The 57,671-nt window shown below is 64.8% G+C and carries 40 protein-coding genes (1 of these 40 only partly in view); 6 read left to right on the forward strand and 34 right to left on the reverse strand.

Features of this window, described 5'->3' with window-relative positions; genetic code table 11:
- Window positions 1–250: 250 nt before the first annotated feature.
- From HMPREF1224_RS19950 to mexP, 10 genes are all read right to left on the reverse strand, one after another.
- Window positions 251–1,324: a class I SAM-dependent methyltransferase gene (locus tag HMPREF1224_RS19950; protein ID WP_003092054.1), complete on the reverse strand. Its 1,074-nt coding sequence runs from the start codon at window positions 1,322–1,324 to the stop codon at window positions 251–253.
- Window positions 1,325–1,373: 49 nt separating this feature from the next.
- Window positions 1,374–2,825 (reverse strand): class-II fumarase/aspartase family protein, encoded by a 1,452-nt coding sequence (locus HMPREF1224_RS19955; RefSeq protein ID WP_003092055.1) that lies wholly within the window; start codon window positions 2,823–2,825, stop codon window positions 1,374–1,376.
- Window positions 2,825–4,258, reverse strand: coding sequence for an adenylosuccinate lyase (gene purB, locus HMPREF1224_RS19960; RefSeq protein WP_004345327.1), 1,434 nt, complete (start codon window positions 4,256–4,258; stop codon window positions 2,825–2,827). The genes HMPREF1224_RS19955 and purB overlap by 1 nt, the downstream gene beginning before the upstream one ends.
- A gap of 30 nt (window positions 4,259–4,288) precedes the next feature.
- Entirely contained in the window at window positions 4,289–5,275 is a 987-nt protein-coding gene (locus HMPREF1224_RS19965; protein WP_003112894.1) for an HOASN domain-containing protein, read from the reverse strand.
- Window positions 5,276–5,307: 32 nt separating this feature from the next.
- On the reverse strand, window positions 5,308–6,300 hold the full coding sequence (locus HMPREF1224_RS19970; protein WP_057375114.1) for an HOASN domain-containing protein: 993 nt from the start codon (window positions 6,298–6,300) through the stop codon (window positions 5,308–5,310).
- A complete protein-coding gene (locus HMPREF1224_RS45895; protein WP_223817538.1) occupies window positions 6,236–6,439 on the reverse strand; it encodes a hypothetical protein in 204 nt (67 codons plus the stop codon). Before HMPREF1224_RS45895 ends, HMPREF1224_RS19970 begins: the two co-directional genes overlap by 65 nt.
- Window positions 6,440–6,745: 306 nt before the next feature.
- On the reverse strand, window positions 6,746–6,940 hold the full coding sequence (locus HMPREF1224_RS19975) for a heavy-metal-associated domain-containing protein (protein WP_003092060.1): 195 nt from the start codon (window positions 6,938–6,940) through the stop codon (window positions 6,746–6,748).
- A 587-nt stretch (window positions 6,941–7,527) separates the two neighbouring features.
- Entirely contained in the window at window positions 7,528–9,003 is a 1,476-nt protein-coding gene (opmE, locus tag HMPREF1224_RS19980) for a multidrug efflux transporter outer membrane subunit OpmE (protein ID WP_003112893.1), read from the reverse strand.
- Window positions 9,000–12,161, reverse strand: a complete 3,162-nt coding sequence (mexQ, locus tag HMPREF1224_RS19985; RefSeq protein WP_003112892.1) for a multidrug efflux RND transporter permease subunit MexQ — start codon at window positions 12,159–12,161, stop codon at window positions 9,000–9,002. The genes opmE and mexQ overlap by 4 nt, the downstream gene beginning before the upstream one ends.
- The gene (gene mexP / locus HMPREF1224_RS19990; protein WP_003119548.1) at window positions 12,158–13,315 is read right to left on the reverse strand and encodes a multidrug efflux RND transporter periplasmic adaptor subunit MexP; all 1,158 of its coding nucleotides are present in this window, start codon (window positions 13,313–13,315) and stop codon (window positions 12,158–12,160) included. Before mexP ends, mexQ begins: the two co-directional genes overlap by 4 nt.
- 376 nt (window positions 13,316–13,691) lie before the next feature.
- Between mexP and gloA the strand changes: the two genes are divergently transcribed.
- Window positions 13,692–14,078, forward strand: coding sequence for a lactoylglutathione lyase (gene gloA / locus HMPREF1224_RS19995; RefSeq protein ID WP_003110007.1), 387 nt, complete (start codon window positions 13,692–13,694; stop codon window positions 14,076–14,078).
- A 94-nt stretch (window positions 14,079–14,172) separates the two neighbouring features.
- On the opposite strand, the gene HMPREF1224_RS20000 is transcribed toward gloA, so the two are convergent.
- Complete coding sequence (locus tag HMPREF1224_RS20000; RefSeq protein ID WP_003092065.1) at window positions 14,173–15,390, reverse strand: argininosuccinate synthase; 1,218 nt, start codon at window positions 15,388–15,390, stop codon at window positions 14,173–14,175.
- A gap of 117 nt (window positions 15,391–15,507) precedes the next feature.
- Complete coding sequence (gene motY, locus HMPREF1224_RS20005) at window positions 15,508–16,473, reverse strand: flagellar protein MotY (RefSeq protein ID WP_003092066.1); 966 nt, start codon at window positions 16,471–16,473, stop codon at window positions 15,508–15,510.
- Window positions 16,474–16,605: 132 nt separating this feature from the next.
- Here motY and pyrC point away from each other — a divergent pair, with 132 nt between their 5' ends.
- Window positions 16,606–17,652, forward strand: a complete 1,047-nt coding sequence (gene pyrC, locus HMPREF1224_RS20010; RefSeq protein ID WP_003092068.1) for a dihydroorotase — start codon at window positions 16,606–16,608, stop codon at window positions 17,650–17,652.
- Window positions 17,649–18,323, forward strand: a complete 675-nt coding sequence (gene rnt / locus HMPREF1224_RS20015; protein ID WP_003092070.1) for a ribonuclease T — start codon at window positions 17,649–17,651, stop codon at window positions 18,321–18,323. Before pyrC ends, rnt begins: the two co-directional genes overlap by 4 nt.
- A 178-nt stretch (window positions 18,324–18,501) precedes the next feature.
- Here rnt and HMPREF1224_RS20020 read toward each other — a convergent pair whose 3' ends face one another.
- The gene (locus tag HMPREF1224_RS20020) at window positions 18,502–19,104 is read right to left on the reverse strand and encodes a peroxiredoxin (RefSeq protein WP_003092073.1); all 603 of its coding nucleotides are present in this window, start codon (window positions 19,102–19,104) and stop codon (window positions 18,502–18,504) included.
- A gap of 259 nt (window positions 19,105–19,363) precedes the next feature.
- Between HMPREF1224_RS20020 and HMPREF1224_RS20025 the strand changes: the two genes are divergently transcribed.
- On the forward strand, window positions 19,364–19,585 hold the full coding sequence (locus tag HMPREF1224_RS20025) for a bacterioferritin-associated ferredoxin (RefSeq protein WP_003092075.1): 222 nt from the start codon (window positions 19,364–19,366) through the stop codon (window positions 19,583–19,585).
- Window positions 19,586–19,794: 209 nt separating this feature from the next.
- Window positions 19,795–20,271 carry a bacterioferritin BfrB gene (gene bfrB / locus HMPREF1224_RS20030; RefSeq protein ID WP_003092078.1) on the forward strand — a complete coding sequence of 159 codons (477 nt, stop codon included), beginning with the start codon at window positions 19,795–19,797 and terminating at the stop codon, window positions 20,269–20,271.
- A gap of 67 nt (window positions 20,272–20,338) precedes the next feature.
- Here bfrB and HMPREF1224_RS20035 read toward each other — a convergent pair whose 3' ends face one another.
- From HMPREF1224_RS20035 to HMPREF1224_RS20045, 3 genes are all read right to left on the reverse strand, one after another.
- Window positions 20,339–21,490: an MFS transporter gene (locus HMPREF1224_RS20035; protein ID WP_010793285.1), complete on the reverse strand. Its 1,152-nt coding sequence runs from the start codon at window positions 21,488–21,490 to the stop codon at window positions 20,339–20,341.
- 82 nt (window positions 21,491–21,572) lie between these two features.
- Complete coding sequence (grxD, locus tag HMPREF1224_RS20040) at window positions 21,573–21,899, reverse strand: Grx4 family monothiol glutaredoxin (protein WP_003092082.1); 327 nt, start codon at window positions 21,897–21,899, stop codon at window positions 21,573–21,575.
- A gap of 112 nt (window positions 21,900–22,011) precedes the next feature.
- The gene (locus HMPREF1224_RS20045; protein ID WP_003104264.1) at window positions 22,012–24,120 is read right to left on the reverse strand and encodes a molybdopterin oxidoreductase family protein; all 2,109 of its coding nucleotides are present in this window, start codon (window positions 24,118–24,120) and stop codon (window positions 22,012–22,014) included.
- Between the two features lie 298 nt (window positions 24,121–24,418).
- Here HMPREF1224_RS20045 and HMPREF1224_RS20050 point away from each other — a divergent pair, with 298 nt between their 5' ends.
- Window positions 24,419–27,406: an autotransporter serine peptidase EprS gene (locus HMPREF1224_RS20050; RefSeq protein ID WP_010793286.1), complete on the forward strand. Its 2,988-nt coding sequence runs from the start codon at window positions 24,419–24,421 to the stop codon at window positions 27,404–27,406.
- A gap of 393 nt (window positions 27,407–27,799) precedes the next feature.
- Here HMPREF1224_RS20050 and HMPREF1224_RS20055 read toward each other — a convergent pair whose 3' ends face one another.
- From HMPREF1224_RS20055 to HMPREF1224_RS20135, 18 genes are all read right to left on the reverse strand, one after another.
- Entirely contained in the window at window positions 27,800–28,231 is a 432-nt protein-coding gene (locus tag HMPREF1224_RS20055) for a hypothetical protein (RefSeq protein WP_003104261.1), read from the reverse strand.
- Between the two features lie 336 nt (window positions 28,232–28,567).
- A complete protein-coding gene (locus tag HMPREF1224_RS20060) occupies window positions 28,568–28,831 on the reverse strand; it encodes a hypothetical protein (protein WP_010793287.1) in 264 nt (87 codons plus the stop codon).
- 37 nt (window positions 28,832–28,868) lie between these two features.
- On the reverse strand, window positions 28,869–29,501 hold the full coding sequence (locus HMPREF1224_RS46180; protein ID WP_079386562.1) for a DUF4124 domain-containing protein: 633 nt from the start codon (window positions 29,499–29,501) through the stop codon (window positions 28,869–28,871).
- Between the two features lie 108 nt (window positions 29,502–29,609).
- The gene (locus HMPREF1224_RS20065; protein WP_010793288.1) at window positions 29,610–30,203 is read right to left on the reverse strand and encodes a DUF1737 domain-containing protein; all 594 of its coding nucleotides are present in this window, start codon (window positions 30,201–30,203) and stop codon (window positions 29,610–29,612) included.
- A gap of 10 nt (window positions 30,204–30,213) precedes the next feature.
- Window positions 30,214–30,732, reverse strand: a complete 519-nt coding sequence (locus HMPREF1224_RS20070; protein ID WP_010793289.1) for a hypothetical protein — start codon at window positions 30,730–30,732, stop codon at window positions 30,214–30,216.
- Window positions 30,729–31,262 carry a glycoside hydrolase family protein gene (locus HMPREF1224_RS20075; protein WP_010793290.1) on the reverse strand — a complete coding sequence of 178 codons (534 nt, stop codon included), beginning with the start codon at window positions 31,260–31,262 and terminating at the stop codon, window positions 30,729–30,731. Before HMPREF1224_RS20075 ends, HMPREF1224_RS20070 begins: the two co-directional genes overlap by 4 nt.
- On the reverse strand, window positions 31,246–31,485 hold the full coding sequence (locus tag HMPREF1224_RS20080) for a holin (RefSeq protein WP_235582425.1): 240 nt from the start codon (window positions 31,483–31,485) through the stop codon (window positions 31,246–31,248). The genes HMPREF1224_RS20075 and HMPREF1224_RS20080 overlap by 17 nt, the downstream gene beginning before the upstream one ends.
- Window positions 31,486–31,597: 112 nt before the next feature.
- The gene (locus HMPREF1224_RS45785; RefSeq protein ID WP_010793292.1) at window positions 31,598–42,961 is read right to left on the reverse strand and encodes a PLxRFG domain-containing protein; all 11,364 of its coding nucleotides are present in this window, start codon (window positions 42,959–42,961) and stop codon (window positions 31,598–31,600) included.
- Window positions 42,961–45,123 carry a hypothetical protein gene (locus HMPREF1224_RS20090; RefSeq protein WP_010793293.1) on the reverse strand — a complete coding sequence of 721 codons (2,163 nt, stop codon included), beginning with the start codon at window positions 45,121–45,123 and terminating at the stop codon, window positions 42,961–42,963. The genes HMPREF1224_RS45785 and HMPREF1224_RS20090 overlap by 1 nt, the downstream gene beginning before the upstream one ends.
- Before the next feature lie 534 nt (window positions 45,124–45,657).
- Window positions 45,658–47,550 (reverse strand): hypothetical protein, encoded by a 1,893-nt coding sequence (locus HMPREF1224_RS20095; RefSeq protein WP_010793294.1) that lies wholly within the window; start codon window positions 47,548–47,550, stop codon window positions 45,658–45,660.
- The gene (locus HMPREF1224_RS20100; protein WP_010793295.1) at window positions 47,551–48,714 is read right to left on the reverse strand and encodes a hypothetical protein; all 1,164 of its coding nucleotides are present in this window, start codon (window positions 48,712–48,714) and stop codon (window positions 47,551–47,553) included.
- Entirely contained in the window at window positions 48,707–51,304 is a 2,598-nt protein-coding gene (locus HMPREF1224_RS20105; RefSeq protein WP_010793296.1) for a hypothetical protein, read from the reverse strand. Before HMPREF1224_RS20105 ends, HMPREF1224_RS20100 begins: the two co-directional genes overlap by 8 nt.
- A 4-nt stretch (window positions 51,305–51,308) precedes the next feature.
- A complete protein-coding gene (locus tag HMPREF1224_RS20110) occupies window positions 51,309–51,899 on the reverse strand; it encodes a hypothetical protein (RefSeq protein WP_010793297.1) in 591 nt (196 codons plus the stop codon).
- Window positions 51,900–51,966: 67 nt separating this feature from the next.
- Window positions 51,967–53,157 (reverse strand): hypothetical protein, encoded by a 1,191-nt coding sequence (locus HMPREF1224_RS20115; protein ID WP_004349219.1) that lies wholly within the window; start codon window positions 53,155–53,157, stop codon window positions 51,967–51,969.
- Entirely contained in the window at window positions 53,157–56,120 is a 2,964-nt protein-coding gene (locus HMPREF1224_RS20120) for a hypothetical protein (protein WP_010793298.1), read from the reverse strand. Before HMPREF1224_RS20120 ends, HMPREF1224_RS20115 begins: the two co-directional genes overlap by 1 nt.
- Before the next feature lie 2 nt (window positions 56,121–56,122).
- Complete coding sequence (locus HMPREF1224_RS20125; RefSeq protein ID WP_010793299.1) at window positions 56,123–56,980, reverse strand: hypothetical protein; 858 nt, start codon at window positions 56,978–56,980, stop codon at window positions 56,123–56,125.
- Window positions 56,980–57,405 carry a hypothetical protein gene (locus HMPREF1224_RS20130; protein WP_010793300.1) on the reverse strand — a complete coding sequence of 142 codons (426 nt, stop codon included), beginning with the start codon at window positions 57,403–57,405 and terminating at the stop codon, window positions 56,980–56,982. The genes HMPREF1224_RS20125 and HMPREF1224_RS20130 overlap by 1 nt, the downstream gene beginning before the upstream one ends.
- 23 nt (window positions 57,406–57,428) lie before the next feature.
- On the reverse strand, window positions 57,429–57,671 hold the 3' portion of the coding sequence (locus tag HMPREF1224_RS20135; RefSeq protein WP_004349209.1) for a hypothetical protein. 165 nt of this gene lie beyond the right edge of the window; only the last 243 of its 408 coding nucleotides appear in the window; its start codon lies beyond the right edge, outside the window; it ends in the stop codon at window positions 57,429–57,431.

Below are 57,671 nucleotides of genomic sequence, written 5' to 3' on the forward strand. Positions count from 1 at the left end.
TCGGTAACAGGGGAAGGTTTCCTGACAGCCACATCGCTCGCTTGAACGAGTGCCGCAGGCTCTCGACCTCTGCTCGCAGCAACTCCCCTGCTTATATAAGGACGAGGGTCTTCGCAGCGAAGACTTCAGGCCGAGGCAGACAGGGACGAAACGACTGCGGCGGTCCCGGACACACCGGGCTGCGGGTGGCGTCCGCCGCGGACGCCACCCTCGCCCCGGAGCCGCGCCAGGCGACTCCGGGCGTGCAACCTCAGGGTCGCAGTTCGAACAGCGCCGGCAGCGGCGGCCACTCCGAAGGCACCTTGCGGAAGCGACTGAAGCCGGCGGCCTCGGCCATCTGCCGCGCGCGGTCCTCGCCCATGAAGGCGCCGAGGCCCTCGCCGCCGTGGGACAGCGAACAGGTCATGCAATACAGCGTGCTCTGCGGGTACATCACGCGACCGAACAGGTTCATGTTCTCGTGCAGTTCCTGCGACAGGTTGAGTTCCACCATCAGGTAGGTCCCATCGTCGGCGGTCGACTCGCGCAGGTCCTTCATCATCTGCTGCGGGTCGGTCGCGTCGTGGATGACCACGAAGGTCGTGACGAAGTCGAACTTCTTGCCCGCCAGCGCATCGGAATCGCTGACCTCGAAGCGCACCCGGTCGCCGACCCCCGCGGCCTCGGCGTTCGCCCGCGCGCGTTCGATGGACGGCGCGTGGAAGTCACAGCCATAGACCTGGGCTTCGGGGAACGCCTTGGCCATCATGATCGCGGCCAGCCCGCTGCCGCAGCCGAAATCGAGCACGCTGCCACCCGCCTGGAGCTTTTCCTTGACGCCATCCAGCGAAGGAATCCAGTGCTGCACGAGGAAGTGCTTGTACCAGGGCATGGTCATGCGCTCCATGCCTTCCCAGGTTTCCAGCGGGAAGGATTCCTCGGGGCAACCGCCGCCGCAGCGGAAGGCCTCGATGATCTTCGGCGCCATGCTCACGAAGGGCACGCTCAACTGGATGATCCCGCCGGCGAAATAAGGCGAGTCCTCGTCGGCGAGCACCGGGACGAACTCGGCCGGCAACCGATAGCTCCTGCTCTGCGGATCGTAGGCCAGGTAGTTGCCGGTGACCATGCTGCCCAGCCATTCGCGCAGGTAGCGGGTGGTGTAGCCGGTCTGCTGCGCCAGCTCTTCCAGGGTCACCCATTGGCCATGGGCGAGCGCCTTGAACAGCCCCAGGCGGTCGCCGATGTAGAGCATCGCGCCGCGCAGGGTATTGCCGTAGTCCTCCATGATCCGTGCTGAAAACTGCTTGACCTTCGCGGTTTCGATCTCGTTAGCCTTTGTCATTCTTGTTCTCCGTTGATGTGCAGTACCGCCGCCTCTGGCGGCGGGTGATTCAGTGGTGGCTGGCGACCTTGTCCAGCACCTTGTCGACGATGGTCCCGGCCATGCCGAGATGGGTCCGCGGCTCGAACAGCCTGGCCAGGGTTTCCTTCGGCATGACGGCGCCCACCCGCGGATCCGACTCGAGCGCCTGGCGCATCGGAATCCGCTTGCGCTGGCAGGCCTGGGTGATCTCGAAGATGATTTCGTAAGCGCTGCTCTTGCCCAGTTGCTTGGCCATCTCGAAGACGAACGCCTCGGTACAGATCGCATCGCTGTATGCATTCGCCGTCCGCGCCATGGTCTCGTCGTGGACCGTGAGCCCGTCGATGGTGTCGGTCAGCAGCGACAGCGCCATCAGCGCATAGTGGGAAACGTCCGCCACCGCACACCATTCCAGGCGCGTGCCGCGGTAGTCCCGCTCGTGCTCGAGGATCATGGCGTCCAACGCGAGCAGGACCTGGGCCTTGGCCAGCCGGGCCAGCACCACGACCTGCTCGCAGCCTTCCGGATTGCGCTTGTGGGGCATGGTGCTGCTACCGATCTGCTGCTGCGTCCAGCCCACCTCCAGCTCGCCGATCTCCCAGCGGTTCAGGGTGCGGATCTCGTCGGCGATCCGCGCCAGGGACGCGGTGACCATGGCCAGGGTGCTGACGAACTCGGTAACCCGGTCGCGGGACACGTGCCAACCCGCCAGCGGCACGTCTAGCGACAGCCGCCGCGCGAAGCTTTCGAGCAGGAGCATGGCCTCGTCGCCGAAGGCGGCCATCGTGCCCACGCCGCCGAACAGTTGCACCACCAGGATCCGCTTGCGCGCCTCGCCCAGGCGTTCGCGGTGACGCAGCAACTCGTCGATCCAGCCGGCCACCTTCAGCCCGAAGGTGGTCGGCAACGCCGGGATCGAGTGGGTCCTGGCGACCATCAGCGCATTGCGGGTCCCGCTCGCCAGCACCGAGAGCCGGTCCAGGAGGATGTCCAGCGCCCGCTCCGTTTCATCCAGCACATCGCGCATTTCCAGGGACTGCGCGGTGTCCTGGATATCCTGCGTGGTCGCGCCGAAATGCACGTACTCGCGCGCGCTGGGGCTGCAGTTCCGTTGCAGCGCACCCAGCAGGGGCATCAGCGAGTGCCCGGTGCTGGCCACGCCGTCGGCGATCTGCTGCAGGTCAACGGCCGAAAGCCTGGCGGCCTTCGCGATCTCCAGCGCGGCCTCGGGCGGAATGACGCCGACATCGGCCTGCGCCAGCGCCAGCGCCGCCTCCACGTCGAGCCAGCGTTGCAGGCGGCAGTGGCTACAGAAGATCCGTCGGCTCACCGGACCGGCGTAGCCGCCGCCATGGGTTTTAGAGTCAACGATGTGACTGTGTTCGTGCTTGCAGGACGACTCGGCCGGTGCGCCGCCGAAGCTCTGCGGATGCGCGGTGCACGAGGAACGGGCAAGCATTTCCAGCGATTCAGCATCCATCACCTATCCTCCATCACGTACTGGGACTGACCGGGATTTCCTTGGGAAGAGGCGGCGCCTTCGGGCCTGTCGCCCGACGCGCCGGTTCGTGGTTTGTCGGCGACCAGGTCGACCATCTCCGCGGCGAGGCCGACGTAGCCGACGGGGTCGAGCAGTTCTTCGAGCGCCTCGGCGCTGAAACAGCCGCGCAACCTTGGCTGCCCGAGCAGCGCCTCGCGGAACGGAACGCCCTGCCGCTGGGAGGCCTGGGTTATCTCATGGAGCAGTTCGTGGGCGGTCTGCTTGCCGAACTGCCCCGCCAGCGCGAGCATGACCCGCTCCGACAGGATCAGCCCACCCAGCAGGTCGAGGTTGGCGCGCATGCGTTCCTCGCGCACCTCGAGCCCCTCGGCCAGCACCGCCTCCATGCGGGTCAGCAAGGCGCCGGCGTAGACGAACAGCTCCGGCAACGCCGCCCACTCGATGCGCCAGGCGGTGCCGTCGCGCTCGTGCAACTGGAACGCGGCATCGGTGAGCGCCACCATCTGTGCCCGCACCAGCCGCGACAGCGCGCTGACCAGGTCGACCGACGACGGGTTCCGCTTGTGCGGCATGGTGCTGCTGCCCACCTGTCCCGGCCGGCTGCCCTCGCGTACCTCGTCGATTTCGCTGCGCTGCAGGTGGTAGATCTCGTTCGCCACCCGGCCCAGCGTCACCGACACCTGGACCAGCAACCCGGCAACCTCCAGCACCCGGTCCCGGGCGCTGTGCCAACTGGTCGACGGCGCGCCGAGGCCAAGCCTGGCCAGGGTTCGCCGCTGTAGCTCGAAGCCCTGGGCGCCGAACGACGCCAGGGTTCCCACGGCACCGGTCAGGTTGCCGACCAGGACGCGTTCGCGCGCTTCGTCGAAGCGCGCCAGGTGACGGTCGATTTCATCCACCCAGACGGCGACCTTGTAGCCGAAGGTCGTGGGCAGCGCCTGCTGCCCGTGGGTGCGTGCAACCATCGGCGTGTGCTGGTGGCGCAGGGCAAGCGCCAGCAGATGGCCACGGATCGAGTGCAGGAGCCCGAGCGCATGGCCCCAGGCTTCCTTGACCTGCAGCATCAGCCCGGTGTCGAGGATGTCCTGGGTGGTCACGCCATAGTGCACGTACTCCCCCCAGCTACCCTCGCACGACCTCGCCAGGGCGCGGATGGTAGGCACCAGCAGGTGCCCTGTCTCCAGGCTTTCGCGGCCCAGTTGGGTGAGGTCGAAGCGCTCCACCTGGGCGGCGCGGTCGATCTCCCGCGCCGCCTCGTGGGGGATGATGCCCATCTCGGCCTGGGTCGCCGCCAAGGCTCGCTCGACATCCAGCCACCTCCGCACCTGGTTGGTATCGGAAAAGATCGCGGCGAATGCCGGGGACGAGTAGGCGCCCCCGTGTATACGGGATTCCGTAATGTGACTTGGCATTTTCGAGTGCTCGCTTTGTCCCGGTGGAAGTCACTTGACGCTCTGCATCTCTTCCCAGATCGCGTCGTAATAGGCCCTTTCCACACGGAAGTGCTGCGATAGCGAGGTCAGGAACGCATTCTGGAACTGCACGTCCGGAATCCGCCGCGCGATGAGTTGCCATTCGCGCTTGGCCCGCGGCGGTACGAGGCTGATGTGGACCTTGTAGTACTCCGCCTGGTCCTCGCTCAGGCCGGCCTGGAGCAGGGCCCGATAGAGCTTTTCGTGGTTCCCCGGCACGACCAGTTCGGTGATGTAGAACACCGCCAGCCCCCAACCGACCTCGGCATGCCGGAAGGCACGGGCACGATTGTTCAGGTAGGCGATTTCCTCGGGCATCGTCGACACGGCCTGGAAGTCCGCCTCCAGGCCGATGGCCTCGAGCAGCTTGGCCAGCAGGCGCGGATGCGAACCCTTTTCGTCTTCCTCGCCCAACTCGCCATAGAGGTAACGCGCGAGCGCCGCGGCCTCGTCCACATCGGTCAGGTTGACCAACAGGTCGGCCGCATCGCGGTACAGGCGGAAGGTGCGGAACCACTGGTGACGGAGGAACACCTGGAGCTGCGCGCGGGAGGCCGAGCCGGAGAACACGTACTGCGACATCGGGTGCCGCTCGCGGGACTGCGCGGCGATTTCCTGTTCGAGACGCTTCTGGAAATCCTCCTCGGACAGCGCCCTGGAAAGATCGGCGGCGGGCATGAAACGCTCTTCGACGCGATAGATCGCCCGGGCCAGCCAGCGCCGGGTCTGGGCGGTCGCCACGTCGTCGCTCAACGAAAGGACGTAGAGCAACTGCTGGTACGCGGCATAGGCCTGGCGGTCGCCCTTGAGCCCTGCCTCGGCCAGCGCGGCCAGCTTGCTCGCGGCGCTATCGATCTGGCGGGAAGTAGCGTGGACGGCCAGCGCATCGGCAACGATGCGTGCTTCTTCGATGGGCAGGTTCTGCAACTGCGGCAGGGAAAAATTGCGGGTATTCATCCTGTACTCCTTGTTCTTGTTCTGGATAGGCATCAGGCCATGGCCAGGGAATTCGCCTGCATCTGCTCCCAGAGCAGGTCGAAGTAGGCCCGGTTGATTTCGAAGTGGCGCGCCAGCGACTGCATGAACTTGCGCTGGAAGTCTTCGCTCGGCGCGAACTTGGCGATCAGCGCCCACATCTCCTCGGTATCGATCTCGTCCTGGGTGCCGTGCAGGCGATGGAACTCGCTGGGTTGCTCGGGCACGCCCAGGCGCTGCAGGAGTTCGTAGATGCGCCGGTGGTTGACGCAGCTCACCGACTCGACCGCGTACAGGAGCGCAAGGCCCCAGGCGACATCGGTGTGCCGCACGCAACGGATACGGTTGTTGAGGTAGGCCTTCTCCAGCGGATGCAGCGCCGGGAAATCGATGCGCAGCGGTATGTCGAAGTAGGTCATCAGGTGGGACAGCAACGCGGGGTGCGAGCGCTCCGGCGTCTCCGCCCCGGCCTCGCCGTAGAGGTTGCGGTAGAACACCGAGGCGTCCTCGATGTTTTCGAAGCGGAAGGCCAGCTCCGCCAGGAGGCTGTAGAAGTTGTAGGAACGGACCCAATGGTGTTCCAGGAAGAAGCGCACGTCCTCGACCGGCGGCGTGCCCTGGAACAGGTGGACCGACATGGGATGGCGCACCCGGCTGCGCGCCTCGATCTCGGCGTCGACCTTCTTGCGGAACTCCTCCACCGGGACGGCGCTGAAACCGGCCGGCTCGGGAGCGAAACGATCCTCGACCAGGTAGACCTGGCTCGCCATCCAGCGGCGGGTCGGCTCCGTATGCGGATCGCTGCCTACGTGCAGTTCCAGGAGCAACGCCTGGTACTGCGCGTAAGCCGAAGCATCGCCGCCCAGGCCTTTGGCCGTGACCGCGAGAATCGCCTCGAGCGCGAGCGTGATCTGGTCCAGGGAGGCACCGGGTTTCAAGGCTTCAGCCAGGAGAGCCGATGCATTTCGGGCAGGTTCCGACATTGTCCGCTGGGAACGGATATTCATATCGGAGGAAGAACTGCAGCATTGCTGTAACGGATTTGAAGTCATTTGGATCACCCTTGTTTTTGTTGTTGTGCGGGGCGACCGTAAAGCTTGCCACGGTGGCAAGGTCAAGCAATGCAGCGGCCTTCTCGGCGGACAACGGAGTTCGCCGAAAGGTGCTCTTCGATAACACTGGATGCGCTGCGAAAAACCCCGAGCTAAAGGCCTGCGAATCCATCGGAGAATAACTTTTAGGGTTTCCTGTCAGCGCCTCTTTCCGTTCACATAACTGTCACCTCGCGGCCGACTGAAATATTGATTTACAAATTCCAAAGCGTTCTTTCCACAATAGCCAAGCGCCATTGATGGCATATGGCGCGCAGACTTCAATGAAAATCATTTTCCTATTGCCGGCACTGGGCGAAACGCTACTATCCGACCCTACGCCTGCGTCATGCCCATGCACTCAACGGCCCTCCGGATAACCGGCCTCGCTCAACGCCTCGAGGAATGCGTGCTTGTCCAGAGTGCTCTCGACCCTGGCCTCGCGCCGAGGGGGATCGGTCTCTACGCGCGCCTGGGGATCGACGCCGTGCAGGATACGGGTGACAGTCTTGGCACAACCGCCGCAGGTCATGTTCGGAATATGGAAAGAAAACATCGCAACCTCCTGGTTTGTTGACTCCTGCGAACCATGAGTCCTGCCATCGTGACAAGGTCAACTCATAAATCTCTCAGGTAAACCAAACTTTCAAAAATTCATATGAATAGTTCCAGAGGTTATTCCGCAAACTTAAAACAACGAGCAAAGCCAAGTTCGAACATATAGAACAACTCCGCCCGACAACCGAGATACCGCGTCAGCCAGCTCCACTCACTATTGAGGAACCTCTCGACGATATTCTCCGTGCGGCGCGAGCGCAGAGGCACAGGAGTGACTTCGTTCAATAGGAAACGGCGGGCAGCCGGAACGTACCTGAAGAACAGTGAGAAAGTAATACTTCTCCACTCTTCTGAACATTGAATTCCCGAGCAGATACTTTCCATCTGCCCTCTTCACTCATCCATCTGAATGAACTACCGAAAAAGAGTTCGGAACCGACTTATCGATAAGGCGGACAGGGACGAGTGATCCGCGCCAGGCAATCCGTACTCCCGGGGTTCGCCAAATAACCGGAGGACGCGCCGCACGGCCCTCGACCCAGGCAGTCGAGCGAAGGCCGGCGGCCGGAAGCCGCCGGCGGCTGATCAGGAGCGACTGTCGCGCTGCCGTGCCACGCCTGGAGAGGTATCGTCGGTAGCCACGCCACAGCGCCGCGCCCCCGCGCAGGCCTCCCAGCCACCCCCCAGCGCCTTGTAGATACCCACGACGGCAAGGCGCTGCTCGGTGCGCGCGATGCTCAATGCGCGCCGGCTGAGGTAGTCCGAGCGTTCCGCCTCGAGCACGTCCAGGTACTCGCCGTCCCCCTGGACGAAGCGCTCCCGGGCCAGGCGCGCCGCCTCGCGATTGGCCGTCGCCTCGAGCAGGCGCAGGCGGAGCCTGTCAGCGGCAGCGCCATAGCCGTTGAAGGCATCATCGGTCTCCTGCAGGGCGCGCAGTACCGTCCGGTCGTAGAGGATCAATGCCTCCTGCGCACGGGCTTCGCTGGCGGCGATCCGCGCCCACACGCGACCGCGGTCGAGTAACGCCCAGCGAATCACCGGGTTCAGGACGTTGAAGGACGTACCACTCTCGTCCAAAGCATCGAGATTGCCGGCGACCAGGCCGATCGAGCCGCGTACCTCGACCTGCGGATACAGCCCCGCGGTCTCGACGCCGATACGTGCGGTCGCGGCCGCCAGGTTGCGTTCGGCCGCGGCGATGTCGGCGCGACGCGCCAGCAGTCCCGCCGGGTCGCCGACCCCGAGGGTGCGGAGCGTCAGCCTTTCCCCGGAGGCACGGGCGACCGGCGGGCTGAAGGCCTGCGGGGCTTCCGCGAGGAGAACGGCCAGCGCATTGCGGGTGGCGGCGCGGCGCCGTTCGAGGTCGGGCACGGCCGCCTCGACGTTGTGCAATAACGCTTCGGCGCGCAACCGGTCGAACTCGTGGGCGGAGCCGGCGCTGACCAGGCGTTCGACCATCTCCAGGCTGTCGCGCTGGTTGCCGGCGATGTCATGGACCACCGCAAGTTCGGCCTCGATGCCCTGTAGCTGGAACCAGGACATGGCAACCGTAGCCGCGACGCTCGCCTGCACGTTGCGCAGCAGGGCCTCGCGCGAGCCCGCCTGCGCCTCGGCGGCCTCCACCGAGCGCCGCACCCGGCCGAACAGGTCGATTTCCCAGGAAGCATCCAGCGCGCCGCGATAGGTCTCGATGTCGCGCTGCTGGCCGGCCGGTGTTTCCACCTCGCCGCGCCGCCGGGCCTGGTAATCGAACGCCGGGCCGCCGCGCGGCAGGAACTCTTCGCGGTTCTCGCGCAGCAGCGCCTTCGCTTCGTCCAGGCGCGCGCCGGCAAGGGCGATGTCGAGGTTCGCCGCGAGCGCCCGCTGGATCAGAGACTCCAGGGCTGGCTCGTCGAACCCGCGCCACCACTCGATCTCCACGCCACTGCCATCGATACCCGCCGGCATCGCGCCGAAGCTGGCCGGTGCGGACGCGCTCGGCGGCGCATAGTCGGGCCCCACCGCGGCACAGCCGCCCAGCAGGATCAGCGCGCTCAACGAAGACCGCAGGTATGGCTTCATGGACGGCCTCCCTCCAGATGCGCCAGGCTGCCGCCGGCGCGTCGCTCCAGGCGCGCCGCCAGTGCCCGTACCAGTACGTAGAACACCGGCGTGAGGAACAGGCCGAACAGCGTCACCCCGAGCATCCCGGCGAATACCGCGACGCCCATCGCCTGGCGCATTTCCGCTCCGGCGCCGCTGGCCATGACCAACGGCACCACGCCGGCGATGAACGCCAGCGAGGTCATCAGGATCGGCCGCAGGCGCAGGCGGCAAGCCTCGACCACCGCCTCCAGCGCACGGGCGCCCTCGGCCTCCAGCGTGCGGGCGAACTCGACGATCAGGATCGCGTTCTTCGCCGCCAGGCCTACCAGCACCACCAGCCCGATCTGGACGAACACGTTGTTGTCGCCGCCCACCAGCCACACCCCGGCGATCGCGCTGAGCAGGCACATCGGCACGATCAGCAGGACCGCCAGCGGCAACAGCCAGCTGTTGTACTGCGCGGCGAGGATCAGGTAGGCCAGCAGCACGCACAGCGGGAAGATGAACAGCGCGCTGTTGCCGGCCAGCTTCTGCTGGTAGGTCAGGTCGGTCCATTCGAAGGTCATGCCCTCGGGCAGCACTTCGCCGGCCAGGCGCTCCATCAACGCCACCGCCTGTCCCGAACTGACGCCGGGAAGCGCGCCGCCGCTGATATCCGCCGACGGATAGCCGTTGTAGTGGATCACCCGGTCGGGACCGGAGCTGGGCGTCACGGTGACGAACGAGGACAGCGGCAACATCGCCCCGGCGGCATTGCGTACCTGCAGGCGCCCGATGGCTTCGGCCTGCATGCGGTGCGGCGCATCGGCCTGGGCAGTGACCTTGTAGGTGCGACCGAAGCGGTTGAAGTCGTTGATGTACAGCGAGCCGAGGTAGACCTGCAATGCCTCGAACACATCGGCCAGGCGAACGCCCTGGCTCTTCACCTTGGTGCGGTCGACCACCACCTCGAGCTGCGGGGCATTGATATCGAAGCTGGTCATCAAGCCCCCGAGCTGGCCGGACTCAGTGGCCTTCATCATCAGCACCTGGGTCTGCCTGGCCAGGGCTTCCAGCCCGGCGCCGCCGCGATCCTCGACCTGCATCTTGAAGCCGCCGATGGTTCCCAGCCCCGGTACCGGCGGCGGCGGGAAGACCCCGAGGAAGCCGTCGGGAATGCTGGCGAACCTGGCTTGCAGGCGCCCGGCGATGGCCAGCGCGCCGAGATCGGCGGAGGTGCGCGATTCGAACGGATCGAGCATGAAGAACATGACCGCGGCGTTCGGCACGTTGACGAAACCGTTCACCGACAGGCCCGGGAAGGCCACGACGCTCTCCACCCCCGGCTCGTCGAGGCCGATCCGGGACATCTGCCTGACCACCGCATCGGTACGCTCCAGCGACGCTCCGTTCGGCAACTGGGCGATGCCGACCAGATAGTACTTGTCCTGCATCGGCACGAAGCCCGGCGGCACCGCCTGGAAACCGACCCAGGTCAGGCCAAGCAGGCCCCCATACACCACCAGGGCCAGGCCGCTCACCCGCACCACCTTGCGCACCGCGTTGCCGTAGGCCTCGGGGGCATTTCGCAACGGTCGGCCGAGGACCTGGAGCAGTCGCTGGAAGCGCCCCGCCACCGCACCTCCGGCCGGCCGCGGACGCAACAGCAGGCCCGCCAGGGCCGGGCTGAGGGTCAGCGAGTTGAGCGCCGACAGGATGGTGGAGATGGCGATGGTCAGGGCGAACTGACGATAGAACTCGCCCTGCAGGCCACTGAGAAAGGCCGTGGGGATGAACACCGCCGCCAGCACCGAGGTGATCGCCATGATCGGCCCGGTGACCTCGTCCATCGCACGCCGCGCGGCCTGGAGCGGCGGCTCGCCGTTCTCGATGTGGCGCTCGACGTTTTCCACCACCACGATGGCGTCATCGACGACGATGCCGATCGACAACACCAGGCCGAACAACGACAGGGTATTCAGCGAGAAACCCATCAGGTGCATGACGGCGAAGGTGCCGACCAGCGAGACCGGCACGGCCATCAGCGGAATCAGCGAAGCACGCCAGCTACGCAGGAACAGCACCACCACCACCACGACCAGCAGGATCGCCTCCAGCAGGGTGGTGGCCACGGTCTGCAACGAAGCGCGGACGAACACCGTCGGGTCGTAGGCGATGCGCGCGCTCAGGCCGGCCGGGAAGTTGCCTTCGAGCCTCGCCACGGTGGCACGCACCGCTTCGGCGGTATCCAGCGCGTTGGCTCCGGGGCTCTGGATGATCTGCAAGGCCACCGCCGGCTCGCCGTCCAGCAGGCTGCGCAGCGCATAGGCATCGCCGCCCATCTCGATCCGCGCGACGTCGCGCAGGCGCGTCACCTGGCCGTCGGCGCCGGTGCGGACGATGATGTCGCCGAACTGCTCTTCGTCGCTCAGCCGCCCGAGGGTATTCACCGTGACCTGGAAGGCCGCGGTGGAGTCCGGCGCCTGGCCGACGGCGCCGGCCGCCACCTGGACGTTCTGTTCGCGTACCGCGGCGATCACTTCGCCCGCCGTCAGCCCGCGCGCGGCGATCAGGTCGGGGTCGAGCCACAGGCGCATGCTGTACTCGCCGGCGCCCCACACCACCACATCGCTGATCCCCGGCAGGCGCAGCAGTTCGTCGCGCACCTGGAGGTAGGCGTAGTTCGAGATGTACAGCGGGTCGTAGCGTTGCTCCGGCGACAGCAGGTGCACCACCATGAGGATGTCCGGCGAGGTCTTCTGGGTGACCACGCCCTGCCGCTGCACCTCGTCGGGCAGGCGCGAGAGCACCCGCGAGACCCGGTTCTGCACCTGGATCTGGGCCATGTCGGGATCGATGTGCTGGTCGAAGGTGATGGTCAGGATCATTCGCCCGTCGGTGGCCGACTGCGAGGACATGTACAGCATCCCCTCGACCCCGGTGATCGCCTGCTCCAGCGGTGTCGCCACCGTCTGCGCGATCACGTCGGGGTTGGCGCCGGGATAGGCGGTAGTCACCTGCACGGTCGGCGGCGTCACCGCCGGGTATTCGCTCAGCGGCAACTGGAAGAACGAAACGATGCCTCCGATCATCATCAGCACCGAAAGAACGATGGCGAAGATCGGCCTATCGATGAAGAAGCGTGGGAATGTCATTGTGCGGCCCCCACGGTCTTCGACAGGTCGACGGGCGTGCCATCGATTTCCGCAAGGCGCGGTGTGATCTGCATGTCCGGCCGGACCAGGCCCTTGACGACGATGCGCTCGCCCGGCTGCAGGCCCTGGCGGACGACCCGCAGGCCGTCGACCATCGGGCCGAGTTCCACCGGCCGGTACTGGGTCTTGTTGCCTTCGTCGACGACCAGCACATAGCGCCTGCCCTGGTCGGTGCCGATGGAATGGTCGGCGACCAGCACCTGCGCGCGAGGCTTGCCGGTCTCCAGCCTGACCTTGGCGAACAGCCCCGGCGTCAGTTGCCCGTCCGGGTTGTCCACCACCGCCCGAACCCGGACCGTGCCGGTCCCGCGGTCGGCGGCGTTGGCGAGGAAATCGAGGCGACTGCTTCGTCCATAGGACTCGTCGGTGAGCAGCGCCACCTTGACCCTGGGGGCCTGCTCGCCTTCCCTGCCGCGGGTCGGCGCCAGGGCCTGCAGGTAGGTGCGCTCGTCGACATCGAAGTACACGTACAGCGGATCGACCGAAACGATGCTGGTCAGCGCGGTGACGCCATTGGTGACGTAGTTGCCCTCGGTGACCTGGATATGCCCGACACGCCCGCCGATCGGTGCCGTCACCCGCGTGAAGCCGAGATCCAGTTGCGCCGCGTCGAGGGCGGCCCTGGCCGCATCGACCTGGGCCTTGCTGGCATTGCGCGAGGCGATGGCGCTGTCGAGCCGCTCCCGGGCGACGACCTTCCGCGCATACAGCAGCTCGGCTCGCTCGTGTTCGGTGCGCGCCAGCAACGCCGCGGCCTCGGCCTCGCGCAGGCGTGCCCTGGCGGCATCCTGCGCCGCCTTGAACACGCGCGGGTCGATGAGGAACAGTTGCTGGCCCTTCTCCACCAGGCGGCCTTCCGGCACCGTAACGTCCTGGATGTAGCCGGCGACGCGCGGCCGCAGTTCTACCTGCTCGACAGCGGTCAGCGAGCCGGTGAACTCGGCGTAGGGTGTCACCGGGCGAACCACCACCTCGGCGACGGGAACGCTTGGCGGGGCGCTCGCCGCCCCCGGCGGCGCCGATTCCCCGCAGCCAGCGATAAGGGCCGCGACACCTAGCGTCGCGGTGATGCGGATGAAGTGTCTGAGATTCATTGTTGTGCCTTCCTGGTCTGAGCCTGCGTGGCCTGGCTGGACGAAACCGCTTCCGTGGCCGGTTATCAACCTTGACACCTTGGCAAGGTCAACCCCCCTTTTTTCCGACCTCATGGCGAAGGCGCAGCGAGCTTTCGGCCGGTCACCGGGGGCGGGACGCCTGGCACGCTCGGAGACGCAGCGGGCAGCTCGGGAGGGTGGCGGAGGCAGGCCGACCGGCTATCGACGGCCGGCCCAGGGAAGAGGCGAAACGCCCCGTAGGAAGGGAAGTCCGGCAAAGGGCCGGTCGCCGGGACGGGGACGATCCCGATCTCGCAGCCGGTTGCCGGCCACATGGTAAAATCCGCCTTTGACCGTGAAGCTCGAGGCAATGAAAATGCGCATTCTCCATACCATGATCCGGGTCGGAAACATCGATCGCTCGATCGATTTCTATACCCGGGTGCTAGGCATGACCCTGCTCAGGAAGAACGACTATCCCGACGGCCAGTTCACCCTCGCCTTCGTCGGCTATGGCAACGAGGCGGATTCCGCGGTGATCGAGCTTACCCACAACTGGGGCGTGGATGCCTACGAGATCGGCACCGGCTACGGCCATATCGCCATCGAGGTCGACGACGCCTACCAGGCCTGCGACGACATCCGCAACAACGGCGGCCAGGTCACCCGCGAAGCCGGGCCGATGAAGCACGGTACCACCGTGATCGCCTTCGTGACCGACCCGGACGGCTACAAGATCGAACTGATCCAGAAGTCTTCCTGAACGGCCCCGGCTATCGCTTTCAGCAATCAGGAACGAAGAACCCCGGCTCATGGCCGGGGTTCTTCGTTCCATCTCAGGCGGCGGCGCGCGTCGGTCAGGACAGCGTGCGGCCCTTGTTCGCGGCGATGCGCATGCGCAGCGCGTTGAGCTTGATGAAGCCCGCGGCATCGGCCTGGTTGTAGGCGCCGCCGTCTTCCTCGAAGGTCGCGATGTTGGCGTCGAACAGCGAGTCGTCGGACTTGCGGCCCACCACCACGACGTTGCCCTTGTACAGCTTCAGGCGCACTACGCCGTTCACGTTGACCTGCGAGGCGTCGATCATCTGCTGCAGCATCAGGCGCTCCGGGCTCCACCAGTAGCCGGTGTAGATCAGGCTGGCGTACTTGGGCATCAGCTCGTCTTTCAGGTGGGCCACTTCGCGGTCCAGGGTGATCGACTCGATGGCGCGGTGGGCCTTGAGCATGATGGTGCCGCCGGGGGTCTCGTAGCAGCCACGGGACTTCATGCCGACATAGCGGTTCTCGACGATGTCGAGGCGGCCGATGCCGTTGATCCCGCCGACGCGGTTCAGCTCGGTGAGCACCTCGGCCGGGGTCATGTCCTTGCCGTCGATGGCGACGATGTCGCCCTTGCGGTAGGTCAGCTCGATGTAGGTCGGGGTGTCCGGCGCGTTTTCCGGGGAAGCGGTCCACTTCCACATGTCTTCTTCGTGCTCGGTCCAGGTATCTTCCAGCACGCCGCCTTCGTAGGAGATATGCAGGAGGTTGGCGTCCATCGAGTACGGCGACTTCTTCTTGCCGTGGCGCTCGATCGGGATGCCGTGCTTCTCGGCATAGTCCATCAGCTTCTCGCGGGACAGCAGGTCCCACTCGCGCCAGGGCGCGATCACCTTGACGCCGGGCTTCAGCGCGTAGGCGCCCAGCTCGAAGCGGACCTGGTCGTTGCCCTTGCCGGTGGCGCCGTGGGAGATGGCGTCGGCGCCGGTCTCGTTGGCGATCTCGATCAGGCGCTTGGCGATCAGCGGACGAGCGATGGAGGTGCCCAGCAGGTACTCGCCTTCGTAGACGGTGTTGGCGCGGAACATCGGGTAGACGAAGTCGCGGACGAATTCTTCGCGCAGGTCGTCGATGTAGATTTCCTTGACGCCCATCGCGCGGGCCTTGGCGCGAGCCGGTTCGACTTCCTCGCCCTGGCCGAGGTCGGCGGTGAAGGTCACCACTTCGCAGTTATAGGTATCTTGCAACCACTTCAGAATTACCGAGGTATCCAGGCCGCCGGAATACGCCAGGACTACCTTCTTCACATCCGCCATGCCATCACTCCACGGGGGTCGTCACGAAAAGCGACAATTCTACGCAGGGCATTCGGGAAATTACAGAGGGGCGACAGCTTTAGACGCAAAAGCGACAGATTCTATCGTTTGCGCGACTCAAACCGTGGGTTTTCCCTGAAGCGAGGCGGCCGGAGGCTTCGGTGCGGCAGGTTCTGCCGCGGGCGGCGCCGGCTTGTCCTCGGCCTTCGGCGCTTCCGTCGCCGGCTCGACCACCGCCTCGCGCGACAGGTGCACGGTGACCCGGCGGTTGCGCGCACGGTTGGCGGCGCTGTTGTTGGCCACCAGCGGGTAGCGCTCGCCATAGAAGCGCACGTTGATCTGGCTTTCCGGCACCCCGTTGCTCTTCAGGTACTCCTGCACCGCCAGCGCGCGGCGGCGCGACAGGTCGCGGTTGGTCAGGCGGTTGCCGCTGTTGTCGGAGTGCCCGTCGAGTTCGATCCGGTTGATGCTCGGATCGGCCTTGAGCAGTTGCAGGATGATGTCCAGCTTGGCTCGCGCCACGTCGTTCAGCGCCGTGCCGCCGTCGGGGAAGCCGACCTGGGCCAGCTTGACCTGGTCGAAGTTCACCGGCAGCAGCTTGGCGATGCAGGCCTGGTACTGGCTGTAGACGCTGGCGAAGCGCGCCGGCAGCAGGCGCACCTCCAGGCGATCGCCCTGCCAGGTGCGATGGCGGACCAGCGGGCTGCGCCCCTCGAGCAGGCCGGTGAGCAACCGACCGGCCTGTTGCTGGTTGCTGTTGAACGGCACCTCGCCGCTACCGATGCTGACCTGGCCAAGGTTGATGTCGCCCTGTCCCGGTCGCCAGGGCGGCGCGGCAGCCAGCAGGGTCGCCGACCCGCGCCCCAGCCACTGGGCCTCGGGCTTCAGGCGGAAGGTCGCCTGCTCGCCGGCACGCCGGACGAACTCGCCGACCCCGAAATTCGCCACCGGCTGCGACAGGCGGCATTCGAACTGGTCGCCTTCGACCTTCCACTCGACGCTCTCCAGCCGCGTCTGGAAGGTCACCGCCAGCGCCGGCAGGCTGCTGAGCAGGAAAGGCAATAGAAGAAGGCGCGGCTGCACGACGGCGGGCTCCGGGAAAGCGTCCAAATACGAAGGATGTATCGGACGGCCCGGACAAAACTTGATAGCGAGTGCCCCGCCCCCCCTTTTCCGGTAGCATTTCCCCCCACGAAATCCCGTCCTGGAAGCCCCATGTCCGACCGTCTCACCCTCCTGCGCCCCGACGACTGGCACATTCACCTGCGTGACGGTGCCGCGCTGGCCAATACCGTCGGCGACGCCGCCCGCACCTTCGGCCGCGCCATCGTCATGCCGAACCTGGTGCCGCCGGTGCGCAACGCCGCCGAAGCCGACGCCTACCGGCAGCGCATCCTCGCCGCCCGCCCCGCCGCCAGCCGCTTCGAGCCGCTGATGGTGCTGTACCTCACCGACCGCACCAGCGCCGAGGAAATCCGTACCGCCAAGGCCAGCGGCTTTGTGCATGCCGCCAAGCTCTATCCGGCAGGCGCCACCACCAACTCGGACTCTGGCGTGACCCGCATCGACAATATCTTCGAAGCGCTCGAGGCGATGGCCGAGGTCGGCATGCCGCTGCTGGTGCATGGCGAGGTGACCCGCGCCGAGGTCGACGTATTCGATCGTGAGAAGCAGTTCATCGACGAGCACCTGCGCCGGGTGGTCGAGCGCTTCCCGACCCTGAAGGTGGTCTTCGAGCACATCACCACCGGCGACGCCGCCCAGTTCGTCCGGGAAGCCCCGGCCAACGTCGGCGCGACCATTACCGCCCATCACCTGCTGTACAACCGCAACCACATGCTGGTCGGCGGTATCCGTCCGCACTTCTATTGCCTGCCGATCCTCAAGCGCAACACCCACCAGGAAGCCCTGCTGGACGCCGCGGTGAGCGGCAATCCGAAATTCTTCCTCGGCACCGACTCGGCGCCGCATGCCCGCCACGCCAAGGAAGCCGCCTGCGGTTGCGCCGGCTGCTACAGCGCCTACGCCGCCATCGAGCTGTATGCCGAGGCCTTCGAACAGCGCAATGCGCTGGACAAGCTGGAAGGCTTCGCCAGCCTGCACGGCCCGGACTTCTATGGCCTGCCGCGCAACACCGACCGGATCACCCTGGTCCGCGAGGAATGGCAGGCGCCCGCCAGCCTCCCCTTCGGCGACTTCGACGTGGTGCCGCTGCGCGCCGGCGAGACACTCCGCTGGAAACTGCTGGAGGCCGGGGCATGAGCGAAGACAACTTCGACGACGAATTCGACGGCAGCCTCCCCAGCGGCCCGCGCCATCCGATGGCGCGCCGCTTCCGCGGCTACCTGCCGGTAGTGGTGGACGTCGAGACCGGCGGCTTCAACTCGGCCACCGACGCGCTGCTGGAAATCGCCGCGACCACTGTCGGCATGGACGAGAAAGGCTTCCTGTTCCCGGAACACACCTACTTCTTCCGCATCGAGCCCTTCGAAGGCGCCAACATCGAGCCGGCCGCGCTGGAATTCACCGGCATCAAGCTTGACCACCCGCTGCGCATGGCGGTGCAGGAGGAAGCGGCACTCACCGAGATCTTCCGCGGCATCCGCAAGGCGCTGAAGGCCAATGGCTGCAAGCGGGCGATCCTGGTCGGCCACAACAGCAGCTTCGACCTCGGTTTCCTCAATGCCGCCGTGGCGCGTACCGGGATCAAGCGCAATCCGTTCCATCCCTTCTCCAGCTTCGACACCGCCACCCTGGCTGGCCTCGCCTACGGCCAGACGGTCCTGGCCAAGGCCTGCCAGGCCGCCGGCATGGAGTTCGACAACCGCGAGGCGCACTCGGCACGCTACGACACCGAGAAGACCGCCGAGCTGTTCTGCGGCATCGTCAACCGCTGGAAGGAAATGGGCGGCTGGATGGATGACGACGACTGAGCCTCGGCCCACTTAGGCGGATAATGCCAGGACGTTATCCGTCCTACGCGACCGGTCAGGCAATCTCCCCCTCTTCGGAGCGAGGCGCGTGACCTGGGATGGGGCTGCCGGCCTCCGCGAACCCATGAAAAAGCCCCGCCGAAGCGGGGCTTTTTCCAACGCGCGAAGCAGGCTCTTCTTACAGCTTGCTGGCGTTCTCGGCCAGGTACTTGGCCACGCCTTCGGGCGATGCGGTCATGCCCTTGTCGCCCTTCTTCCAGTTGGCCGGGCAGACTTCGCCGTGCTCCTCATGGAACTGCAGGGCATCGACCAGACGCAGCAGCTCGTCCATGTTGCGGCCCAGTGGCAGGTCGTTGACGATCTGCGAGCGCACAACGCCTTCCTTGTCGATCAGGAACGCGCCACGGAAGGCCACGCCACCGTCGGACTCGACGTCATAGGCCTTGGCGATCTCGTGCTTGGTGTCGGCCGCCAGGGTGTACTTGACGGCACCGATGCCGCCCTTGTCCACCGGGGTGTTGCGCCAGGCGTTGTGGGTGAAGTGGGAGTCGATGGAAACGCCGATCACCTCGACGTTGCGCGCCTGGAATTCCGGGATGCGGTGGTCCAGGGCGATCAGCTCGGACGGGCAGACGAAGGTGAAGTCCAGCGGATAGAAGAACACCAGGCCGTACTTGCCCTTGATGGCCTCGGACAGGGTGAAGCTCTCGACGATCTCGCCATTGCCCAGTACCGCGGCAACGTTGAAGTCAGGCGCTTTCTTACCTACGAGTACGCTCATTCCATGTCTCCTTTAAGCGGAAGGTTGAAGGACGGCACCGCAGCCTGCCGGCTCCTCGTGAAGCCTCGATGGCAGGGGCGCCGTTCCCCGGGAAACAACCATCATACACCCCGCCCCAGCCGGCGCTAAGTCTTTGTCCGACAAAGCCATTTGTCGGGGGGCGAAAAAAACCCGACTAAAACGCTCCAGGGAACTTTGACAATCATTCTCATTATTATTAGTATCTTTTCCAACTCAACTTCCCAGTAGCCAGATCGCCATGTACGTCTGCCTCTGCCAAGGTGTTACCGACAACCAGATCCGCGATGCCATCTACGAAGGCTGCTGCAGCTATCGTGAGGTTCGCGAAGCCACCGGCGTCGGTACCCAGTGCGGCAAGTGCGCATGCCTGGCCAAGCAGGTGGTACGCGAAACCCTCAACGACCTGCAGAGTGCCCAGCCGGTACCGGCGTTCGGGACTACGGCGTTCGTCGCTGCCTGAAAAATATTTTTTATCCCTCTTTCAGAAGAACCGGGCCTGGCGCCCGGTTTTTTTATGCCTTCAATTCAATGACTTAGCGGCAGAACGCGGAAAGAAAACATTCGTATTCATATTCTTTTTCCCTTATATTTCAATAACTTAGGTTTGACACCCTGCTTCGTCGCGGCCAAACTTGGCGAATCACACCCACTACGACGGCAGGATTCGGCATGAAAGGCGACAAGAAAGTCATCCAGCACCTCAACAAGATCCTCGGCAACGAGCTGATCGCGATCAACCAGTACTTCCTCCACTCGCGCATGTGGAACGACTGGGGCCTGAAGCGCCTCGGCGCCCACGAGTACCACGAGTCGATCGACGAGATGAAGCATGCCGACAAGCTCATCGAGCGCATCCTGTTCCTCGAAGGCCTGCCCAACCTGCAGGACCTCGGCAAGCTGCTGATCGGCGAGAACACCCAGGAAATGCTGCAGTGCGACCTGAACCTGGAGCTGAAGGCGACCAAGGACCTGCGCGAAGCCATCGTGCATTGCGAGCAGGTGCACGACTATGTCAGCCGCGACCTGCTGAAGGACATCCTGGAGTCGGAAGAAGAGCACATCGACTACTTGGAAACCCAGTTGGGCCTGATCCAGAAAGTCGGCCTGGAGAACTACCTGCAGTCGCACATGCACGAAGACGACTGATCGGGAACCACGACGAAGCGCCGGCGGCCTGCCCCGCCGGCGCTTTTTTCTTGCCCGCCAGAAAGCCTCAGGCGCTGCGCGGCCTGCGCCGGACCAGATCGGCGCGCAGGGCCAGCAACAGGCAAAGACCGACCAGTACCAGCAATGCCCAGCGCAGGCCGATCTCGTGGGCCAGCAGGCCGATCAGCGGCGGACCCATCAGCAGTCCGCCATACCCCACGGTAGAGACGGCGGCGACCCCGATCACCGGATCGATGCCCGACTGGTTGCCAGCAGCGCTGATCACGATCGGCACCATCACCGACAGTCCCAGGCCAACCACCCCGAAACCGGCGATGCTCAGCGCCGGCCAGGGGCTGAACAGCGCCACCAGCATGCCCAGCGTGGCCAGCGAACCCAGGCCGCGCAGCAACGGCGCATCGTCGATGCGTCCGCGCAGGCGGTCGCCGAACAGCCGCCCCACCACCATCGCCGCGGAAAACGCCGCGAAGCCCAGCGCCGCCACCCGCTCGGAAGCATCCAGAACGCTGTGCAGGAACAGCGCGCTCCAGTCAGCCACGCCGCCCTCGGAAACGAACGCGCAGAGAATCAGCAGGCCCAGGCCGAGCAAGGCCCGCGGCGGCAAGGTGAAGCCGCCGCCCTTGCGCGCGCCCGCCTTGCTCGGGTCCGGCGGAAGCAACGCGCGTACGAAGAATGGCAGGCTCAGCAGGCCGAGTGCGGTGAGAATGAGGAAGTGCCAGAACGGCGTCAGTCCGGCCAGGGCCGCGGCGCTCAACGCACCGACCAGGCAACCGAGGCTGTACATGCCATGCAGCATGGACATGCAGGGCTTGCCGAGCAGGCGCTCGACATCCACCGCCTGGATGTTCATCGCCACGTCCATCCCGGCGAAGCTCACGCCCAGCACGTAGAAGGCCAACGCCAGTTGCCACCAGCCCTGGCTCAGGCCGAGCAGCGGAAACACCAGCAGCATGATCAGGCAACCGCCGATCACTACGCTGCGGCTGCCGATGCGCTGGACCAGGAAACCGCTCAACGGGAACGCCGTGAGCGCGCCGACCCCGACGCCGAGCAGGGCCTGGCCGAGCGCGCGCTCGTCCAGCTGGGTCTGCTCCTTGAGCGCCGGGATGCGTCCCATCAGGTTGCCGATGACCAGCCCGGCCATGGCGAAGAAATAGATGCAAGCCAGGCGACCCTGGCGAGGATTGACTTCCGACATGGAGGCTCCCGGTTTCCTTGCTGGTTTCTCCGGACAAAAAAGAAACCCCGCACAAGGCGGGGCTCTTCATCGGATGCGCGGATCAGGCGTTGGCTTTGGCCGCCGCGTCCTTGACCAGGGTCTGCAGTTCGCCCTTCTCGAACATCTCGGCGAGGATGTCGCTGCCGCCGACCAGTTCGCCATTGACCCACAGCTGCGGGAAGGTCGGCCAGTTCGCGTACTTCGGCAGGTTGGCGCGGATTTCCGGGTTCTGCAGGATGTCGACGTAGGCGAACTTCTCGCCACAGGCCATCAGCACCTGGGCCGCGCGCGAGGAGAAACCGCACTGCGGGGCGTTCGGCGAACCCTTCATGTACAGCAGGATGGGGTTGTTGGCGATCTGCTCTTTAATGGTTTCGATGATGTCCATGGCTTACCTCAACAGGAACGTTTCGACACGGTAACTCGGCAAATAATGACCGGTATTGTATCGGAAAGCCTAGCGCGACGCTCGGCTTTACTCTCGCGTTCCGTCGACCCGCTCAGGCCGCTTCCACCTCCACCGGCAGGCCGTTGAGCGCGGCGTTACCCGACAGCAGGTCGAGATGACGCTCGTCGGTCAGGTCGTTGGCGCTGACGCCGGCCTGGGCGCGGGCGATCGCCAGTTGCACGCCGGGCCGCGCGTGGCCCCAGCCGTGCGGCAGGCTGACCACCCCGGGCATCATCTCGCTGCTCGCCGCCACCTCCACCTCCACGCTGCCGACCCGCGAGCGCACCCGCACCCGTTGCCCGTCGACCAGGCCGCGACCCTCCAGGTCCCGCGGGTGCATCAGCAACTGGTGACGCGGCTTGCCCTTCACCAGGCGATGGTAGTTGTGCATCCAGGAATTGTTGCTGCGCACGTGGCGTCGTCCGATCAGCAGCAACTGGTCGGACGCAGGCAGCGGCTGTGCGGCGAAGCGTTGCAGGTCGTCGACGAACAGCGGCGGCGCGGCCTGGATGCGCTGGTCGGCGGTCTTCAGGCGCGGCGCCAGGTTCGGCCGCAGCGGCCCAAGGTCGATGCCGTGGGGATGTTCGCGCAGAGTGGCCAGGCTCAGCCTGTGCTCGGAACGGTCGCCGTAGGCGCCAGCGCGCAGGCCGAGGTCGATCATCTGCTGCGGCTCCAGGGTCGGTTTCAGCTCCAGGCCGTTGCGCGCGGCGAAGGCCCGCGCCAGGCCGACGAAGATCTCCCAGTCGTGCAGCGCACCCTCGGGACGCGGCAGCACGGCCTCGTTGAAACGGGTCACGTTACGCACGGCGAAGACGTTGAAGGTGGTGTCGTAGTGATCGTGCTCCAGCGGCGCGGTGGGCGGCAGGATGAGATCGGCGTAGCGGGTCGTCTCGTTGATGTAGAGGTCGATGCTGAGCATGAACTCCAGGCCGTCCAGGGCCTGTTCGAGCCGCCTCCCGTTGGGCGTGGACAGCACCGGGTTGCCGGCTACCGTGACCAGCGCGCGCACCTGCCCCTCGCCTTCACCGAGGATTTCTTCCGCCAATGCCGCCACCGGCAGTTCGCCGCCATATTCCGGCAGCCCCGAGACGCGGCTGCGCCAACGGCCGAAGTGGCCACCCGAGGTACTCGCCACCAGGTCCAGGGCCGGCGAGGTGCACAGCGCGCCACCGACCCGGTCGAGGTTGCCGGTGACCAGGTTGATCAGTTGCACCAGCCACTGGCAGAGCGTGCCGAAGGCCTGGGTGGAAACGCCCATCCGGCCATAGCAGACCGCCCGTTCGGCGGCGGCGAAATCCCGCGCCAGTTGGCGAATGCTTTCGGCCGGCACGCCACAGCGCGCGCTCATGGACTCGGCGTCGAAGGCCGCGACCGCCTCGCGCACCCGCTCCAGCCCGTCGACCGGCAGCGGCGTGGGGCGACCGAGGTTCTCCTCGAACAGGGTGTTGAGTATCCCGAGCAACAGCGCCGCATCCTGGCCGGGACGAATGAACAGGTGCCGGTCGGCGATAGCCGCGGTCTCGCTGCGCCGGGGATCGACCACCACCAACCGGCCGCCGCGTGCCTTCAGCGCCTTCAGGCGCTTCTCCACGTCCGGCACGGTCATGATGCTGCCGTTGGACGCCAGCGGGTTGCCGCCGAGCACCAGCATGAAGTCGGTGTGGTCGATGTCGGGGATCGGGATCAACAAACCATGGCCGTACATCTGCTGGCTGACCAGGTGATGCGGCAACTGGTCGACGGAAGTCGCGGAGAAGCGGTTGCGCGTTTTCAGCAGGCCGAGGAAGTAGTTGCTATGGGTCATCAGGCCGTAGTTGTGCACGCTCGGATTGCCCTGGTAGACCGCCACCGCATCGTTGCCATGGCGCTCGCGGATCTCGCCGAGGCGGCTGGCCACCAGCGCGAAGGCCTCGTCCCAGCCGATCGGCTGCCACTCGCTGCCGACCCGGCGCAACGGCTGGCGCAGGCGGTCGGGGTCGTCCTGGATGTCCTGCAGGGCCACCGCCTTGGGACAGACATGGCCGCGGCTGAAGCTGTCCTGCGGGTCGCCCTTGATCGAGCGGATCCGCGGCACGCCGCCCTCGTCGCTCTCGGTCTCGATGGCGAGCCCGCAGATGGCCTCGCAGAGATGGCACGCACGGTAGTGGAGGGTCTTGCTCATGGCTCGCCTCTTCATTGTCGTCGCCGGCCGTCGCGGCCCGGCGCGTACGCGAGGACCAGACGACCGGTCTAGTCGTCGAATCGGCACTATGCGGCGCCTTCCGCCGCCGCGCCAGCAGCGTCAGTCGGCTGAATCGCCAGGCATCAGGCTGGCCGATGGGCGCGGTAGAGGGGAGGCGTGCCGTTTGTCCGGCTGTCAACTATCCACCTGGGAATTCCGGCGCGGCGAAAGCCGGTGCTAAACCTTGTCTCTTCGAGTCCACCCCTGTCCGACAAGACCAATAAAGCGTGGAGACCGCATGACCGACGACCACTCCTTCCGCCCTCGCCCCACCTCGTTGTCAGCCGCCCTGCTGCTGGGCGCCTGGATCGCACAGCCGGCCACGGCCGCCTATGTCGAAGCCGGTCGGCCCGGCGATCCGGCCAGTTGGCGCTCCGCCGAATACCAGCAGGACTGGGGCCTGGAACGGATGCGGGCCGACCAGGCCTATGCCGCCGGCATCGACGGCCAGGGCGTGAAGATCGGCGAGATGGACTCCGGTTTCGACCCGAGCCATCCGGATACTCCCGCCTCGCGCTACCAGCCGGTGACGGCCAGCGGCACCTATGTCGACGGCACGCCGTTCAGCGTCAGCGGCGCGATGAACGGCAACAACGACTCCCACGGTACCCACGTCGGCGGCACCCTCGGCGCCTCGCGCGACGGCGTCGGCATGCACGGGGTGGCCTACGCGGCACAGGTATATGTCGCCAACACCAACCAGAACGACAGCTTCCTGTTCGGCCCGACGCCCGACCCGAACTATTTCAAGGCCGCCTACCAGGCGCTGGCCGACGCCGGGGTGCGGGCGATCAACAACAGTTGGGGCAGCCAGCCCAAGGACGTCAGCTACGAGACCCTCGACGGCCTGCACGCCGCCTATGCCCAGCACTACGGGCGCTCCACCTGGCTGGACGCCGCCGCCGGCGTCTCCCGCCAGGGCGTGATCAACGTCTTCAGCGCCGGCAACAGCGGCTACGCCAACGCCAGCGTGCGCTCCGCCCTGCCCTACTTCCAGCCGGACCTGGAAGGCCACTGGCTGGCCGTGTCCGGCCTCGACCAGCAGAACGGCCAGCGCTACAACCGCTGCGGCATCGCCAAGTACTGGTGCATCACCACGCCCGGCCGCCTGATCAACAGCACCATGCCCGGCGGCGGCTACGCCAACAAGTCCGGTACCTCGATGGCCGCGCCCCACGCCACCGGCGCGCTGGCCCTGGTCATGCAGCGCTATCCGTACCTGAACAACGAGCAGGCGCTGCAGGTTCTGCTGACCACCGCCACCCAGCTCGACGGCACGCCGACCGGCGCCCCCACCGACACCGTCGGCTGGGGCGTGCCGGATCTCGGTCGGGCGATGCATGGGCCTGGACAATTGCTCGGCCGCTTCGAGGCCAACCTCCCGGCCGGCCTGCGCGACGAATGGAGCAACCCGATTTCCGATAGCGCCCTGCTCCAGCGCCAGGCCGAGGACGCCGCCGAGCACGCGGCCTGGCAGCGGACGCTGAAGGACAAGGGCTGGGAAAACGGCTTGCCGGCCGGTGCCAGCCAGCAGGAACGCACCGACTATGCCATCGGCATGGCCCGCGACCAGGCCGCCGCCCAGCGCCAGTACCAGGGCAGCCTGGTCAAGGCCGGTGCCGGCAGCCTGGTCCTGAGCGGCGACAGCACCTATCGCGGGCCGACCCTGGTCGATGGCGGGCTGCTCAGCGTCGACGGTTCGCTGCTGTCCGCCGTCGAAGTCAATGCCGGCGGCACCCTCGGCGGCAGCGGCAGGATCGGCGGCCTGCTGGCGCGCTCCGGCGGCACGGTGGCCGCGGGCAACTCCATCGGCACCCTGGAGGTCGCCGGGGACCTGCGCTTCGAATCCGGCTCGACCTACGCGGTGGAGCTTTCGGAAAGCGCCAGCGACCGGATCGTCGCCAGCGGCAAGGCGAGCATCGCGGGCGGCAACGTCACCCTGGCCATGGAAAACAGCCCCGACCTGCTCAGCCAGTCCCAGGTCGAGAGCCTGGTCGGCCGCCGCTACGACATCCTCGACGCCGCCGGCGGCATCGACGGGCGCTTCGACGCGGTATTGCCGAACTACCTGTTCCTCGGCGGCACCCTGGACTACGCGGCCAACGCCATCCGCCTGGATATCGGACGCAACGGCACGGCCCTCGCCAGCGTCGCGCAGACGCCCAACCAGGCGGCGGTCGCTGGGGCCGTGGAAACGCTCGGCGCCGGCAACCCGGTCTACGAAAGCCTGCTCCTGTCGGAAAACGCCGCAACCGCCCAACGGGCCTTCCAGCAATTGTCCGGGGAAATCTACCCGGCGCTCGCCGGCCTGTTGCTCAACGACAGCCGCTATCTGCGCGACAGCGTCGGCGAACGCCTGCGCCAGACCAGCGACGGCGAGGCCGGCGGGGAGGCTCCCGAAGGCTGGTTCAAGGCGCTCGGCTCCTGGGGCAAGAGCGCCGATGGCAGCCACGGTAGCGAAGGCTACCGGCATTCGGTCGGCGGCTTCCTGCTCGGCGTCGACAGCCAGGTCGCCAGCGACACGCGCCTCGGCCTGGTGGCCGGCTACAGCAACAGCTCGCTGAACATGGACAGCAGCCTGCAATCCTCCGCCAGCATCGACAGCTACCACCTCGGCGCCTACCTCGGCCGGCAATTGCAGCAATGGCGCCTGAGCCTCGGCGCAGCGCACGCCTGGCACCGCGCCGAGGTCAAGCGCGACCTGCAATACGGCGCCGTGGCCGGCAAGCAGAAGGCCAAGCTCGACGCACAGAGCAGCCAGTTGTTCGCCGAGGCCGCCTACGCGCTGGGTTGGCGCAGCCTGGAGCTGGAACCCTTCGCCGGGCTGGCCTACGTGCACGTCGCCAGCGATGACTTCCGCGAACGCGGTAGCGCCGCGGCCCTGGAGGGTGGCGACGACAACCTGGACGCCGCCTTCACCACCCTGGGCCTGCGCGCGAAACGGCATTTCGAGCTGGATGCCGGACGCCGCCTGGCGCTCTCCGGCACCCTCGGCTGGCGCCACAACCTGAGCGACACCACCCCGCAACGGCACCTGGCGTTCGCCAGCGGCAGCCAGCCATTCAGCGTGGAAAGCGTGGCCCTGTCCCGCGACGCCGCGCTGCTCGGCGTCGACGCCAGCCTCGCGGTGAATCGCGAAGTGAGCGTGCGGCTGGGCTACAACGGCCTGCTGGGCAGCCGCGAGAAGGACCATGGCGTCGGACTGGCCGTCGACTGGCGTTTCTGACTTCGGTTACGAGGGCATGCCAGCCGTTGGATGGGTTCCGGCGGGCGGCAAGGGGAAAAAGCCACTTCATTGCCCTCGGTCACGAAACCGCTGCAAATATGAGAAAAAGACCTAACTAAAGGATTCATGCGAAATGCATAGCGCTATACTGTCCATCCAGCGCTGTACTATCCCTTCCAGCGCTGATCGCGACCCGGTGCCCGCACCACCGTGCCGCACGAGCCCCGGAGATCCGCACCTCCGGGGCTCACCTTTTGCTCCTCTCGCACCCTCCTTCCCCGGCTGAGCCCCTCCCCCTGCAAATCCGCGACGAATGGCTGCAATCCGGCAATCCGATGAACGAGCGGCCGAACCGCGGGCGCCCAGGCTGCCTGCGCACAGTCGCGGAACGGGTCAGGCCTGGCGGAAGAAGATCATGCCGAACAGCACCGCCAGGGCGCTGAGGAACGACAACCCGGTTTGCCCCAGGACCATCAGGATCGCGGCCGCCGCCGTGCTCAGCGCATGCCAGCCCCAGAGCAGGCACGACAGGTTGAGGACGATGCCGGCCAGGGCCAGGTGACGCTTGCGGCTGCGCCTGAGCAGGCCGGCCAGGCCCAGCACCAGGCCGCAGGTCGATACCGCGAAGACCGCCAGCAAGGCGGCGAACAGGCCGAGCAGATGGTTCTCGTCGCTGAGGTCGATCCGCTCGCCGAGCGCCAGCGCCATCACCGCCAGCGCGATGGCGACCCCGGCCAGGGCGAGGAACAGCGACAGGCCGCCCAGCCGCGATTGGCGCAATGGCCGTGCCGGCGGCGCGGCGGCGAGTGTTTCTCCCGTGTGCATGTTCGACCTCCCTGGTCCGAAACCCGCCTCCTCCATGAAGGTATTCGGGCGCGCACAGCATAAAGCGTCGCCCCGCCCAACCGATAGATCGACGAGGCGGGACTTTGGCGGCGGGACAACGGCGAAGACCCGGGAAAAACCCCGTAACCCGCGCCTTCCAAGCCCCTCCTTGTGTTTCCGCGACATTTCCTTATGAGGTTGTTTAGGGGGCGAATGGGGCGCAGATGACGATATAACGGGGCTTTCAGCCCCGTTTATACTGTACAAATCCCCATATAACCCCGCACAACCCCGCCGCTTTGGTACAGGAAGTGGTACATACTGCACGGCGCGAGATCAGCGCTCCGCCTCGTAAGCGGCGACACCGCTGCCGACAGGCCGCCATTCATCCTGCGGCATGCGCGAATCACAGATGAATACCTCTACCTCGGCGCCCCCCTTCGGCTCCGCAGGCCGGATCGCCGCATGCCGGAGAATCGTCTCCATGTCCGGCACGTAGCTGCTCTCCGAACCGTGGAACGACCAGATGCCGAACTTCCCAGCGCTGCCCACCTGGTGGTCGAGTTTCACCGACCAGCCCTTGAATCGAATGACCAGCATGCCCTGCCCTCGTAGGAAAAGGCCGTAGTCTACAACTTCAGGGGCACACCATGTTCCCGCCAACAAGCTCACACGCTGGCCCACCATTCGCCGGGAAGTGAGTATTTCCAGCGCCTCGGTTGTACCTAGCCCCGTTGCTGTCCCAGCACCCACTGTCATCACAACTGGTAAGGACTCCTGGTGCTACAGGTGCCGTCGGTGCTCGCCTTGCACTGCCACCGGCCGGCGCGGGTGTAGTAGGCATAGGAACTGAAACACCCGCGCACAACTGCGCGGCGGCGGCAAGCTGAGCAGAGGTCAGCCCTCCACGAGATCCGGGATAGGGCGTCGAGGCCTCTTTGCAAAGCCTTTTCCGCTCACGTTCTGCATCGTTGTCGCCCCCGACGACGTTAACTTGAACGCCAGACCGCACCGAGGGCGCAACGCGATCTGGTACCTCAGGTTGAGGCGGCGGATTTCGGTACTGCGAGCTGTCGAGGGTGTTCGCCGGCGCAACGTCTATCGCGGCCGCTGAGTGACCCGCTGCACACCCTTGATCTGAAAAGGTTATTTTCCCGCTGCTGTCGATGCATTTGAAGACCTGGGCAGGTGCGGATATAGGCAGTGAGAGCAGAGTCACTACGGCGATAGGTGCCGCAGTTCGAATAGCGACCTTGATGTACATGGCCATCGTTCCTTTGGTTGAAGCTCCGTGGAATGCGGTAATGTCCCCCCTCACCTTCCGCCTGCGCAAGGCCCTGTGCCTTCAAATGCGCCATCCATGGCATATTGCATTCATCTACGGCGCAGCCGACTCCAGAGCCTTGATTCGCGCCGAAACCGCTACGAACGCATCTTGAACGCTGGAGGCTGCAGCCAACCCACTGGCAGCATCAGCAGTGATTGCATGGTTGTGGTCGCCAGCCGCCGCGGTAGTAGCGGTTGTACCGATCGCAAGGCTGGATGTTCCCGCGCCAATAGCCCCCCTTGCTGTCGCGGCATCAGTACCAGCCGCAATAACCGCCGGTTTCCCTGTCACATCCCCCCAGGCAGGCGCATAGTCTCCCGCTTTGGCGGTGGTTGCGGTGGTGCCCAACTGCAGATTGGAAGTGCCGGCCCCGATTGCTGCACGCCCATCGCCATCGTTGACGGCAGTCAGCAGAGATTTGCCGATGGCGGAAGCATCGGTGATGTCGTCTACCACGATGGTGACAGGGCCAGTGCCACTACCATCCGGCGTACCCTTGACCAGAGCCTGGTAGACGGCCTTGTCGTCGGGGTAGAGCAGGATAGGCGCACCGAGCGGCTGCCAGCCATCGGCGATGGCCTCGGTCATGAAGCGCTCGATCTGGTCGATAGGTGCCTTGAGCACCCGATATGCGGTGTAGGCCATGGTTTCCTCCCTACAGGGTCGGCTCTTGGGGGATCAACCGGGCGCGACACGAGTTGTAGGCCGCGCTCAGGGTTTCGACTTCGCTCAGGGAGTCGTTAAAGCGTCGAGAATTTTCTTCCGGTAGTAGCCCGTAGGCCGAGGCGGCGTCTCCTGCACCAGCTTCGGCGGTGCCGGCTGCGTCACCTGCGGCGCCACCACTACAGCCCCCACCTGCGGCGGGGACGATGCGCACGCGCACAGGGCGGTCGCGCAGCTCACCAGCAAGGCGAGCGATTTCAGCCTGAGCATCGTTGTCCTTCCTCTCTTGGTCGGCAGCGGCCTTATTGAGCGCTGCCTGTTTCATGTCGCGCTGCGCGGTCAGCTCGGCCAGCTTGGCGTCAGTCTCGGCGTTCTGCCGCTCCACCTGGTCGCTCAGCGACTTCAGGTTGGCGGTGGCGTCCTGGTACAGGTGCCGATAGGTCAGCGTGCTGGCCACCAGGCCAGCCAGCGCTATCGCAGCCAGGACGGCGCCCAGCTCGCGGGCGGTCATTGCGGCACCTGCACGGCGATGCATTGCGCATGCCGCTCCTGCTGTCTGGTCCACACACCTTTGCAGCCCTTCGGCCCCCAGTTCTTCGGCAGCGAGCAGTCGCGGCCTGCCTGGTTGCGCCACTTCAGCAGGTCGTCGCACGCCTGCCGGTAGTTGCCGGCGAGCAAGTCGCGGCGCATCGAGCTACCGCGCCAGTTGGTGATGCCGAACTGGCCCGTGAAATCCAGGTACAGGTCATACTCTTCCTGGAACAGCTTCACGCCGGGCAGCGAGTCGCGGAACTGCTGTTCGTCCTTCGCCATCAGGCTGCGCGCCAGTTGTTCGCCGCGCTGGCGGGTGATCGGCGGATCGGTCAGCTTCACCGATTGGCCATTCTCGTAGCGGGTGGAGCCGTAACCGATGGTCGGAACGTCACCCTTGGTCGGCACGTATGGTTTCGCGCTGAAATCCTCCGACTTCATCCAGGCGCCGAAGCCGGCCAGGCTGACGGTCAGCGCGGCAACCAGCACGCGGTTACGGCTGTTCGACATCGCAACGCCCCCGGATGGCCTCGATGCGGGCAGCGCTCTCGGCTGATTCGCGGCGGTCGCGGCGAACCTGGAAATAGATATTGGCCAGCAGACCGATGACGGCGACCAGCACGCCGACCAGCCCCACCCAGTTGATCTGCGCCAGCCAGCCCAACGCGCCCGCAAGGGCGCCAGCCAGCGTGGTCTTGTTGGCCACCGAAACGCCCGCCACCTCTACCGCCATTCCGGCCCTCTCCGACATAACTCCATCCTCCAAAGGCCGGGGCATCACGCCCCGGCTTCTTGGGCAGGTAGTTTTCGGTACATCCAGAGAACGGCAAATCCTTACAGGGGGTTCAGTCCAGCGTTGCGCGGGTGCGCTCCAAATCCTCTCGCATCTGCTGCCGCATCGCTTTCGGTGCGGTCTTCGCTATCCGTTCGTCCTTCGATAGCGACATTTCGCGGACTCGTCGCATGATGTCTGGCACTCGGATGGCCATTGGCTGGTCAGGGTTGCGCCGATTCCAGTCGGCTATTGCTTGCCGCGCGCGCTCAACCTTGCCCTGGTCTTTCTCGAAGATGCCGGCCGCCCACATGCTGCGAATTTCCTGGGCTTTCAAGTTGTAGAAGGCCTTTGCTTTCTGGTTGAGCATGTTGGCCCCTTGGATAGTGGCTACGCTGGCCGGCTGGAAGCCGATGGACTTCATAGCGGCCTCGAGCACGTTGGTGTCGAGCACCTTGTAGCCCTTGGCGTCCCTGTACATGCCAGTGGCCAGCATATCCACGCCTTTGGCCGCATTTCGCACCGCGCCCGGCGACATCTCCAGGATACCGCTGCCGATATCACCTCCCAGCACCTTGCGAGTACCACTCGCTATTCGGCTGGCAAAGTCTCCCATCGGGCCAGCTATTTCCAGGACGTCTCGCGTATGGCTGGTCTTTTCAGTTAGCAGACCGGTTCCGGGTATCAGGTTCCCCATACCCAGCCGGCCCGATACATCGAGCGGAGCCCCAGGCAGCCCGGACACCCCGCGATCAATGAAGTCGGCAAGCACCCGACCGAACAGACTTTCCAGAAACTCCTGTTTGGCCTTCGCGGTAGAAAAGTTGTAGCCCATGAGTTGCGCCGCACCGTCGATCAGGTCTTCGGCGTCTTCGGCGAACGGCAAGCCACCGGCGCCGCCGACGAGCAGCAGCATGCCGATCATCAGGGCAGCAGCCTTCCGACCGTCCTTGCGCTCCTGCGAACCAGGCTCACCCTGATTCCACAAGCGATGCATCAGCTCAAGATAGGCCACGCTGTACGTCTTGAAGGTCATCAAGGTGCCGCCGACGGCACCACGCCCCCAGCGCATCTTGCTGGCCTTGGAGTATACGAACTGCGTCTCGCGCACGGCCCGGCGCGCGAACTCATCAGGATTGGCCATGTTCTGCGCTTTGGCGATGCGATACGACGCGATGTAGGTCATGCGGCGGTTGATCTGCTCTGCGGCGCCGAACAACTTGCCCCAGGCCATCGACAGGCGCGCCACGCTGTTGGACGCAAGTGCTCGAGCATCACCCAAGCGCGTCCCGTCCCCCGCGCGCAGCGAGCCGCTGCCGCGGGCCTGCGCCATCAACTGGTGGACCTCCTGCGGGGACACCACCCCATCATCCTCGGCGCGCTTTAATGCCCGGGCCAGGTCCGGCTCGAACTGATAGGACCGATGCGCCATCTGACGTGCTGCACGCCCCAGTTCCGTCGCAGCGCGCTTCACCCCGCAATACTGACTCAGCCAGGGAAAAGTCACTTGGACCGGTTGGGTCATGTTGACGAAGGCAGACGCGACGGAGCCGCCGAGGTACTGTGCAAACAGCAGTCCGCGCACCGCCTGCCCCTCCTCTTGCGGGTTCTTGATGTAGTCGGCCAGCCGTACCGCGGCGTCCTTCAGTTCGCCCTGCGCCTGCGGGATGCCGTTCACAGCCTCGGAAAGGTCGCCCATGTGCAGGCCGGCGGCGGTTTGCCGCGCATTGGAGTATACGAACGAAGCCAGTACCCGCCCTACGTCCTCGCTATAACCAGCGATGCCCTTTCGGTGAATAAGCCGGCGCATTGCGCTGCGGTTGGTCTTTGTCAGGCGCAGGTAGTCTTGGAAAGCCTGATCACGTGCGCTATCGCCCTGTGAGTCGAAACCGAGGGCGTTGCCGAACAGTTCCAGCGTTTCCGGTGTGATGCCAGCGAATAGCTTGTACGCTTCCTCGGACAGGGTGCCCTGGCTCACGGTGGCGCCAGGAAACGCGCCACGCATCTGCTCGGCCATCTGGTTGGCCTCGCGCTTCGTCTCGAACAGGCTGAAGTATTCACGCTGACCGTCCTGACCCACCACGTCCACTGTGTACTTGCCGAAGCGCGACAGCGGTGCATAGCCCTCGCCCTGCAACTGGGCGACCTTCTCGGCGCGATCCGTCATGCCGTGTGCCAGGTTCAGCAGGTTCGTGGCGCGTTCCGGCCATGCATCAGCCATCTGCGCCAGGTGGTCGCGCAGTATCGCGGCGCCCTCCTGCGCATCGGCCGCGTCCATCACCTGGTCGCGCAGTTCCTTCACATCCTCGCCGCCGAAGCGCAGCATGTCGGCGCGGGCCATGGTGTCCAGGCTACGGTCGGTGGCGGCGCGGAACTCGCGGTACAGCGCGACCTGAGCATCGTTGAGCTTCCATATGTCGCGCAGCTCAGCGTCGGTCCAGACGATGCCTGCCTTGAGCATCTGCGACTCGTAGCGGCTGTCGATCATCTTGGCGAACTGCTCGGGGCTCAGGCCGCGCCAGGCGCGCAGCAGTCCCTCGGGAATCTTGCCCTGCTTCCGCAGGATGTCCGCCTTCTCGTCGGCCGTCAGACGCATGGCGCGCTCAGCCAGCGAATCGACGCGCACCGGCTTGCCGTCCACGTCGCGCGCCCACATCAGCGTGCCCTCGAATACCGGCTTGGCCACCGCCTTGTTGTCCTCAGCGCCCACCGGGGACTTTGCGATGTCGCGCCAGGTTTCCAGCTTCGGCAGCAGTTTCGGCGCCAGATCAGCCGCATCGCTGGCGTAATAACTCACGTCATCGATAAATCCTTGCGCCGACTCGAAGACCGGTTTGAATGCCGGGGAACGCTCTGCGAGGTTGTACATGGTGCCGATGGTCTTGTGCCACCAGGACAGGCCTCCCGGAGCGCTGAAGGTCTTGTTCAGTTCGGCGGTAGCCTTGCTGGTGAGTTCGCGCAGACCGGAGCGACTGAACTGCGGACCTTCGGGTTCATTCAGGCTTGCGGTCAGCAGCCGCTGGAGTACACTGGCTACGTCTCCTGAACTGGACGAGCCGGAAGGCTGCACTGCCATCGTGGCATCAGCACCGGATACTCGACGGTTCAGGAGATATTCTTTTGTGGCCACCGAATGCAGATACATGCGCTGCATGTTCGGATCGCGGCGCACCAACACGGTCACGATGTCATCCTTATCGTCGATCACCACCGGCGCCGATACGTAGAAACTCTCCCCCTTCTCATAGTCCGCGCGGTGAACCACCACACCACGCTCCAGCACGTCCTTGACGGCCGCGAACGCCGAGAACTTGTATGGGTTGGCCTTGCCATGCGCCATCGAGTCGCGCACAGCGCGCATATCCAGCACCACATCGCCCAGGTCCGGGTTCACTGCCTTGCCACCTTGAGACTCGAATAGCTTCGCCGCCCACTCGCGAACCGCAGCGAAGCCCTGTGGTGCTTCATTCCCCTCCAGGATGGCCACCGGCGGACCTTGCAGCACGCGCGCCTTGCGCATGTCGTCCTGGCTCATGGCTAGGCCGTCGCCCCGTACCCGGCCTTCGGCGGCGCTTTCCACACCAGCCATCGCATATCGCACCAGATCGTCCACGCTGATACGGCCAACCGGCAGACCGTGGCGCAGCATCCACTGACGGATGTTGGCCAGGAACCTACGCAGGAAGTCACCCACCTGCTTGCCCAGCGCACTGTCTACCCAGGACAGGAACCGGCTATCAGCCTCGGCGAACCCCTGCTCTCGCCCTTCAATAACAGCCTGCTCCACGATATACGGAGCGGCCTCCTTCATGTTGCGGCTCTCGCCGGCCTCGATCATGCGGCTGGCCACACGGTCCAGGAAGGTGCGCAGTTCGGCGCTCCGCACTTTGCCGCGATTCATCAGCATGGCGTGGGCAGCCTGGTCGAGATTCTGCCGCTGCTGGCCGTGAACCATTTCGTGAAGCACCACGGCCGGTGCGGTTACCGGATTCAGGTTCGGGCCGACCAGAAAAGTTAGACCTGATCTGGCATCGTAGAAGCCATTGATGCGCCCGCCATCCTCAAACAGTTGAACGGCATCGCTCAGTGCGGTACCGGATTTCCGCGCGTAGGTGTGCGCGATGCGCAACGGGTCGGCGCTGTCGATCACCACCAAGCCGCCCCGTTGTCCTTCCTTGCCGCGCTTCAGCATCTTGCGCACAGCCTGGCCCAGTGCTGGGAACTGCAGGTCGAAAGCACGCACCAGGCTTTGCGAGGTCATCGGCGGACGCCCCGTCAGGTTCTGCGGCAACGGGCCATTCTCGATGTCGCGGCCATTGAACGACACCAGCACCTGACTTGCAGGGATGTCCGCCGACTCATCGGGTGCAATGTCCCGGCGCAGGCGCGGCGTCATTTTCAGCCGAGCCTGCGTGTTGCGCGCCTCCACCTCTCCAGCCAAACGACGATAGGTCGCCGCACCAGTCTTGTCGAAGTTGCTGACGAAAGCCCTGGCCGAGCCGCCCATGGCGAAACCTTCCCGGATCTGTATCGCATGCTGGAGTTCGTGCAGGATCGCCGAGGCAACCTCGGTGCGGGGCATGTTCGCCTGAACCTCAACTTGGTTACCAGTGGCGAACCGGCGTAGGCGAGCCAGCGCAGTGACGCCCTCTGGCATCACTGCCACCGGGATACGCTGCAGGTCAGGATATGCAGCGAACAGTTGAGGATGGTTGAGCACATCGCCGACGGTCGGTCGACTGCGCTCGTCGTTGATCGCATTGAGGTGGGCCATATTGATGATGGCGCCAGCAGTCTCACCGGCCACGGCGATGCTGGCCTGATGATCGCTGATTTCGAAGCGCCACTTGCCATCAGCGCTACGGTGCCAGCCGGTATCTCGGCGAACGACCTCGGCGTTTTCGCCAATGGCGATGCGCTGCTGTGCTGTGCTCAGGGCATGCAGGTTGGCGCCGACAGCATTGCGTCCGGCGAACGAATACTGCACGGGCGGTTGTTCGCCGGGCTGCGGCGCTGGAGACTCTTCGGCTGCCGGCTTATCGATCACCACCATGCGCGCGTTCACGCCGGTATTGACGGGTAGCGCCGGGTCCATAAACGAACCCTCCGGCAGCCGTTCACTGGTGGCGCCCAGGCCGTCCAGCCAGGCGCGGAAGTTCTCGGCGGCCTTGTTGCTCTGGAAGAAGGCGCCTTCGCTCATGATGGCAACCAGGCGGCCGCCGGGCTTCAGCAGGCTGTAGGCGTGCTGTACGTGCTGGATGTCGCGCCCCTTGGAGAATGGCGGGTTCATCACGATACGGTCGTACTGCTTGCCGGACACGTCCATGAAGTCGGATCCGACCAGGTTGTAGCCCTTGGCCTCCAGCAACTCGCGGCGTTCGCCGGAAAGCTCCACCACGTCGGGCTCCACGCCGGTCTGCTCGCGGATCGCATCGGCCATATGGCCCATGCCGGCGGAAGGCTCCAGCACGTCCATGCCTCCCTGGATGTCGGCGGCGTCGATGGCTTCCTCGGTGACGACGGTCGAGGTCGGGAAGAAGTCCAGTCCGTCATTTCGGCGGCCGATCATGGACCGTTCCATTTCCCTGATCTTGTCGGGCTCGGCGGGCGCCTCGCGCAGCGCTACGAACTCGCGCAGTGCAGAGCGGTACTCGCTGCCGGTGAGGATGCCCATGCTCTCCAGGCGCTTGCGCTTTTCGTGCGCACTCTCCAGCGCCCACGGAACGTTGATCTTGCTGCCGCTGCGCCGACCCAGGGCCTGCACCAACTCGCCACCGAACTCGCCGGACAGCGTGATGCGCTTGTCGCCGTCGCCCTGCCATAGGCCCAGCTTCATGGCTTCGCTGGGGGCCATGACGATGCGGTTCTGCCCGCGTTTCACCGGAAGCACGATGGCCTTGCCGGTGAGGCCGGAGCGGCGAATGGCACGTTCGGCATCCTCGCGGCTCTTGAAGTCGGCGAACTGGTCACCGCGGGTGAAGCGGCTGACGGACAGAAGGTTCTGCTTGGCCCAGTCGGTGTAGGCCTCGGTCACGTCGTCGGCGACCTTCTCCAGGCGCGCGGCCAGTTTCTTCAGGCCGTCCACGTCCGCCATCTGGCGCGCCAGGCTCGCTAGGTCGGAGCGCATGGCGGTGTAACTGGGGAAGGTGGAGTAGTCCACCGTCTCGGCGTCCACCGGCTCGCCGCGGTGTTTCTCCTGCTCGCCGTAAGTCGGGTACTTCGCACGAATCTGCGCGTCCTTCGCATTGCGCAGTTCCCGCGCCAGGAACTCCACTTGCACTTTCTGCCGCACGGTGTCCAGGAACTTGGCCTTGCCGCCCTCGATGGCATCGGCCAGGTTGTTCATGGTGGCGGCCAGTGCCTTGTCGGACCGCGCAGAGGCCTCGGCGCTGGCGGCCATCCGCGCACGGCGCTCGGTGTTCTGCTTGCGCTCGCGGTTCAGCGCTTCATCGGCCCGCTCGTTGAGGGCCTGAGCCATGGTGCGCAGTCGCTCGGCGGCGCCCTGACTGCGGTCATCCTCGAAGGCGTCGCGGCGCGCTTCTGCAACGGCCTGCGCGTCGGCGGTGTCGCCTGTCACCAACTTACGGAATGCTTCGGCCGCCTCGCGGGTGCGGAACTGGAAGCCGGGGACGGCGCCATTTCCACGATAACTGCTGTAGCTGCCGCCCAGCCGCTTCGCCGAATTGTTCAGGGTGTCGTAGTCCTCGCGGCTGACGCGCTCGGCCAGTTGCACAACGAACAGGTCATGCCCGTGCTTGGTGTGCTTCGTCTCGATGATGTCGCCGGCCGTAGTCTGCCCGGCGCTGGCTACGCGGGTCTTGGCTTGTGCCTTGGCCTGCTCACGCAGGGCCTTAGTGCTCTCGGCCTCCAGTTCGTCGTAGCGAATACGCTGTTCCGGCGTCAGGCGCATGAACGCCTCCCGCAGGGACTCCCCGTGCGCCTCCATGTTGTAGCTCACTGCCTGGCGGAACTCGGCGAGGGTCTGCGGGTTGGCGACAGCCTTCTGCTGCGCTTCCCGGCGGGCCTGGACTTCCTGCTGCGCCTCGGCGACCTCGGCGGCGTGTGCCTTGATGTCGTCGTCGGTGGTGTTCGCCACCAGCTCGGCCAGCGCGCTGGCCTTGGCCTGGCGGTGCGCTTCTAGGCCGGCAGCCGACATCACGTAGCTGCTCGGGCCGTAGCTGCGGCCCAGCGCAAATTCCTCCAGCACGCGACCGGCCAGGGCATCGACAATCGCTGCCTTCTTCTCGTTGCGGTAGCGGTGGAAGAAGCTGTAGCCGCCTGACTTCAGCAGGTCATCCTTCTTCATAGTGCCCAGCTCGGCCACCAGGGCGTCGCGGGCGTTCTGCGTACGCTCGAATGCCTGGCGGAACTCGTCGGCGGTCGCCTCCCCACTGCGCGCGCGCTGCATGAGGGCTACATGCGCATCGAGCGTCGGGGTTTTCGAATCGTTGGGCTGCGCGGGCTCGGGCTTGGGTGCCTCTGCCGGTTCGGACTCGGGCCGGGCTGCATCCTCGGCGCGCACGAAATCGACCAGTTCACGCACGCGGCGTTTCGACTCCGGCACGCTCATGCCGCGCTCACGGAACAGCGCCGCCAGGTCGAACTTGTCGCTGGTCAGCACGCTGCCATCGGTCGGCGTCAACTTAATGCTGGTCGGGTAGCCATCCTTGCCGAAGTTCACCCCGGCAAGGTGCGCGGCCTTGGTGATCGCCACCGGCTCGCTGCCCTTCTTCCAGGACAGAATCCTGCGCATCAGGCTGCGGTCCCCGTCTTCCTTGCGCTGCGCCTTGTCGGCGCGGGCCTGCTCGGCGGCCTGGCGATCTGCCGCCTTTTCCTCGTCGGTACGGGCGTCCAGGGCCGCCTGGCGCACGCGATCCTGATTGGCCTTCTGCCAGGCCACGAATGTGTCGATGGCGCGGTCGTAGGCGCTGTTGCGCCTGTCCGCCTGCTTGCTGTTCAGTCCAGAACGCCCGACAACATAACCGCTGTAGGTGCCGGCGCGCACGTTCATCAGGCGTCGGTACTGGGCCAGGTAATCGGCGCGCAATTCTCGTGTGGCTTGCTCCACGGCCGCCTGCTGAGCATCGGTGCGCGCCACGACAGCGCCCGCGTCGCGGGCCACGTCGATGTAGGTCTGGAACTCATCCGCATCGGACTTCGCTCGCTGGCTGCTGCTGTTCGAGATACCGGAGTAGCTGGCGGCGGCTTCCTTCAAGGGGAACTCATCGGCGGTTGGCGCCCCCTGTGTTGCGATACGGCCGGCCGGGCCGCGCTTCATGTCGCGCGCATCCGGCGCCGTCATGTGAGTGCGCTCGCTCTCGCCCGGGACATCCACCCAGGTGTCGCCTTCCTTGCGTACACTGCGCACCGTGACGGTCCAGCTTCCCGATTCGGTCGGGTTGTAGCTGATAACCCTGTCGTAGTTGGCGCCGTAACCTCGCACCACGTTGCCGGGGGTGAAGTATTCGGCGCGGGCCTGGGCCTCAGCCTGGAACCTCTTTGCCAGCACGCCGCGCGGCCTCTTCTTCGGCACATCAGGAGCGGCTGGCTCAGGCACGGACCTCACCTGTCTCGCGTCAACCGTGGCACCCTGCCCGCTGCTGGCATCGGTGGTGGAACTGGGAAACTCGTGGGCCAGTTTCACCAGGTCGCGGATCGGGGCATCCAGGCGAATCACCCTCACCTCTTCGCCGTTGTCGCGGGCGGCCATCCACTGGTGATGCCCATCCAACACGTTGCCTTCGCGCGAAACCAAGATGGAGCGGTTGCCACCCTCGAAGTCCTTGGCCTTCGCCACCTTGTCGCGGCTGAATTCAGCCTGCGTCGGTTTGAGGGTATCTGCGGGAACTGTCTCTTCCTGATGCTGCACGCCACGAGCGCTCAGGAAGTTCACCATCGCGCCGCGGTGCTCGGCCTTGATCTGCGGCATGTCGGCGCGAGGGATACCCACGGTGCCCGATTCCTTGCTGAACTCCGCCCACCCTTCGCCGATGTCCTTGCCTTCGATGCTGGGCACCTTGGGCTTGTTCAGGCTCGCCAGGTGCTGCTGGATCGGCACCGCTTCGTATTTCTCGGTGTTGAGCGCGTCAACCTTCTTACGGTCGAACGTTTCCGCGATCACCTCACCGGTTTCCTTGTTTCGGATGACCCAGCTTGCGCTGTTGTCGGTGGCGGTAGACTTCGGCGCCAGTGGCTTCAGCACGCGGGGCTGCACAGCAGGCTGTTGGCCGAACAGGTATTCCTCGGCAGCGTCCTTATCGGCCCGCTGCGGCTTCGCCAGGTTCGCCTCGAACTGGCGCGCGTTGAACTCGTCGCCGCGCGAGCGCGCTTCATCCAGGGCATTCTGCATCAGCCACTGGTCCACGGCCTTGATGGTGCTGGTCGCCTTGCGGCTGGAGTCCACGCTGACCTTCGGGAAAGGCGTCGTCTGCCGCCCGCTGCTGGTGGTCACTACTTCGCCACTGCCCAGCTTTCCGCCCACCTCTCCGCGACGCACGGCCTGCAGCGCCGCAGGCTGCTCGGGCTTCTGTTTGGCCTGGCGTACCTTCGAAATGGCGTCCTTCAGGTTGGTCGCTTTCGCCTCGGTCGCAGGTGCTGCCGGTACGGATTCCGCTGCCGGCGCCAGCGATACAGCCGGTTGTGCGGCTTGCGCCTGCTGCGCGTCAGCCTTGCCTTGGGCCTGCTGGATGTCGTCCTGCACGCCGATTGGCGTCGGGGCTTGCTGCTGCGCCGCCTGGTCCAGGGCGAAGCCGCGAGCGCGGGCGGCTAGCTCCACCCGGCCAGCGGCGTTCTGGTGGCGCTGCTCATCCTGCTGATCCTCGGCGAGGATCGCGGCAATTTCATCGGGGCTCTGCGCGGCCTCGATACGCTTCACGCGCTCACCGACGCGCTGCATGTAGCCGGCATCCGGCGCTGGCGCGAGCTTGTCCAGTTCCTCCTGCAAGCGATCGCGCTCGGCGATTTTCTTCGCGTCCCATCCGGTGGCACGGGCTTGCCGGCGTACAAATTCCAGGCGGCCCTGCAGATCGGTGACAGGATCGGATGCCAGCAGATCACCCTGCTCCGCTGTAATCTCACCGGTTTCCGGGTTGACCTGATCACCTTTCCTGCCGCTCTTCTGCGCCTCCTCGGCTGCCTGCTGGAGCGCGGCTTGTTGCACCATCTGGTCAGTTGCGCCACTGTCCACGGCCTGCGCAGCAGCACCAGACAGTGGCCCAACAGCCGGGTCCAGACCCATCTGCTCGGAGCGCTTTGGGGCCGCCGGGACCGGAGTCACATCGGTGACTTCACCTCGACGGATTCGGTCCAGACGTTCAGCCTCTTGCTGACGCTGTGCCTGGGTAGCGGAGTTCTGGTCGACCGTGGTCCGGACCTGGCCGTCAGAACCAGCCTCATACACTGGAGCTGGGAGTGCCAGTGGCGCAGTCGTCTCGGTCTGCCCCTCAAGGCCCGGGGTACTCTCGAAGGTAGCGTCCGCATCCGCCAGGCCACGGGACGCTGCCGGCTGACCGCCATGCAGAACCGCCGCCGGCCCACCCATGGCCATCCCGGCCAGCGTTCCCATTACCATCGCTTCATCCAGGCCGCTGGCCCAGTCCCGTCCCAGCGCCAGGTTTTGCAGAACCTGCTCAGATGCGGACTGTGGCAGTTCCTCAAGGAAGCCCTCGGAGATTGCGCCCTCTATCACCTTCCGCGGAATGCTCTTCGCCGGCATGGACGCCAGCTCGCTGACCAGTTGTCCTGGGTTGGCACCACCAGCGAGGAGGGTATCCGCATCACCGATACCCAGTTTCTTGGCCAAGCTACCGCCGGCAAGGGAAAACAGACTTCCCAACACACCAGTGGCCACCGCAGCTCCCGACTGCGCCGGAGTGAGCAAGCCGTCATCAGTTTCTTGGCGGATCTGCTCTGCTTGCTGACCAGCCATAACCGCCCCTTCGCCAGCCGCGCCGGCTGCCACAGGTGCCAACGCTGGAGCCAGCGCCCGAACGCCACGACCGACCGCGCCCCCCGCCAACATGGAAGGCAAAGACTCCGCTACGGTGTTCACGACCATCGACGGGTTCTGTACAGCATGCAGCGTCTTGTCTACGACGCCATCAGCATCCTGAAAGTCCTGCTGTTGCTGTTTGTACTGATCGGTGTGCAGATCACTCAGGAAATCCTTCGCCTCCCGGGGCCGGAAGCCGAGCATGCCGTCCTGGTTCTCGAGGAACTTACCTACGCGGCCCTCTGTTGGGATATCAGCGAGGCCAACAGCCGCTTCCGGAACCCCAATCACCCCCTTGGCCACGGATAGGCCAAGGTCGCGCGCATGCCCGATCAGGCCTCTTCCCTCCTCCTTCGTCTCGCCACCGAACTCCTCCCACGGCTTCTCGCCACCAGTTACTGGCTGTTGAGACGCGAACTCTTCCCATGGCTTGCTGGTATCGGCCATTACACCTTCTCCCAATTATTCTGGTCGGCAGGGTTCCCTCCCTTGAACCGGTATCCACTTCGCACCTCACCAGTTCGCGGAGCGACGGGTTGCGCCGACTGCGTTTGCTGGTCGATAAATTGTCCGGTCTGGTTGTTGAGTACTCGTGCAGGGCGCGTCAGAAGTTGCATGGACTGCGGGTCGTACTCCTGGCCGCCAGGTACCACGGTGAAGCGATTCGGAGCGTCCTTACCGGCAAGCACACGAATCTGTTCGGCGATCGCGGCGCGGTCTTCGGGAGCAGCCTTGTCGTACTGCTCGTACAGCTTCTCGATGCGCTGGGCGGCGCGGGTTTGGAAACCCCTGGCCTCTTGCTCACCAGCCAGGCGTTGGCGATCGAGTTCGTTGGAGGCGAGGAAGCGCGCGCCCTGCCCCATTTCCTGTAGAGCAGCGCGCTGATTGGCGCCCTGCTGCTGCACCTGCTCTCGCGCCAAGGCCGTGTCGTTATTCGCCCGAGTGCTCGCCAAGGACGTAGCATTGCGGTCATCGCTCTGCTGGAGCCCGAACAGGTTGTCGATCTGGCGGGCAGTTAACTGCCCGTTCGGCGAACCGCGATAAGGTGTTGAGGCTGCATTCAAGGCGGCCTGGCGAACGCTATCGGCCCGAGAGCTATCGGGAACCACGGTTACTCGAGGCGCGCTGGAGTTACCGGCGTTGTACTGAGCCAGCGCGTCCGGGGTCATCGGCGGTACCTGAGAAACAGTACTCGGACTGAACCCCATACCCACATCAGGCGTTCGGGCCAGCAGGTTCTCCACTGCGCGCTGGTTTTGAGCACTCCGCTGACCACCTGGGGTGAACCCGGCAGCTTGAGCTTCCCCGTTAACGGTGTAGCCCGGGCGGATTGTTGTGCCGGAGAAGCTGTTGCCCACCCGCGTCACGTTGTTGGGCAGGTCCGAGCCACCGGCGCCTGGCATAGCGGCTCCAGTATTCGCCGCCGACTCCAACGCTCCGGTAGGCGAACCAGCAGCCGGCAACACCTGGCCTCGCCCGGGCACAGCACTGGAACTTGGAGCTGCTGCACCCTGGGCCGCTTGCTGACCACGAAGCGCCGGCGGAGTGTCATCCCATCCGAATAGCCCTTTACCGAAGTTGACCACCGGTTCAGCCAATCGACCGACATCCTCTCCAGCATCAGCGAATGCTGCCGGAACCGCCGCAAGCGCCCCACGCACGCCAGTCCCAAAGCCTCGGGCATACTCACCAGATGCCCACTGCTGCGCTACGTCGTCACCCGTCCCGCGAAGAACCGAATCGGTTCGCCAGCCTGGTCCCTCGGTGCGGTACTGCGGAGTGAAACCAGCAGCTTTAGATCGATCAGGGCCCGTTACCGGTTGATCAAACTGAGCCTGCATCCTTGCAGCTCTGGCCGGGTCATTACCTTGTCGCGAGGGCGCGAAGCCTTGCGCCGACGGCGCATCTGGCAGCGCACCGGACTGCGCCACAGCCTGTTGCTGCCGAGCTGCATCCGAACGTGCCTGGGCGTTGGCGGTATAGAGGTTGTCGCTGTAGCCAGGCGCCACTCCTGGCTGAAGATTCGCGGCATCAGCAGTGCGCTGCCGATGCACAGCCATTGCTTGCCGTTCAGCATCGATATTGGCCTGCGCCCTTGCCATGGTGGGGTCTGCACTGTAGCCGCTGGTGGCTACGGGAGCCGATGCCTCCGGCACAACGCCAGCAGCACGCTGGGCGGCGGGCGTGTTGGTGATGTCGAAACGGGTCTGCTTTTTACGCTCTTCATCAACAACCCCGCCGTCGGCGAAGAACAATTCTGGCTTCTCGGCGCCATTCCCTCCCCTTTTACGCGGAGAGAACCCTTTTGCCTGCTGGGCTACCGGCACATGAGTGGCATTCTTCACAGCGTCCAGCGCCTGCACGCCAACGGCGTGAACCTGCTCGGGAGGCATCTGGTACTCGCCGTTACTCAGGCTGACCGGGACCGGCGCCCCCATACCCTGCAACGCCGCTTCCCCAATCTGCTCGGTCGAGTCGGCCGGCATGATGTAGCTGCCCGCAGGCACCTCGGTGTCGATGTCGTCTGAGGTGCCAGAGCCTGGACCACGCACCCGCCCACCATCTGCAAATCGTTGCTTGGGCTTGGCGCCCTTCTTGAATCCGTACATGGGATGCCTCTAAAACGGCTTGGATACAGATTCAATCTTGCTGCTCGTCTCATTTTTGGACGAACCCTACAGGGGGCTATGGCGTATCCACTTTCCGCCAATGAACCAAAAGCTATATATTCCGGGCGCACAACCGGAGAAAAGTACTTGTGAGAAATCTATTGTTCCTACTGACAATTATCTCCACCTCTTCAATAGCAGGAGACTATGCAACATGCATTTTGGATAAAATGCCAGAAGTGCAAAACGATCAGACTGCCCGGGTGGTGATAAGTCTTTGCGCAGGCCAATACCCAAATGCACTCTTAGAGGTTGAACAAGGGTCTGGGAGAGGATTATTTGGCTACAAGTCAGGCAGAGATTGCATGATGGCAATAGGAAAGGAGACACCGAGCAACTTAGCTGGCCGCATGATATTCATTGCATGCAGCAAGCTGTATGACGAAGAAAAAAAACCTTGGGAAGAATATCGAAACCTTCAAAAAGACAACCAGCCTTAGAATACGAAACCTCCATGTTCCGTGATCCACATAATCAATAATTATAATTATAAGAAGTCGAAGTTGTTTCGGATTTTGTTTCACCTGTACTAGCACTTCCAGAGCCACTGATGCTGGCCGATACATGTGCCGCCGACATAGCGCCGGCCGCGAGCTGGGCGGTGTACTGCCCCAAGGCCTTGGCTGCCTCCAGTGCGATCTGCGCCTGCTGTACAGCGTTCTGCATCTTCGCGGTGTACTCGCTGATCTGCATTTCCGCGTAAGCGATGTTGGTCCGACTGTTCATGTCGGCAAAGCGAGATTGCATTTCGGCGTCGGCCACGTTGGCACTGGCCGCTGCGCGCCAGGCTTCTACTTGGGCCTGGAACACCGACGTGTTGTACTGCACCTCGCTCAGGTTGGCCTGCAGGGTGGCCTTGTAGGCGTCCACGTCGGCCAAGAACTTCGACACCTTGGTGCGCGCCGCTTCCATCCTGATCTGCGCTCCCTTGACCTTGACATCGGCCTTGTTCGCCAGCCCCTGGATGGTTGAAGCGTAGGCACGGGCCTGCGCATCGAGCACATCCGCCTTGGCCGACTCGCCCTTGACGCGGGCCTCGTAGGCGTCGAACTTGACCTTCTCGGCGCCAATCTGCTCGGCATACGCCTGCACGTCTGCGCGGTAGGCATCGAACTGGTTCTTGATCGTCTCGGCGCGCACTGAAGCGCCCTGCATCAGCGCCTTGTAGACCTCGACGCTCGACTGTACGGCGTCCAGCTTGGCCTTAAACACCTCGACGCGCTGCTGGTTGATCTGCCCCAGCGCCACCTGGCCCTCCACGGCGGTCTTGTAGGCGGTCAGCTTGGAAATGGCCGCGTCCAGCTTGGTACGGTAGACCTGCGCCAGCGTCTCGAAGGCCGCGTTCTGCGCGTTGAATAGGCTGATCTGCGCGTTGAACACGTTGATCTGGCTTTCCGCGTGAAAGCGGGCGACTTCGAACAGGCGCTGCGCCATGTTCTGGTGCATGTTCTCGGTCAACTGCTCGAGGGCCAGGCCCTGCTGCACGGCGAAGCGCAGGTTCTCGATTTCCCAGGTGGCCGCCTGAACTAGGATGTCGCGGTTCAGCTCGGCCGCTTTCAGCCGGCCCTGCTCGCGCACCACGTCCACCTGCCTGGCGAGCATCCCCGGCGGCATGGAGAAGTTACGGGCGGCCCAGGTATCAACCGCCTCCTGCACGGCGCGGGTGGTTTCACCGCTGTCGCGCTCGCGGGAGCGGGCGAACAGCGCCTGCTCGATGGGTACAGGCAGGCCGGTGCCGCCCGCCATCAGTTCCTTGATCTTCGCTTGCAACTCGTCCAGCACCTCGGACTGGTACTCCGGTTCCAGCCAGTTGATGAAGACGTTGGGCACCGTGATCCCGCTCGCGTCCGGCGGCGTGGCATCGAACGTGGGCAACTCGGGGAACACGAATTCCGGCAGGCGGATCTGTTCCAGCGCTTCCATGTCCGGCATGGCGATCTGCGGCGCGTCGGGAATCTCCACCGTGGTGTCGATGTCCGGGCGTTCCGGCACCGGGATGGCCGTCATGCTCGGCGCGTCCGGGATGTTGATCGGGATCATGGTCGGCGCGTCGGGCAGGTCGTCCATGTCGCCCACGTCCAGGTCGGCCAGCAGGTCGTCGATGTTCAGGCCGCCAGGGGCTTCCGGCTTGACCAGCGAAGACGGGTTGTAGGTCGGCTGCTCGCCCAGGTTGACGGGCGGCGGCGAAGCGATAGGCGCATCCGGCCGCGTCGGTGCCGGCACGTCAGCCACCGTGATGTCGCCGATCTTCGCCAGCGCGGCGGACAGTTCTGCGCTGTACTTGCTGCCCAGCGCCTCAAGATCGTTCATCTTGTCCGTAACGGTGTCCACCGCTACGCCAAGGATGCTATCCGGTGCGATACCCATTCACACTCTCCTGTTGGTCGGCGCCGATTCGACGCTCAAGTCGTTGATGTAGGCGCGCTGGCCCGTCAGGCGCAGCGTGAAGGCGAAGTGCCTGCCGCGCAGGCCGCGGCCGAACTTGAACCGGCCGTTAGTCAGTTCGGCGGCGGGCTCGCTCTCTAGCGGGTAGCTGTAGGTCGCGGCGGCGCCGCTTTGCGTGGTGGTCACGTCCATGGTGACCTGGCCGCCGGCGGCCAGGTCGTATTCCAAGTAGGCGGTATGCGGATGCACTAGTGCGCCCTGCCCCAGGTCCAACTTTCCGGTGGTGATGCTGCCCGCCACGGCGTCGCTGCCGCCTTCCAGGGCATAGACGCCATCCGCAGCGATACCGTAGACCTTGCCGTCGATCACTGCCAGCGAGCTGAAGGTGTACGGGGCATAGCGGCTCATGGCCCAGCTATCGACGTTGGCCGTCCAAGCCAGGCCGCCGTCCTGCTCGCCGCCCACGGGTTCGCCATCGACCAGAGCGAAGTCCGTCACTAGGTCACGTGCGGCCAGGTGGTCCAGTACCATGGCGGCGACGCGGGCGCCATCAACCAGCAGTTCCTGGACGGCCTGATGGGCGTCCAGCACCTCGTCGGATAGCGCGGCGGTGTCCGTCAGCAACACGCGAGCATGCAGCCTGCCGAAAACCTCGTCGCTCGCCAGGGCGCTGTCTTCGAACAGCGCGGCAGCGGCCTGGCCCGTGCTGTCGCTGATGCGCGCGGAATCGACCACCAGCGTGAAGGTGTGGCGGGTGCCCAGCGCCTCGTCGCTCAGGTGGGCGTTGTCCACGGCCAGGCTGCGAACGCGCTCTATCACGGCATCGGAGACCACTGCACCATCGGTATGCAGCACGCGCAGCGTGCCGGTGACGCGATCACCCGCCGTAGCCGTTTCAACCACCAGCACCCTGGCGCGCAACTGGTCGGTCACCTCGTCGCTGGCGTGTGCCTGGTCCGCCAGCAAGTGCCCCGGACGGTCAATTGCCTCGTCGGAAGCCACCGCGGTGTCGGTATGCAGCACCAGCAGGCCGAACAGCACCGTCTCGCTGATCCTGGCGGTTCCCTCGCTGATCGCGGTCAGGCCGATCCAGGCCGAGTCGCTGATTACCGCCGTGTCGTTGGAATCGTCGCGGTAGTCACTCATTGATAACCCCTATGAAGTGGTGGGCCGCCTTGTGATCGGCAAGTGCGGTATGCCCCCAGCGGCGGCGCAGTCCATCCTGGCCCGTCTCGTAGATGCTGGCGTACCGGGCGTCGCCGATGGCGACATGCACGGCGTCGCGGTAGAAGTAAAAGTCGTTCTCGGGCGAGAAGCCCCAGTACCACGAGTGCGGCATGTCCTTGTTGACCTGAACAGCGCCGGCCACGGACAGGCACACACTCAGGCGCCCGCTACTCTCGTTGGGGTACTGGGTGTCCTTCCGGTACGGATCGAAGCCTGGCGCCTCGCCGCCGATGATGACGCCGTTGGCGTTGTGGACGGAGTTGCGGTAGGTGTACGGCCCACAGATGCCCGTGACATCCAGAAACCCGCCAGGTGGCAGGTTCAGCCAGTTGCCACTCTCGGCGAAGTCGCTGATTTCGGTGGGGCTGTAGACCAGCGTGTCGACATAGACAGGCACCCCATCCTTGGATGGCGGGTCGCCCCGGTTCCCGTTCCGCGTCTGCCCCATCCAGTGCCAGATGTCGTCGTAGCACCAGAGTTCGTAGGACGTGGGATCAGGCACAGAGCCCTGCGTCGTTTCCTCGTGGGAACTGCGTCCCCCGGTATGGTCCTGGTAAGCGTAGAGCATGCAATCGCGCTCGAACACCGGCACCAGCGCCGCCACGTCCAGGGTAAACGTCTCGGTAGTGTCTACCGTGGTGCGGTGCATGTAATACCTGGACCGGCTCACGCCGCCGACGCACCAAAGCGTCGGCGGAGTGGAGTAAGCCGGGTTGCCGTAGCCCATATCGGTGCCGACGATGTTGGTATGGACCGTTACCGCCGGCTGCTCCTGCCGATCGTCGAAGTCGGTCGTGTAGAAGAACCCCATCAGCCCGCTGAGGCCGAAGGTCTCGGTCTTCTCCCACTGGCCGACGATCATGTACTGCTCGAACGTACTTGTCGTTTCCTGCTGGAACTTGCGTTCGTCGTAGAAATACTTGATGACACGCAATTGGTCCTCGACATAGCAGCCGAAGACTATGGTGTCGCACTTCACTGCGCCGCCGGAATAGTCGGGCGAGATGTGCGGGAAGGACTCGCACCCCTGCCCCGTCAGTTCGGGGAACTTCAGGCGGGTGCAGGACTTCAAGACCTTGGACGGCCAGTAGAAAGGGCCACTGGCGACGCGCGACACGCGGCCCTGGTGGGTGGCGATGGGAGGTAGTTCCAGGCTGTCCCAGTAGTCCAGATCCGGGCCGCTGGCCGAAGAGGCGCGCGAGAGAATCTCACCAGCCGGCACCCGCCGAATCTTATACTTGATGGCCAGTTCTCTGGCGGTGCCATCGGTCAGCGCGCCATAGACCTGGGCCAGGTAGGCGTTGAGTTTCGCTGCATCGTCTGGATCATCGAAATTCCAGGTGTTCTTCAGTCGCCCCTGGTTCTCCGCCGGGGCCAGCGACAGACTCATCTTGTACGCATGGACCTGCATCAGGCCGGCGTCGTCATAGGTCCAGCAGGTGTTGAAGCCCTCGGTGCCTCGGCTGTTCACCGCCCAGCCACACGCCGCGTACATGGCCTCGAAATTGTAGAAGTCGGCGGTGTCGCAGACCTTGACGATGACGCCGGCCCGGCGCCACGCCTCGAACTCCTGTTCCGGCTGTGGGAACCCCTCACCAGTAGGCATGCCGCCGAAGCGGTCCAGAAGCTTCAGCAGCTCGTCGTCACCAACATCCAGCACGTAGTCACGGAAAGCCTCGGTGGTGGTGGCCGGCACCACAGGAAGCGGCATCGCGTAGACGCCCCGCGCATTGATCTGCAGCAACCACGGACTGTTGCCGGCATCGAAAGCGACGGCGTTGCAGCGGCTGGCGAGGTAGTCACATTTGAACTGGCCTTGCTCGTCCGGAAAGCCTGTGTAGGCCGGCAGCCGAACGTTGCCGACTTCCTGGCGGATGCGGTGCATGTAGCGCTCAGGAATCAGCATCCTTGCGCGCTCAAGGTCGTCCTCTGGCAGTTCGGCCATGACCTGCCGCCCATATCCGCCAGCCACCTGCATGACCTCGGCCATGGCGCCGCTGTACCAGGTCGGGCGCTGCTTGACGTACTGAGTGAATGTGTAGATGCCCTGCTCGCGCGGCTCGAAGTATTGGAAACGAGGTTCGTACTTGATGACGAAGCGTTGCAACGCCACGTCCTTCGGCGGAAGCGCCGCTTTCGGGTCGTAGGCCACCAGCCGGCGCCGGGCCTGCTCGGTCAACCTTATGCCAACGCCCTGCCCATCGGTCAGCACCTGGGCGCGGGTGATGACGCCGGAGAACAGCATGGGGATGTTGGTCTGTGCCACCCCGTCGAAACGGAATTGCGGAAGCTCATGCTGCTCGAGCACCAGGATGCGAAACACTCCGCCCATGTCGATGGCCACCGCCTGCCGGCCGCTGGGCAGGTCCGCAACGCGCTTCAGGTTGGCGAGGTCAGACGCCTGCTTGAAGTTCGTCAGGTTCCTGGCCAGCCGCTCGACAGCGGCGGCATCGGCGGCGGAGAGTTCCGCGTCTTCCGCGAAACGTCCGTAGGGGCGCGGCGAATACATCGGCTTAGACGGTCAGGTTCAGCCGGTAGCCGATATCGTAGGTATCGCCGTTCTGGAACACACGAGTCGCCGCGTACTTCGACGCCGATACCAGCGCACCCGTGGTGCCACCCTTGGTGCTGTTGGTCAGCAACGCGGCGCCGTTGACGTTGAGTTGCGACGCCGTGGCGATGGTTACGGTCGCGACCGCGTTCATGTTGTCGATGGAACCGGTAGCGGTATCGGTTGGCGTCCAGGCTGGGCGGGTAGCGCTGGTGTAACCCTCGGTCATGCTGGTGATCTCCGAGGCCACCGCGGCGAAGTTGGCGGCGGTCCAGTTGGCAGCAGGTGCTGCCGTCCCGGCGAACAGGGCCAGGAAATACGACACCTTGGGCTTGCTGCCCAGCGCAATGTTGAGGATGTGCGCCAGGCCCTCGGTGGGGATCAGGTTGTCACCTTCCTTCTCCCACTCGCCGCTGTTGATGCGGCCGAAGTATTCGCCACCGGCCAGTACGCTGAGCCGCGGGAAGGCAATGCCGTTTTCGGTGATGTCGAAGCTACCAGTGGCCAGGTCGGCGGCCAGTTCTTTGCGCAGAGCGCTGCTAATGCGTTGCATAGGGTTCTCTCCGAAGTCCCATGCCGCACTCCTGCGCAGCGATTGAAGGCCCGATATTCTGGGTGATTCAGCTTACTGCCGTCAGTAGACGGCGGTCGAACACTACAGAGGTACCGGCACGGCCGGTGATGCCGGCGAGCACGCCTGCATGAACCTCGGCGATGGCGCCACTGCTGGTGCCCATGACGTAGCCGTTCTCCGCTAGCCACACGGCGACCGGCGAGCCATCCGGTGATGCGTTGGTGCCTACCACCTCGGCAGGGACCAGGACTGCACTACCAGGCACCGGAGCCCGCGATGCACGACGCGACACGCTCAGGCTTGCCGGATCAGCGCCATCCAGAAAGGCGACATGATCGACCTGGCCCACCCAAATGCCGCCATCCACCGGCTGCACGAAGGTTATGCGCTGGGGCATCTGCACGAAGCCGTAGCGCTCATCGTGCAGGTGGTAGGCCAGGGCCTCGGAGAAGCGCAGCACGTTGGCGCGCGCGATCAGCAGACGCCCGCGCCAGTAGGCCAGGTGCTTGCCGGTCGGCATGGGCGACAGGTGGCGAAACTGCGCCGGTCGGCCCAGCTCCGGTAGCGTCGGCAGGATGACCGTGGCCGCGCCCAGCGGGTAGTCGCCGGCCAACAGCAGCTCGCCACCATTCGCTCGCGTCAGGTAGAGGCGCGCGCCGGTCACACTGGCATCCAAGCACAGCGGAAAGGTGACTTCCAGCGCGCCGGCATCGGTCACGTCCGCGAAGGCGATCAGCGACGGCGCCGACTCCTGGGGGCCGCGCAGCCACGCCACAGCCGCGCCGTAGGTGCCTTGACTCAACGATCCGGCGCCTGCCACCAGCAGCGGCGGCGCCGGGGTGTCCAGCGTCAGGCGCTCGGCCTGCGCGCCATCGTAGGTGAAGATGCCCGCCGTTCCGGCGACGCACACCCGATTGTTCAGCACCTCGTGGGACAGGTCCCCTTCGCCGATCTGTGCGAGCGGCTCGAACGTCCATGAATGCGGATCGACCTTTCCCCACTGGTCGCCCAGGGCGCCGAAGGCGTCGCCGTGCAGTGGGCTTTGCCAGAGTTGGCGGAACGGCTGGTCCGTGACCTGGCGCACAGAGGCCCGCAGTTGCGCCTTGCCGGCCGGCGACAGGTCTATGTTCACCGCATCACGCACATAGAGCCTCGGGCTCTCGCCGCCGCGTTGCAGCGCGGCATCTTCGGCGACGTTGTTGATGCCGGCCAGCGGCACCAGGGAAGTCGTGGCCATCAGAAAGCTCCTTTGCGGTACTGATCGGCGTTGCCGTCAGGGCGGATGTAGTGGACACCTGGCCGCACATTGGACACGCCCACATCCACTGAATCCAACCCTACAGGTGCCACGGACTGGGCATTTGGACCCGGTGGGGTGAAGACGTTGCGGACTCGCATGCGATCCGCGAAATGCGACGGGTCGTATTCGCAGATGAACGACTCCCAACCGTCCGGCTCAACCCCTCGCACCCGCAGCGAAACCCAGACTGTACCGAATGCTGATGTGTCGGTACCGCTTGGAATGGTCGGCATCGGCGGTCCAACATGCAGCGACTGCCACTGGTACGGACCTTCTCCACGCGAATATCCCATAGCCTGCGACGGGAATCCGGTCATCTGGAGTCGACGATCCAGCAGCGATACCCATGTAGCCCCACCCGGGCCAGGAGCCGGCAGACCAGCAGGCCGAACTGTTTGCGGGCCGTAATAGGGGCCACGGTCTACGGCAGGCACCCCGAGTAACATCGAATCAGCACCGGCGAACTGTGTCACGAACTGAGTGCCATCACCCACGATCGCCCAACCCATGCGATACGCCTGCAGACCCCGCGGCTCCAGGTAGCGACGCTTCAGGTAGATCGCATGCTCACCCATCTTCGACACGTCGCCCAGCGGGAAAGGCTTGAGGATGCCCAGGTAGGTGCTGATGCGCGCCGAGCCGAATCGCTCACCCGGCGGATAAACCAGCGTTTCCCCTACATAGTGCAAGTTACCGGCTGGATGGTTCTGCTTGGCCTGCTCGGGTGCCTCCTTCACCGCCCAGATGGTGTGCGGCGTGAGACGCGGCTTGGATGGCTGGAACACTTCAGCGTCGGGCCATTCGTCCACCGTCAGCTTGCGCAGCTTCAAGCTCACGGCTGGCAGGCCGTAGCCGTCCACCTTGATGCCGGCGTCGATGTTCACGCCCATGATGCGCACCGTCGGCTCCTCGATGTCCGGCGCCCGGATGCCTGTCGCGTACAGGACGTACTGATTCAGACCGGGCTTTCCGAGCACCGCTCCGGTGTTAACCGCCTGATCAACCATGATGTTCTGCGGCGAGTACGGCGGCGCGCCGGTCTTGGTCACCACCAGCTTGTCGCCCATCCTGAGCAGGTTGGTGCCTGGAACCGTGATGGTCTGCTTGCGGTCGGCGATCTTTGCCTGGCCGAACAACTGCATGTTACTGCCGTCCGGCGCCACCGGACGCCATTGCAGGCGCACGAAGGCCGAACCGAATTCCTCGGCGTTCGCCCCGAAGGTCGCGACCTCCGGCGTCACGTTGTGGATGCGCGGATCGCCGAACAGGTCTTTGTGCGCCCACCTCGGCCCGATCGCGTTGAAGTGGATCGACAGAGCCGCCAGGCCCATGTTCAGCATGTCGTTGCTTACCGGATCGACATAGCGCGTGTACAGCTTGACCTCGGGCAACTTGATATCCGGCGGCTCGATGCTGTAGCGCGGCTCGATGCTGATACCGCGAATGGCGAAATCGATGAACGCGATGCCGATATCCACCGAGTCGAAGCCGCCGATGCGGTCGAAGTAACGCCGCGTGTTCTCCAGTCTCGCCACACCGAAAGCGCTTTGAGCATTCCCGGTCGGCACCAACACCCTCGCGCCGTTGTAGACGGCATGCCAATTCAGGATCGGCGGCGGTTCGATGCCTTCCAGCGGCAGGTAACGGCGGCCGTAGGCAATCATGGCTGCAGTGGTGATCTGCGGCGGCGCCACGCCGCCTGGCAAGATCGGCCTGGCATTGTTGTCGATCTGCGGGAAGCCGGCCGGCGGCGAAGGCATGCCGATGGTGCCCACTTGACGGTTTCGGTTCTCCACCAGCGTCCACTGCGACCAGGGTGGCGGGTTCAACTCGCTGTCCGGGTCGTACTCCTGGACCACGTACTGGCGCAGGTTCCACACGTCTGCGCGGCCCCAGCGGTATTCTTCCTGGACGGTGCTCTGGAATCCGGCCGGCTCGGCAAAGGTGAGCCAGTTGTTGATCGCCTGCTGCCCCCACAACTCGGCGAAGCCTTGAGGCGCGACCGTCTGCGACTCGGGAATGATCCGCGTGCCGAATGCCGAGGAATCCCAGCCTGGCGGCTCCAAGAAGCGCGTGCCGCCGACCATAGGTCTGGCCACGGCATCCAGAAACGTGCCAATGGGCTCCAGAACGCGCGTTCCCTGACTGACCCATGCCGTCCCCATGCCTGGCGCTGGAACACCAGCATTGAGCTGCACGAACTGGCGTTCGTGGCTGATGCGGTGGACATCCGGGATCGCGGTCGCCAGTAGGCCGCCAGGCTTCAGATAGCGGGTGTACAGCCAAACCGTGGGATTCGCGCCCCACGGCGGCGGCGCAATGTTGCCGGCCGCCACATAGCGGTTTCGGTTGATGATGTTCGCCTGCCCGCTTTGGTAGGCGACAAATCCGGTCGGCTGAACCGTTCGGTGCTTGTTCTGTGCGTTGTGGGATCCGATGACGTTCGAATTGAAGCCGTAGGCCGAAACGAACGTGCTGTACTTCCAAGCCTTGGCGGCGCCGAACACTTGGTGCGACGATCCTACAGGCAACACAAAGCGATACTGAGTACGGATCGCCGGTGGCGGTACCATGGAATCGCTGAATCCGCCCGGGAAAACCGTTTGGCCCTCTACCGGCGGCAACTCACCCCACTGAAGCAGCACAGCATTGGACGCTGGCGGCACGTAGCCGGGGTCAACGGTAGAGAAGTCGAGATCCGCCGATGCGTGCGGGTCCGGAAGGATTGTCCGCACTACCCGGGCATCGCGCGAGAGCAGCGGTGGCTGAATGCCCCAAGCTCCGATGGTTCCTTCGGGAAGGTTCGCCGGCGGGCCGCCACCCAGCGTGACGTTGCGACTGCTGGAGGGGACGTAGCCGCTGGGTACTGCGTCAAAACGCAGCTCTACGCCCGTGGTCATAGCTACTCCAGCACGATGCGATCGGCGATCACAGCGTTGATCAGCGGCGAGTTCTCATCGTCCAGGCCGACTACGTACATGGTGGTACCCACCTTCGCGATGACCGGAATTTCGAACAGACCTGATGAGTCGCTGCGTCCTCTACCGATCACCGACCCTGTTTCGCGCTCGTGAACATGGACGATGCGGGTAGCAGGCTGGCCAGCCTGGTCCACGACGGTGCCCGAGACGGTTCCACCGTAGATGGAGCATGTCACCAGTGTGACACCACCCTGAACGATCGTAGTCAGGTCGGTGGAAGACACCACAGTGGTGCCGTTGAGGACCACCAGCTTGATGGGGAGTCCAGCAGTTTGGGCGGTGTTCTTGATGGCCACATCAATTTGCCTGCCCGGAACGACACGCGCCACGAATTGGACGTTTTCACTGGATCGGTTATGCGTGCCGCGAAATAGCGCCAGGTCGGCGTTGTAGTTGCCCGAAAAGCTGGTAATACCTGAGTCGACACCAGTCGGGTGGAAGATAATCGCCAGGCGCAGCCCGCAGTTGATCGAGTAGTACCGGCTAACTCCTGCGATCGCCTGTGAGTAGTGCGTACTGGCCGAGGTGAACTGGTAGGGGACAATCTCCACACCGCACTCGGTTGAAACAACCAACCTATCGGCCCCGCCGGTCCACAACGGCGGGATTGGTAGCAGCATCGCACTATCATCGGTGCTCGGCCAGCTAGGGTTATAGGCAGTCGTTGAGCCTTGGAAGTCGGCCACCCAGGCGGTATAGATGTCGTCGAGCGATGTCGCACTGGTGACGAATGATGGAGAGACGAATTTTTCGCCGTCCAGGTCGATGGTGTCGGCCATTAATTCGCTCCTTCAACCGGTTGACCGAGGATCGTTTCGTCTGGCCAGTAGCCTTTCGCCTGGTGCCACTGGGCATAGCGCTCCAGCAGCACCCTGTCTCCGACCTGGGCGCCGTAGCGCACACCGTAGTCGATAGCCCACTGCTGCTGGCAGCGGTCGGGCGGACATGGAGCCTGCTCGTGAACGAACATCTGGAACGGAGGCAAGGCGCCTACAGCCTTCCAGTTGACGTACATTTCCTGGCTTGGCGTCAGTTCAATGGGCCTGGGCTCGATACCCTTGACACCGATACCCTGCGCTGGCGGCTTGCCCGAGCCACTCATCAGCCTCATGCAGCCCTCACAATCACAGGGGCGTTCAAGCGGCCGGCATGCCACGCAGTGACAGTCGGCATTCTTCTCGTGCGGGTGTTGATGCCCTTGCATTTCGCACTCCTGCGCGCAGGCGCTCAGACCTTGAAGATTTTGTTGGTGCCGTTATCCCAGGTGACGATGATGTCGCCGCCGTTGGGGGTGATCGGCAGGCCGGTAGCCGTGTCGATGAATGCAATCAGCGGGCTGGTGGACTCGGTACCGGTGTCCTTGTAGATGATGATTGCCTCGATGCTCGCGCCGGACACACTGGTGAACGTCACATCCGCACCGTCGGCGGCGCCGCCAGTGGTGGTCTTCGCGGTAAGAGTGACCGGGCC

Origin of the sequence: Pseudomonas sp. P179 (assembly GCF_000478485.2) — a bacterium.
Taxonomy (GTDB): Bacteria; Pseudomonadota; Gammaproteobacteria; order Pseudomonadales; family Pseudomonadaceae; genus Pseudomonas; species Pseudomonas aeruginosa.

What these genes read in the sequence shown, in the direction of transcription:
- HMPREF1224_RS19950 (WP_003092054.1), bottom strand. Translation starts at nt 1,324, where the DNA reads ATGACAAAGGCTAACGAGATCGAAACCGCGAAGGTCAAGCAGTTTTCA.
- HMPREF1224_RS19955 (WP_003092055.1), bottom strand. Translation starts at nt 2,825, where the DNA reads ATGGATGCTGAATCGCTGGAAATGCTTGCCCGTTCCTCGTGCACCGCG.
- purB (WP_004345327.1), bottom strand. Translation starts at nt 4,258, where the DNA reads ATGCCAAGTCACATTACGGAATCCCGTATACACGGGGGCGCCTACTCG.
- HMPREF1224_RS19965 (WP_003112894.1), bottom strand. Translation starts at nt 5,275, where the DNA reads ATGAATACCCGCAATTTTTCCCTGCCGCAGTTGCAGAACCTGCCCATC.
- HMPREF1224_RS19970 (WP_057375114.1), bottom strand. Translation starts at nt 6,300, where the DNA reads ATGAATATCCGTTCCCAGCGGACAATGTCGGAACCTGCCCGAAATGCA.
- HMPREF1224_RS19975 (WP_003092060.1), bottom strand. Translation starts at nt 6,940, where the DNA reads ATGTTTTCTTTCCATATTCCGAACATGACCTGCGGCGGTTGTGCCAAG.
- opmE (WP_003112893.1), bottom strand. Translation starts at nt 9,003, where the DNA reads ATGAAGCCATACCTGCGGTCTTCGTTGAGCGCGCTGATCCTGCTGGGC.
- mexQ (WP_003112892.1), bottom strand. Translation starts at nt 12,161, where the DNA reads ATGACATTCCCACGCTTCTTCATCGATAGGCCGATCTTCGCCATCGTT.
- mexP (WP_003119548.1), bottom strand. Translation starts at nt 13,315, where the DNA reads ATGAATCTCAGACACTTCATCCGCATCACCGCGACGCTAGGTGTCGCG.
- gloA (WP_003110007.1), top strand. Translation starts at nt 13,692, where the DNA reads ATGCGCATTCTCCATACCATGATCCGGGTCGGAAACATCGATCGCTCG.
- HMPREF1224_RS20000 (WP_003092065.1), bottom strand. Translation starts at nt 15,390, where the DNA reads ATGGCGGATGTGAAGAAGGTAGTCCTGGCGTATTCCGGCGGCCTGGAT.
- pyrC (WP_003092068.1), top strand. Translation starts at nt 16,606, where the DNA reads ATGTCCGACCGTCTCACCCTCCTGCGCCCCGACGACTGGCACATTCAC.
- rnt (WP_003092070.1), top strand. Translation starts at nt 17,649, where the DNA reads ATGAGCGAAGACAACTTCGACGACGAATTCGACGGCAGCCTCCCCAGC.
- HMPREF1224_RS20020 (WP_003092073.1), bottom strand. Translation starts at nt 19,104, where the DNA reads ATGAGCGTACTCGTAGGTAAGAAAGCGCCTGACTTCAACGTTGCCGCG.
- HMPREF1224_RS20025 (WP_003092075.1), top strand. Translation starts at nt 19,364, where the DNA reads ATGTACGTCTGCCTCTGCCAAGGTGTTACCGACAACCAGATCCGCGAT.
- bfrB (WP_003092078.1), top strand. Translation starts at nt 19,795, where the DNA reads ATGAAAGGCGACAAGAAAGTCATCCAGCACCTCAACAAGATCCTCGGC.
- HMPREF1224_RS20035 (WP_010793285.1), bottom strand. Translation starts at nt 21,490, where the DNA reads ATGTCGGAAGTCAATCCTCGCCAGGGTCGCCTGGCTTGCATCTATTTC.
- grxD (WP_003092082.1), bottom strand. Translation starts at nt 21,899, where the DNA reads ATGGACATCATCGAAACCATTAAAGAGCAGATCGCCAACAACCCCATC.
- HMPREF1224_RS20045 (WP_003104264.1), bottom strand. Translation starts at nt 24,120, where the DNA reads ATGAGCAAGACCCTCCACTACCGTGCGTGCCATCTCTGCGAGGCCATC.
- HMPREF1224_RS20050 (WP_010793286.1), top strand. Translation starts at nt 24,419, where the DNA reads ATGACCGACGACCACTCCTTCCGCCCTCGCCCCACCTCGTTGTCAGCC.
- HMPREF1224_RS20055 (WP_003104261.1), bottom strand. Translation starts at nt 28,231, where the DNA reads ATGCACACGGGAGAAACACTCGCCGCCGCGCCGCCGGCACGGCCATTG.
- HMPREF1224_RS20060 (WP_010793287.1), bottom strand. Translation starts at nt 28,831, where the DNA reads ATGCTGGTCATTCGATTCAAGGGCTGGTCGGTGAAACTCGACCACCAG.
- HMPREF1224_RS46180 (WP_079386562.1), bottom strand. Translation starts at nt 29,501, where the DNA reads ATGGCCATGTACATCAAGGTCGCTATTCGAACTGCGGCACCTATCGCC.
- HMPREF1224_RS20065 (WP_010793288.1), bottom strand. Translation starts at nt 30,203, where the DNA reads ATGGCCTACACCGCATATCGGGTGCTCAAGGCACCTATCGACCAGATC.
- HMPREF1224_RS20070 (WP_010793289.1), bottom strand. Translation starts at nt 30,732, where the DNA reads ATGACCGCCCGCGAGCTGGGCGCCGTCCTGGCTGCGATAGCGCTGGCT.
- HMPREF1224_RS20075 (WP_010793290.1), bottom strand. Translation starts at nt 31,262, where the DNA reads ATGTCGAACAGCCGTAACCGCGTGCTGGTTGCCGCGCTGACCGTCAGC.
- HMPREF1224_RS20080 (WP_235582425.1), bottom strand. Translation starts at nt 31,485, where the DNA reads ATGGCGGTAGAGGTGGCGGGCGTTTCGGTGGCCAACAAGACCACGCTG.
- HMPREF1224_RS45785 (WP_010793292.1), bottom strand. Translation starts at nt 42,961, where the DNA reads ATGGCCGATACCAGCAAGCCATGGGAAGAGTTCGCGTCTCAACAGCCA.
- HMPREF1224_RS20090 (WP_010793293.1), bottom strand. Translation starts at nt 45,123, where the DNA reads ATGTACGGATTCAAGAAGGGCGCCAAGCCCAAGCAACGATTTGCAGAT.
- HMPREF1224_RS20095 (WP_010793294.1), bottom strand. Translation starts at nt 47,550, where the DNA reads ATGGGTATCGCACCGGATAGCATCCTTGGCGTAGCGGTGGACACCGTT.
- HMPREF1224_RS20100 (WP_010793295.1), bottom strand. Translation starts at nt 48,714, where the DNA reads ATGAGTGACTACCGCGACGATTCCAACGACACGGCGGTAATCAGCGAC.
- HMPREF1224_RS20105 (WP_010793296.1), bottom strand. Translation starts at nt 51,304, where the DNA reads ATGTATTCGCCGCGCCCCTACGGACGTTTCGCGGAAGACGCGGAACTC.
- HMPREF1224_RS20110 (WP_010793297.1), bottom strand. Translation starts at nt 51,899, where the DNA reads ATGCAACGCATTAGCAGCGCTCTGCGCAAAGAACTGGCCGCCGACCTG.
- HMPREF1224_RS20115 (WP_004349219.1), bottom strand. Translation starts at nt 53,157, where the DNA reads ATGGCCACGACTTCCCTGGTGCCGCTGGCCGGCATCAACAACGTCGCC.
- HMPREF1224_RS20120 (WP_010793298.1), bottom strand. Translation starts at nt 56,120, where the DNA reads ATGACCACGGGCGTAGAGCTGCGTTTTGACGCAGTACCCAGCGGCTAC.
- HMPREF1224_RS20125 (WP_010793299.1), bottom strand. Translation starts at nt 56,980, where the DNA reads ATGGCCGACACCATCGACCTGGACGGCGAAAAATTCGTCTCTCCATCA.
- HMPREF1224_RS20130 (WP_010793300.1), bottom strand. Translation starts at nt 57,405, where the DNA reads ATGCAAGGGCATCAACACCCGCACGAGAAGAATGCCGACTGTCACTGC.